A 56,457-nucleotide genomic window follows, 5' to 3' on the forward strand; every position below is an offset into this window, starting at 1 on the left:
CACCAAGAAACCGCAGGTCACACCCGGCCAGTGACGCAGGTGACGCAGTGACGCAGAAATCCCCGCCTCGGACACATCCGCCGCTAAGAAAGGAACACGGCATGGCCAAGGTCCAGCAGCTCACGCTCCGCGAAGTGCTCGCTGAGATCCGCATGAGCCGCGCGGCCTTCTACCGCATGCGCGCCCGCGGTCAAGCTCCGGAGATCTCCAAGCTGCCAAGCGGTGAGCTCCGCGTCACTCGCGAGGACTTGGACGCCTGGTGGGACCAGTGCAAGGGACGCGCCGCCGCCTGACCAGCAATCGAGCGCCCAACCTGGGGCCCGCCTTCTGGGCGGGCCCCTCTTCTTATGGAGAGGCATGCCACTCACCTACGACGTACGGATCTACGGCATCGAGGTTCGCCGCGACCGCCCCAAGCCGTACCGGCTGCGCTGGCTGGTGGGCCAGCGCAAGCACTCCAAGAGCTACAAGCTCAAGCCGCAGGCTGACGGGCGCCGTTCGGAGCTGATGTCGGCGCTCCGGAAGGGCGAGCAGTTCGACGAGGAGCTGGGCCTCCCCGTCTCGGAACTGCGCAGTCAGAAGAACTCTGTGACGTGGTACGAGCACACGCGCACGTTCATCGAGGCGAAGTGGGACCAGGCGCCGGCCAAGTCGCGCCGAAACTTCGCGGATGCCCTGGCCACCATCACGCCCGCTCTGGTGAAGACGAAGGCGGGAGCGCCGGAGCCCCGCGTGCTGCGACAGGCCTTGTACGGCTGGGCGTACAACAAGAACCGACGGGAGGAGGAGCCTCCCGAGGAGGTGGCGCGGGCCCTCCGCTGGATTGCGAAGAACTCCCTTCCGGTGTCGGCCCTGGAAGATCCGGAAGTGGTTCGCCTGGCTCTCAACGCTCTGAAGCTGAAGCTCGATGGCAAGCAGGCGGCGGCCAAGACCGCTCTGCGCAAGCGTGCTTGCCTCAGCGATGCTCTGGGCCTGGCGGTCGAGAAGAAGTACTTCACCATGCCGGTGAACCCGCTGACCACGGTGCAGTGGACCGCGCCGAAGTCGGCCGAGGAGGTGGCCCCGGAGAGCGTGGCGAACCCACGGCAGGTGCGGGCTCTCCTGCGCAAGGTGCGCGAGGAGGGAGCCCGCGGTAAGCGACTGGAGGCGTTCTTCGGGTGCCTCTACTACGCCGCCATGCGGCCGGCCGAGGCTGCCGGGCTGACGAAGGCGCAATGCCACCTGCCCGAGAAGGGATGGGGCACGCTCACGCTGCGGCAGGGTGTGGTCCGTGCCGGACGGAGCTGGACGACCGACGGCCAGGCGCATGAGCGCCGAGGGTTGAAGGCCCGGCCCGAGGACGATTCCCGGCTCGTGCCGATCCCGCCGAGTTTCGTCGCGATGCTGCGGCAGCATCTGGAGGCGTACGGCACAGCGCCGGACGGACGGCTGTTCCGTACCAGCCGTGGCGGGCTGCTTCAGGAGACCGGGTACGGGGAGGTGTGGGCGAAAGCGCGCAAGAACGCGCTGACTTCCGAGGAGAGGGCCACTCCACTTGCACGTCGCCCCTATGACCTCCGTCACGCCGGAGTCTCGTTCTGGCTCAGCTCCGGAGTGGACCCGATGGAGTGCGCGCGGCGGGCCGGCCACAGCGTCGCCGTACTCCTTCGGGTGTACGCGAAGGTGCTGGACCGGACACGCGAGCAGGCGAACGAGCGCATCGCCGATGCCATGCGGGAGTGGAACGAGCCCGAGGATTGAATCCCCCGGGGGACACCTGGGGGGACACGCACTGGTCAGCCCTGAGACATAGGTGAGACAGGGTGGGACACACCACACATTTCACCTTGTGGCCAGCAGCGGCCTCGAACACGAAAAACCCCTTCCCTGCCCTGCGTTTTAGCAGGTGGGGAAGGGGTTTCCCGACTGTGGCGGCGCTAGGATTCGAACCTAGGAAGGCTGAGCCGGCAGATTTACAGTCTGCTCCCTTTGGCCGCTCGGGCACACCGCCTGGGATTGCCGCCGTGGTGCCCCGCTTTTGCGGCGGTGCGCCTCGGCAACGGTGTAAACCATACCCGATACCCGGGGGTGCTTCGCCACCCGGCTGATCAGCGGTGGATCACCGGGGCGGTGGCTAGGCTTGCGGGGCGGGACGCGAGCGCGAACCGCTTTCCCCATCGATCTACACATGAGGAGCCAACTCACCATGGCCGACTCCAGTTTCGACATCGTCTCGAAGGTCGAGCGGCAGGAGGTCGACAACGCCCTCAACCAGGCCGCCAAGGAGATCTCGCAGCGCTACGACTTCAAGGGCGTCGGCGCCTCGATCGACTGGTCGGGCGAGAAGATCGAGATGCGCGCCAACGCCGAGGAGCGGGTGAAGGCGGTCCTCGACATCTTCCAGTCCAAGCTGGTCAAGCGCGGGATCTCGCTGAAGGCGCTGGACGCGGGCGAGCCGCAGGCCTCCGGCAAGGAGTACAAGATCTTCGCGGGTCTGAAGGAAGGTATCTCCCAGGACGACGCCAAGAAGGTCGCCAAGACCATCCGCGACGAGGGCCCCAAGGGCGTCAAGGCGCAGGTGCAGGGCGACGAGCTGCGCGTGACCTCCAAGAGCCGCGACGCGCTGCAGGACGTCATCTCGCTGCTGAAGGGGAAGGACTTCGACTTCCCGCTGCAGTTCATCAACTACCGCTGAGCGGTACGCCGTTCACCCGGCGCCGTCTCAGGTGCGAGGCCCGCGCCCCTCGGGGGCGCGGGCCCGGGTGTGTGCGGGGTCCTGCGTGCGGGGTCCTGCGTGCGGCGTCAGCCGTGCGCCGTCAGCCGCTCACCAGCGGTAGTGCGGGTACGCGGCGGCGGAGTCGGTGGGCACGATGTCGCGGCCCAGCGGCATCAGGGAGATCGGGATCATCTTGAAGTGGGCTATCCCGAACGGGATGCCGATGATGCTCAGGCAGAGCGCGACGCCCGCGGTGATGTGGCCGATGGTGAGCCACAGTCCGGCGAAGACGATCCAGATGACGTTGCCGACACCCGAGGCCAGGCCCGCTCCGCGGCGCTCCACCGTCGTACGCCCGAAGGGCCAGACCACGTAGCCCGCGATGCGGAACGACGCGATGCCGAACGGGATCGTGACGATGAGGATGCAGCAGATCAGGCCCGCGAGGACATAACCGATCGCCATCCAGAGGCCGGAGAGTACGAACCAGATCAGGTTCAGCAGCGTTCTCATGATCGATAGCCTGCCATCCGCTCGAGACGGGCCACCCGCTCGGGCATCGGGGGGTGGGTGGAGAAGAGCTTGCTCATGCTCTCGCCGCGGCGGAACGGGTTGGCGATCATCATGTGGCTGGCCGTCTCCAGCCGGGGCTCGGGCGGGAGCGGCGCCTGCTGGGTGCCGTGCTCCAGCTTGCGCAGCGCGGAGGCCAGGGCGAGCGGGTCGCCGGTGAGCTGGGCGCCGGACGCGTCGGCCTCGTACTCCCGGGAGCGGGAGACGGCGAGCTGGATCAGGGAGGCCGCCAGGGGCCCCAGGATCATGATCAGCAGCATCCCGAACAGTCCTGGGCCGTCATCGTCGTCGGACCTGCCGAACGGGATCAGCCAGGCGAAATTCACCAGGAACATCACCACGGACGCGAGCGCGCCGGCGACCGAGGAGATGAGGATGTCGCGGTTGTAGACATGGCTGAGCTCGTGGCCGATGACGCCGCGCAGCTCCCGCTCGTCGAGCAGGCGCATGATGCCCTCGGTGCAGCAGACCGCGGAGTTGCGCGGATTGCGTCCTGTGGCAAAGGCGTTGGGCGCCTGGGTGGGCGAGATGTACAGCCGCGGCATCGGCTGGCGCGCGGCGGTGGAGAGCTCGCGGACCATCCGGTACAGCTCCGGGGCCTCGAACTCGCTGACGGCGCGGGCCCGCATGGCGCGGAGCGCGATCTTGTCGCTGTTCCAGTACGCGTAGGCGTTGGTGCCGAGCGCGATGAGCAGGGCCACGATCAGGCCCATGCGCCCGAAGAAACTTCCGATGACGATGATGAGAGCGGACAGCCCCCCGAGGAGCAGGGCCGTCCTCAGCCCATTGTGCCGGTGCACGGTACGCCCTCCAGTGGTGCGGCAGGGGACCCCTGAGACAAGTGGTCGTTCCACCTCTTCAGTGGACCCTCACGTACTGGTCAACGCGAGGCGGCCTGCTCCAGTTCCCAGGTCATGGCCACCCGCACCGGTGGTCCGTACCTCGTACGCCGTCGGTCACGCCGCCGCGTACGCCGTCACTGCAGGCCCGTGCCCGCGTACGTGAGGACCAGCTCGGGCCACAGCGAGAGGGCGATCGCGGCGATCGCGGTCAGTGCGACGGCCGCGCTCAGCGGCGCGGGCAGGCGCATCCGCGCGGGGGCCGCGTCCGGGGCCGGGCGGAAGAGGAGGGCCGTCCAGCGGAGGTAGTAGTAGAGCGCGATGACCACGTTCACGGCCATCACCACGGCGAGCCAGCCGAGTCCGTTGCCGACCGCGGCGTGGAAGACGGCCACCTTCGCGAACAGGCCGACCAGGCCGGGCGGGAGGCCCGCGAGGCAGAGCAGGAAGAAGCCCAGCGCGAGGGCCGCCAGCGGGTGCGCCGCGTACAGGCCGCGGTAGTCGGAGAGCCGGTTGCTGCCGCCGCTCGTGCGCGCGACGTGGGCGACGACGGCGAAGGCGCCGAGGTTCACGGCGGCGTACATCAGCAGGTAGGCGACGGTCGCGCCGACCGCGGCGAGGGTCGCGCGGCGGTCGCCGCCCGCCTCGTGCGCGGCGGCGGCGAGCGGCACCAGCAGATAGCCCGCCTGGCCGACGGAGGACCAGGCCAGCAGGCGTACGCCGCCGCGCAACTGGTCGGCGCGCTGGCGCAGGGCGGCGGTGTTGCCGAGGGTCATGGTGAGCGCGGCGAGCACCGCGAGAGCCGGGCCCCACAGGTCGGAGCGTGAGGCGAAGCCGCGCACGGTGAGCAGGATCAGCCCGGAGAGGCCCGCGGTCTTGCCGACGACGGAGAGGAAGGCGGCGACCGGGACAGGGGCGCCGGTGTACGTCTCGGGCACCCAGAAGTGGAAGGGCACCACGGCCGCCTTGAAGGCGAAGCCGACGAGCGTCAGCACGACGCCGCCTGCCGCGAGGGTGGTCAGCCGCGGGTCGGTGTGGCGGAGGGCCTCGTCCATGCGGGAGAGGTGGAGGGTGCCGGTCGCCGCGTACACGAAGCTCGCGCCGAGCAGGGTGACGGCGGTCGCGGTGACGGAGGAGAGGAAGAACTTGAGCGCGGCCTCGGAGGAGCGCGCGTCGCCGCGGCGCAGGCCGACCAGCGCGAAGGCGGGCAGCGAGGCCACCTCCAGCGCGATCACCAGGGTCACCAGGTCGCGGGACGCGGGGATCAGCGCGGCGCCGGCGGTCGCGGACAGCAGCAGGAACCAGAACTCGCCCGCCGGCAGCCGCTGTTCGCGCACCGACGTCATCGACAGCAGTGCCGTGACGAACGCGGCGGCCAGCACCAGGAACTGGATGACCAGCGCGAACGTGTCCGCCTGATAGCTGCACGTCTCCGGCGACGCGGTCAGGCAGAAGGTCTTCGCCGACCGGGTGCGGAGCGCGAGCAGCGGCAGCGCGGCGATCACGAGGAACGCCGCGGCGGCCGGACCGAGCAGCCGCTTGCGCCGCCCGTCCAGGAACAGGTCGGCGACCAGGAGGACGAGGGCCGCCGCCGCGACGACGGTGGGCGGCGCGATGGCGAGCCAGTCGACGGACTGCACGGCGCTCGCGCTTTCCGCAGCGCTGACAGTGTGCGCGGCCTGCGCGGCGAGGTGGGCGGTCGTGGTGGCGGCGGTCATCGGGAGACTCCCGGCAGGAGGTTCTGCACGGCCGGGTCGGTGAGCCCGAGGAGGACCGCGGGCCACAGTCCGGCGAGGACGGTGAGGGCGACGAGCGGCGTCCAGGCGGCGAGTTCGTAGCCGCGGACGTCGGGGAGGGGCGCGGCGGTCGCGGCGGGAGCGCTCGTCGCGCTGGGGTCGCTCGTCGTGGTCGCGGGCGCCGATTCCTCCGCCGTTCCGGTCAGTTCGTCGCGTACGGGCTGGTCGGTGCCGCTCGCGGCGGGCGTGCGCGGGTCGCCCATGCAGACGCGGCGCACCACGATGAGCATGTACGCGGCCGTGAGCAGGGTGCCGACGGCGCCCAGCGCCATGAAGACGAGGAACGCGGGGCGGCTGAGGCCCGCGGCCGGGTGGTACGCGCCGAGCAGCGCCAGCATCTCGCCCCAGAACCCGGCGAGTCCTGGCAGTCCGAGCGAGGCGACGGCGGCGAACGCGATCAGCCCGCCGAAGCGCGGCGAGCGCCCGTAGAGCGCGCCGCCGGTGCCCGCCTCGCCGGCGAGGGCCGCGAGATCCGTGCTGCCCGTACGGTCCTTCAGGGCTCCGACCAGGAAGAACAGCAGGCCGGTGATGAGCCCGTGCGCGATGTTGGCGAACAGGGCGCCGTTCACGCCCGTACGGGTCATGGTCGCGATGCCGAGCAGCACGAAGCCCATGTGGCCGACGGAGGAGTACGCGATGAGCCGCTTGAGATCCCCCTTGCGGGTCAGCGCGAGGCAGGCCAGCGACCCGTAGATGATGCCGATGACGGCGAACGCGGCGAGGTACGGCGCGAACGTGTGCATCCCGTCCGGCGCGACCGGCAGCAGGATCCGTACGAAGCCGTACGTGCCCATCTTCAGCAGCACGCCCGCGAGGAGCACCGAGCCGACGGTCGGCGCGGCGGTGTGCGCGTCCGGGAGCCAGCTGTGCAGCGGCCACATCGGGGCCTTCACGGCGAGCCCGACGCCGATGGCCAGGACAGCCAGGAGCTGCGTGGTGTGCCCGAGCCCGGGGTGGCTGTCAGAGGCGAGTGCCACCATGTCGAAGGTGCCGCCCTTGAGCCCGATGAGGAGGAGGCCGAGCAGCATCACGACGGAGCCGAGCAGCGTGTAGAGGATGAACTTCCAGGCGGCGGCCTGCCTGTTGGAGTCGCCCTGCCCGTCGGCGTCGGGCTGGCCCCAGCGCGCGATGAGGAAGTACATCGGGATGAGCACCATCTCGAAGGCCAGGAAGAACAGCACCAGATCGAGGACGGCGAAGGTGGCGAGGGTGCCGGACTCCAGCACGAGGAGCAGCGCGACGAACGCCTTGGGGCTCGGGCCAGCGGGCATCCGGAAGTAGCCGTAGAGCGCGCAGAGGAAGGTCAGCAGCGCGGTCAGCACGAGGAGGGGGAGCGAGACGCCGTCGACGCCGAAGTGCAGCCGGATGTCGAGGGCCTTGATCCAGGTGACCTGCGATTCGGCCTGCATGGTGCCCGGGTGGCCGTGGTCGAAGCCGGCCGCCAGCACGGCGGCGGCGAGCAGCACGACGCCGGTGACGGTCACGCCGTGCCGCAGTACGGCCTGTTCGGGGCTGCTCCCGCGCAGCCCGGGGGGCGCGGGGAGCAGCGCGGCGAGCGCGCCGAGGAGGGGGAGCGCGACGACGGCGATGAGCAGGACCTGCATCGCTGTGGTGCTGAGGGTCACGGTCAGGCTCCTCCGCTTCCGGTGGCGAGGATGACGACGGCCACGGCGAGCACGAGGGAGCCGGCGACCAGGGCGCCGAGGTAGGTCTGCACATTGCCGGTCTGCGCGCGGCGGGTCAGCAGGCCCACCAGGCGTGCGCCGCCCCCGGCACCGCGCACATAGGTGTCCACGACCTCGCGGTCGAGGAAGCCGACGAGCCGGGCCGCGGCACGGGTGGGCCGGGTCACCAGCGCCGAGCAGGCCGCGTCCAGGTGGAAGCCGTGCGCCGCGTGCCGGTGCAGCGGGCCCAGCAGTACGCGGCTCGGGTCGGCCGGATCGGGCGCCGCCTCCTGGTCGCCGTACGCGGGTTCGTGGCTGGCGATGGCCTCGGCCTCGGACACCGCGGGGTCGGCCCCCGGATGCGCGGCGACGGCGCCCAGCGGGGTGCGGGCCGCGGCGCGCGCACCCGCGCTGTGCCAGGCCGCGTACATCGCGACGACACCCACCAGCGCGAGGCCGGTGGAGAGCACGGAGGCGGTGAGGGTCGGCGCGAGGGAGCGGCCGTCGAACCACTGCGGCAGCGCGCCGTAGAGGATGCCGAAGGCGAGGGAGGGCACGGCGAGGAGCCAGAGCACGATGTTCATCACGGCGGGCTGGCGGGCGTGTTCGTCGCGGGCGGGGGCCTGGGCGGTGGGGGCTTCCGCCGTGGAGGCTTCGGCTCCCTGTGCGCGGGCCGCGGCCTTGTCGGCCGCCGTGGTCCTCACCGGCGCGTGGCCGCGGAAGGCGAGGAGCCACAGGCGGGTCGCGTACGCGGCGGTGAGCAGCGCGGTGACGAGACCGGCGATCAGGACGGTCCAGCCGGCGGCCGCCGGGGCGCCGTGCGCTCCGCCCTGCGCGGCGTGTTCGGCGGCGCCCAGCACGGCCTCCTTGGAGAAGAAGCCGGAGAAGGGCGGCAGCGCGGCGAGCGCCAACAGGGCGACCGTCATGGTCCAGTACGCGTCGGGGGCCAGCCGCGCGATGCCGCCCATGCGGGACATGGCGGCGAGCGAGTTCGTACCGGCGGCGTGGATGACGACGCCGGCGGCGAGGAAGAGCAGCGCCTTGAACGCGCCGTGCGACAGCAGGTGGAAGACGGCCGCGCCGCGGTCCAGCACGGAGAGCGCGGCGGCCATGTAGGCGAGCTGTCCGATGGTGGACCAGGCGAGCACCCGCTTGATGTCGTCCTGCGCCAGGGCCGCGAGGGCCGAGCCGACCATGGTGATCGCGGCCATGGCGGCGAGCACGATCAGCGCCACGGTGGAGGCGGCGAAGACGGGGAGCAGACGGGCCACGAAGTAGATGCCGGCCGCCACCATGGTCGCGGCGTGGATCAGCGCGGAGACCGGTGTGGGGCCCGCCATGGCGTCCGGCAGCCAGATGTTGAGCGGGAACTGCGCGGACTTGCCCGCGACCCCGGCGAGCAGCAGCAGCGCGATGACGGTGGGATGCGCGAGCTCGAAGCCGGAGATGGAGGAGGTGAGCCGGGTCGTGATCTCGCTGATCCGGAAGCTGCCCGCCTCCGAGGCGAGCGCCAGGATGCCGATCAGGAAGGGCACGTCGCCGAGCTTGGTGACCAGGAACGCCTTGATCGAGGCGGCGCGCGCGGCCTCGGTCTCCCAGTAGTGGCCGACCAGGAAGTACGAGCAGATGCCCATGATCTCCCAGCCGACCAGCAGCACGATCAGGTCGTCGCTGTAGACCACGAGGAACATCGCCGCGGTGAAGAGCGAGACGAGCGCCGCGTACGAGGAGTAGCGCGGATCCTCGCGCAGATAGCCGGTCGAGTAGAGCTGCACGCAGGAGGCCACGACGCCGACCAGCACGGCGACGAGGACCGCGAACCCGTCCAGGTGGAGCGCGAGTTGGACGGGCATCCCGGCGTGCCCTGTGGGCGCCAGCTCGGTGGCGGCGCGCAAGGCTCCTCCCCCGCCCTGGCGTACCGCGACGACGATCGCGAGGACCGTCGAGACGAGCGTGGGCAGTACGGCGAGGGGCTGTATCAGTCCGGGTACGCGGCGCCCCAGGAGCAGTCCCGCGACGGCGGCGAGGAAGGGCAGCAGGGGGACGAGCGCTGCGAGGGTCGTGGTGGTCACGCGGTCTGCCTCCGGGTGCGGGTCACCGGGTCGGGGGCGGTGGCGGCCTGCTCCGGGTCGCCCTCGGCGACGGTTTCCGGGGCGTTGTCAGTGCCGGGTGCAAGACTCTTCTCATCGCGCGAACCGGCGCCGGATCCGGGCCACTTGGGCCCGTCGTCCTCGTCGCGGAGCGTGCGGAGGCCGTCGATGTCGGAGCGGCCGCGGTTGCGGTGGACGAGGAGGACGATGGCGAGGCCGATGCCGATCTCGGCGGCGGCCACGGCGATGGTGAAGAGGGTGAGCGCCTGGCCCGTGTGCAGGGTGTCGCGGAGCCAGACGTCGAAGGCGACGAGGTTCAGATTGACGGCGTTGAGCATCAGCTCGACCGACATGAGCACCAGGATGGCGTTCCGGCGCGCGAGGACGCCGTAGATCCCGGTGCAGAAGAGGAGGACCGAGAGGACGGCGGGATAGGCGAGGTGCATCAGCGCTCCCCCTCCCGGGAGTCGGCGGCCGCACGGGGGTCGGTCGTGGGCTCGGGGGTGGAGTCGGGAGCGGCTTCGGGAGCAGCGCCGGGAGCGGGCTCGGAGGCGCGGGTGGCGGAGCCGGACGCGGCGGAGTCCGGGGCGCCGGTGGCGGGACCGGTGGAGCCGGTGGCGGGCTCCGCTCCCGTCCCCTCGCCGGGGGCCTCCTCGTCCTCCTCGTCCGCGCCGCCCCTGCGGGAGAGCACGATCGCGCCGACCAGGGCGGCGAGGAGGAGGACGGACAGGGCCTCGAAGGGCAGCACCCAGTGCCGGAAGAGGGCCTCGCCGGTGACCCGGGTGGAGCCCAGTACGGCGGAGTCGAGATCGATCCAGGTGGCGCGGAACGCGTCCACGACCAGCGTGACCAGGGTGGCCGCCGAGGCCAGCGCGACGACCAGGGCGATGGGGCGGTTGCCCGAATCGGCGTCGGGCGAGCGGCCGATGGGCGCCCTGGTGAGCATCAGCCCGAAGAGCAGGAGGACGACGACGGACCCCACATAGATCAGCACCTGTACCCAGGCGATGAACTCCGCGGAGAGGAGGAGGTATTCGACGGCGATGCCGCCGAGCGCGGCCACCAGCCAGAGCGCTGCGTGCACCAGCTGCCTGGTGGTGACCGTGACCAGGGCGGCGCCGAGGGTGGCGATGCCCACGAGCACGAACAGGATCTCCACGCCGGTGGGCGACAGAAAGCCCTGCGGCTGGGAGGCGGCGAGGAGGTTCACGCTTCTCCGCCCTCCTCCGGCCGGGCTTCCCGCTCCTGCTGCCCCTGCTGAGTCTGTGTCTGCTGTTCCTGTGCCTGCTGTTCCCGTGCCTGGCGTTCCTGCTCCTGCTGGGCGAGGAGCTTGTCGGCGGCCTTGCGGGCTGCGCCGAGCTCCTTCGGCTCCTCGGCGCGGTGGTCGAGGGCCGGCGGCTCGGGCACGGTCCACATCCACTCGCGGAGCTTGTCGCGCTCATGGGTCAGATCGCGGATGTCGGTCTCCGCGTACTCGAATTCCGGCGACCAGAACAGCGCGTCGAAAGGACACACCTCGATGCAGATACCGCAGTACATGCAGAGCGAGAAGTCGATGGCGAAGCGGTCCAGCACGTTCTGGCTGCGCTCGCGGCCGCCGGGCGCGGCGGGCGGCACCGTCTCCTTGTGGGAGTCGATGTAGATGCACCAGTCGGGGCACTCGCGGGCGCACAGCATGCAGACCGTGCAGTTCTCCTCGAAGAGCGCGATCACTCCGCGGGTGCGCGGCGCCAGTTCGGGCTGCGCGTCCGGATAGTGGTCGGTGACGGTCCGCCTGGTCATGGTGCGCAGGGTGACGGCCAGGCCCTTGGCCAGTCCGGAGCCGGGGAAGGAGCGCTTGTCCTCGGTGCGCTGCCCGGTCTGCGGGCGGGTCATCACTGGATCACCACCTTGACGACGCCGGTGAGGGCGATCTGGAAGAGGGCGAGGGGCACCAGCGCGGTCCAGGCGATGCGCTGGATCTGGTCCTCGCGCAGCCGGGGGTAGCTGACCCGGAGCCAGATCACGCCGAAGGCCAGCACCGCGGTCTTGAGCAGGGTCCACGCCCAGCCCAGCCCGTCGGCGAACGGGCCGTGCCAGCCGCCGAGGAAGAGCACGGCGGTGAGCGCGGAGAGGATCACGATGCCCGCGTACTCGGCGAGCAGGAAGAGCGCGAAGCGGAGCCCGGTGTATTCGGTGTACGCGCCGAAGATGATCTCGGAGTCGGCGACCGGGGCGTCGAAGGGCGGGCGCTGGAGTTCGGCGAGGCCCGCCACGAAGAAGACCACGCCGCCGATGATCTGCCAGGGCAGCCACCACCACTGCCAGGCGTCGAGGATGCCCGGCAAGGAGAGGGTGCCGGCCGCCATGGCGACGGAGGCGGCGGCGAGCAGCATGGGCAGCTCGTAGGCCATGAGCTGGGCGGCGGTGCGGAGGCCGCCGAGGAGGGAGAACTTGTTCGCGGAGGCCCAGCCGCCCATCAGCGAACCGAGCACGCCGACGCCCATGACGGCGAGCACGAAGAAGATGCCCGCGTCGAGGTCCTGGATGACCCCGCCGCCCGGCGCGACCGGGATGGCCACGAGGACGAGGAGGTACGGGATGAGGGCGACGGCGGGCGCGAGCTGGAAGATGCGCCGGTCGGCGCCGTCCGGGACGATGTCCTCCTTCTGCGCGAACTTGACGCCGTCGGCGACCAGTTGGGCCCAGCCGTGGAAGCCGCCCGCGTGCATGGGGCCGACGCGGCCCTGCATATGGGCCATCACCTTGTGCTCGGACTGACCGACGAGCAGCGGCAGCACGAGGAAGGCGACCAGTACGACGAGCAGCCGGAGTACGACGTCGAGCACGTCCATCAGGCGTCGTCCCTTCTCTCGTCGGTTCTCTCCTCGGTGGAGGAGTCGGAGGTGTCAGAGGTGTCGGAGGAGTCGGAGGTGTTCTCGGTGCGTTCGCCGGTCTGCTCGGCCCCTTCGCCCTGTCCGGTCTGCTCGGCCTGCTCGCCCTGCTCGGCGTCGAAGGCCGGGCGGGCGTGGTGCCACGGCGCGTCGGTCGAACGGGGCGCGGGCGCGGCGCTCTCCTCGGGCTGGGGCTCCGCCTCCGGCTGCGGTTTCGCCTCCTGCGGTTTCTCCTCGGGTTGCTCCGGTGGGGCCTGCTGCTCGGCGCGTTGGCTGGCCGAGCCTGCCGAGACGCTGCGGTTGCGGCGGGCCGGGCGCTCCGTACGGCGGGGGCGCTCGGTGCCGGTGTCGGCGGCGCCCTCGGTCGTGGCCGGGGACTCGGTCGTCGCCGGAGCTTCCGCGTTCTGGCTGGCGGACCCTGCGCCGGCGGTGCGGGTGCGGCGGGCCGGGCGTTCGCCGGAGGCCGATTCGGCGCGGCCGCGGCCGCGTGCGGGGCGGGAGGGTACGGGCGGGAGCTGGCCCTTGAGCGGGCCCCACTCGTTCGGGTCGGGGACGCCGGGCGGGAGCATCTGGCGCCGCTTGGGGCCGCCGTGTCCTGATTCGCCCGGTTCCTTGGCGCCGGGCCACGCCTTGGCGACGCGCGCGGCGAGGACGAAGTCCTTGCGCAGCGGGTGTCCTTCGAATGCCTCGGGGAGCAGGAGCGGTACGAGGTTCGGGTGCTCGTCGAAGCCGATGCCGAACATCTCGTGGGTCTCGCGCTCGTGCCAGGAGGCGCCCGCGTACACGCCGGTGGCGGTGGGCAGCCGGGGGTCCTCGTGGGGCACGGTGGTGCGGAGTACGAGGCGGCGCACGGTGCCGCCCGGTGCGCCGGGGAGCGCGACGACGTGGGCGCACACGCGGAATCCCGTACCCGGTTCGTCGACGGCGCTCAGCCAGTCGAAGAAGGTGCAGCCGAGGTCGTCGCGTGCGGCGGTGAGCGCGTTCAGCCAGCCGTCGGCCGGTACGTCGGCGGTGAGCAGGCCATATGCCTCCTCGGCCGTGGCGCCCGCGCCGAAGATCTCCTCCGCGGGGCGCGGCAGCCAGCCGACCGGCGCGCTCGGAGCGGCCTCGGCGGCGGCGGTCTCCTCGGCCCCCGCGGCGGCAGCCGCTTCGGCCCCCGCACCGGCACCCTCAGGCGCCGCCCCGGCCCCGGTCTCGTTCGGCTCGTCGGTCCCGGTCACCGGCCGTTCCCCTCCGTACCGTCGCGGCCGTCGTGCGCGCCCTCGACGGCGCCGCCGCCGTTCGCGCCGTTCGCGCTGCTCGGCGGGCTCACCAGGCCGCTGGTCAGCGCGGCGTTGGAGGGGGTTCCCGCGGCGGCGCCCCCCGCACCCGCGTACCGGGCGGAGGTGGACTCGCGGGCGATCTTCTCCTGGAGCTTCAGCACGCCCTGGAGCAGCGCCTCGGGGCGCGGCGGGCAGCCCGGCACGTAGACGTCGACGGGGATGATCTGGTCGACGCCCTTGGTGACGGAGTAGGAGTCCCAGTACGGGCCGCCGCAGTTGGAGCAGGCGCCGAAGGAGATGACGTACTTGGGCTCCGGCATCTGCTCGTAGAGCCGCTTCACGGCGGGGGCCATCTTGTCCGTGACCGTGCCCGAGACCACCATCAGGTCGGCCTGGCGCGGTCCCGGCGCGAAGGGGATCACGCCCAGCCTGATGAAGTCGTGCCGCGCCATGGACGCGGCGATGAACTCGATGGCGCAGCAGGCCAGCCCGAAGTTGAAGACCCAGAGGCTGTAGCGGCGGCCCCAGTTGAGGACCACCTTCATCGGTTCGGGTGCCAGCCGCGCCAGCGGTCCCAGCTTGGAGCGGACCGTGGGCTCGGGCAGGTCGGCACTGGCGGACCGTGCCGTCGTGGTGTGCGCACCGGCGGCGCCGGTCTCCGTTACGTCCATTCCAGGACGCCCTTCTTCCATGCGTACAGCAGGCCGACGGCGAGGAAGCCGAGGAAGACGAACATCTCCACCAGCGTGACGCCGCCGAAGCCCGGCGCGGCAAAGACCGTCGCCCAGGGGAACAGGAACACCGAGTCGACGGCAAAGATCACGTACAGGAACGCGTAGACGTAATAGCGCACTTGGGTGTGCGCCCAGCCCTCTCCGACCGGGTCCACGCCGCACTCGTACGTGAGCATCTTCTCCCGCGTCGGCACCACGGGGCGCAGCAGCCGCCCGGAGCCGAAGGCCGCGGCGACGAAGAGCACCCCGACGACCGCGACCAGACCGACGACCGCATAGCCGTGGAAGTAGTCCGGCACGTCCTTGCCCGTCCTCACTCGCTCGCGCGCTCGCTGTGCCGGCCGCCCCTGCCGCGGCCGCCGCCGTCCTTGCCGTTCTCAGCCGGGCCGTCGTGCGGCCGGTGTTCCGTGTGCGGGCCGGTCGGTTCCCCTCTGGTTCACAGGGTTCCCACCGGCCGTGTTCGACGATCTGTACGCACCGGAGTCTAGGCCCTGCGCCTGGTGGGGCGGACCGGCGCGTTGCAGGGTGGCGCCGGTTGTCCCTGATTGTGTGCTCTCGTGAATCGGCGGCCGGGGCGACGGCGGCCGCGATCGCCGTGGCGGTGGCGTGGTGGGGCTGTCCCCACCTTCGGGCACCGCTCCGCCCCATGGCCTCCCGGGGGCGGGCCGGGCAGTCTTGGGCGCATGACCGCAGGTATGGCAGGCATGACGGACGTGGGGGGTGCGGGCGCCGTCGGCGCCGTGGGGGACGAGGCGGAGCGGCTGCCGCCTCCCCGGGGCGCGTTGGAGGCGCGCACCTGGCGCGAGATCGCGCATCTGCTGGCGAACATGCCGGTGGACATGGCCGGTTTCGTCCTCCTCTCGGTGTGTCTGTGGGTGAGCGTCGGCCTGTCGGTCACGGTGATCGGCCTGCCGCTGCTGGCGCTCACGCTGGCGGGCTGCCGCCAGGCAGGGCGGCTGGAACGGGCCAGGGCGCGGGCCCTGCTGGACGTGCGGGTCGAGGAGCCGAGCCCGCTGCGGGCCGAGGGCGCGGGGATGTTCGCGCGGCTGTGGCTCCAGTTGCGGGACCCGGTGGCGTGGCGGAGCGCGCTGTATCTGTTCATCCGGCTGCCCTGGGGCTGGTTCACCTTCGCCGTCACCCTGGTGTCGCTGGTGGTGGGATGGCCGCTGCTGCCCTGGATCGCGCGCGGCCTGACGAACGTGGACCGGGCCATGGTGCGGGTGCTCCTCGCGCCGTCCGACGAACTGGAGCGCCGGATCGCGGAGTTGGAGTCCGACCGGGGCGCGGTCGCCGACACGGCCGCCTCCGACCTGCGGCGCATCGAGCGCGACCTGCACGACGGCGCACAGGCACGCCTGGTCAACCTCGCCATGGAACTCGGCCTCGCCAAGGAGAAACTCCTCGAAGACCCCGAACAAGCCGCCCGCATGGTCGACGACGCACACGGCGAAGTGAAACTCGCCCTCGCCGAACTCCGCGACCTCGCCCGCGGCATCCACCCCGCCATCCTCACCGACCGCGGCCTCGGCCCCGCACTCTCCCACCTCGCCGCCCGCTGCACCGTCCCCGTCACCGTCACCGACGACCTCCAAGACCAGCGCCCCGCCCGCGCCATCGAAGGCATCGCCTACTTCACCGCCTCCGAACTCCTCCAGAACATCAGCAAACACGCGGGGCCCGGCGCGCGGCAGGCCACGGTCGACCTGTGGCGGCGCTCGGGGCACCTGCTGCTGAGGGTCGAGGACGACGGCAGGGGCGGCGCGACCGCAGCGGCCGGCAGCGGACTCGCGGGCCTCGGCGAACGGCTGCGCACCGTCGACGGCCTGCTCACCCTCCAGTCGCCCCGGGGCGGCCCCACGATCGTGACCGCCCAACTGCCGTGGCGGGAGCGCGACATGGACACCTGACCGGCTCGCGCCGACCCGTACGGGATCGAGCACGGAACCCCGTACGGGACCCGCGCTGGATCCGGTACGAGACCCCGTACGGGACCCCGTACCGCATCCCGCACGGAACCCCGTACGGGACCCGCGCCCACCCCCGTACGAGACCCCACCCCTGCCCGCGGGGTGGGGCCAGCCCCACCGCAAGACGGCGGCGCACGTCATGGGCGCGGGCGGGGGTCCGCGCGGATGCTGGCGTACGACGGCGGGGTGCGTGGTGCACGGCCCCGGGGAGGCGCGCGGTGACACGCGCAGGGATACGAGGAGTTGAGGGCGCCGTGAGCGGTTGGCCGGAGAGCGCGGGGCGGGACGCGGCGCGGGGCGCAGCGCTGCGGGAGCACAAGGAGCGCGGCAGGCTGCCGGCGGTGCTGCGGGCGCCCCTGTCGGGGGACACGTGGCGCGAGTATCTGTACGTGCTGACCAGCTTCCCGATAGCCGTCGCGGCGTTCTGCTTCAGCATCACCATGCTCTCCCTGGGCGCCGGGCTGCTGGTGACCTTCGTGGGCCTCCCCGTACTGGTGGCGACCCTGGAGGCGTGCCGCGGCTTCGGCTTCGCCGAGCGCTCCCGCGCCCGCGCGCTGCTCGACCTCGACGTGGCGACCCCGGAGCCGGTCCGCACGCTCCAGCGCTCCCCCGGCCTGCTGGCGCGCTGGGGCGCGGTGCTGCGCAGCGGGGTCTCGTGGCGGCACGTGCTGTTCACGCTGCTGCACTTCCCGTGGGCGACGCTGGTGTTCTCGGTGTGGATCGCGTTCCTCACGGCGGGCTGGGGCGCGTTCCTCTACCCCGCGTGGGGCTGGGTGCTGCCGACGTACGCGCACCAGCCGGGGGTCCAGGTCTTCGACAACGGGCACGGCGGCTGGTACGTGGACACCCCGCCGGAGATCGCGGCGCTCTCCGCGATCGGCCTCGTGCTGGTGCTGGCGACGCCGTGGCTGGTGCACGGGCTGACCCAGGTGGACAGGCTGCTGGTATGGGGGCTGCTGGGGCCCTCGCGCGCCGCCGAGCGGATCGCGGAGTTGGAGTCCGACCGCGGCGCGGTCGCCGACACGGCCGCCTCCGACCTGCGGCGCATCGAGCGCGACCTGCACGACGGCGCACAGGCACGCCTGGTCAACCTCGCCATGGAACTCGGCCTCGCCAAGGGGAAACTCCTCGAAGACCCCGAACAAGCCGCCCAAATGGTCGACGACGCACACGGCGAAGTGAAACTCGCCCTCGCCGAACTCCGCGACCTCGCCCGCGGCATCCACCCCGCCATCCTCACCGACCGCGGCCTCGGCCCCGCACTCTCCCACCTCGCCGCCCGCTGCACCGTCCCCGTCACCGTCACCGACGACCTCCAAGACCAGCGCCCCGCCCGCGCCATCGAAGGCATCGCCTACTTCACCGCCTCCGAACTCCTCCAGAACATCAGCAAACACGCGGTGGGGGCCACCCGCGCCGAGGCCGAACTGTGGCGCACCGACGCGTACCTGATGCTCCAGGTCACCGACGACGGTCGGGGCGGCGCCGGGCTGCGCGAGGACGGCGGGCTCACCGGCCTCGCCGAGCGGCTCCAGTCGGTGGACGGCCTGCTCACCCTCCAGTCGCCCCCGGGCGGACCCACGGTCGTGACGGCCCAGCTTCCCTGGCGCGAGGAAAGCTGAGGCGCTCGCGCTCCAGAAACCTGGCGGGCCGGGGACCACCCCCGGCCCGCCTCGCGCGCGTACACGGCGCAGGCGTACGGGCGCGTACGGCTGAACGCGTCTGCGTAGCGCGGCGTACGTCTCTGCGGAGGCAGCCGCCAACGCGCGCCCGTTCTGGGATGCTTGGGGCGTCCCGGACAGGGTGCAGGGGTGGAGAGGGTGGGAGCGTGCGCGTCGTCATCGCCGAGGATTCGGTGCTTTTGCGCGAGGGTCTGGACCGTTTGCTCACCGACCGCGGACACGAGGTCGTCGCGGGGGTCTCGGACGGGGAAGCGCTGGTCAAGACGGTGCGGGAGCTCGCATCCGGCGAGGGGCTGCCCGATGTGGTGGTCGTCGACGTACGGATGCCTCCGACGCACACCGACGAGGGAGTGCGCGCGGCGGTCGCGCTGCGTGCGGAGCATCCGGGGCTCGGTGTGCTGGTCCTGTCGCAGTACGTGGAGGAGCAGTACGCGACGGAGCTGCTGGCGGGTTCCAGCAAGGGGGTCGGCTATCTGCTGAAGGACCGGGTAGCCGAGGTGCGTGAGTTCGTGGACGCGGTGGTCCGGGTGGCCGAGGGCGGGACCGCGCTCGACCCCGAGGTGGTCGCGCAGCTCCTGGGCCGCAGCCGCAAACAGGATGTGCTGGCGGGGCTCACCCCGCGCGAGAGCGAGGTGCTGGGCCTGATGGCCGAGGGGCGCACGAACTCCGCGATCGCGCAGCAGCTCGTGGTCAGCCACGGGGCGGTCGAGAAGCACGTGAGCAACATCTTCCTGAAGCTCGGCCTGTCCCAGAGTGACGCGGATCACCGCAGGGTGCTGGCGGTGCTCACCTATCTTGATTCGTAGTCCGTTTCCGTGTGGAACGGCCGTGGACGGAACCGTTCCGGGCGGAATCGGCGACTGATATCCCGTCAGCACCGACGCCCGCGAGCGGGGAGGCGAGGACGGGCGGTGCGGGGCTCATGGAGCGCTCCGGGGGGGGTGTACGGGACGTGGTTTCGCGCGGTGTCGCACGGCGTCGCAACGGCCCCGGCGCTGGGTACACGCGTGCCCCCGGGTGTGGTCCGCGGCACGCCTGGCTCGTCTTGTCTTCCCGTCCACCATGTGGCCGCCTTCGGGAAGGCAACCCTTACCGACGTACGATGGCTGGCGAGCCGCCGCCTCTAGGGAGGTCCGATCAACCGTGACCAGCCAGGTCAGTAGCCCGAGCGGGCAGTCTGCCGCCGACAACTCCGGCAATTCCGACGCGTCGGCGGAGGCACCTGCGGCCGTCGTGTCCGAAAAGACCGACAAGGAGGTGCGGCGCCTCGACCGGGTCATCATCCGGTTCGCGGGGGACTCGGGTGACGGTATGCAGCTCACGGGCGACCGGTTCACCTCCGAGACCGCCTCGTTCGGCAACGACCTCTCGACGCTGCCGAACTTCCCCGCCGAGATCCGCGCCCCCGCGGGCACCCTGCCGGGCGTCTCCAGCTTCCAGCTCCACTTCGCGGACCACGACATCCTCACACCGGGCGACGCCCCCGACGTGCTGGTCGCGATGAACCCGGCCGCGCTCAAGGCCAACATCGCCGACGTGCCGCGCGGCGCCGAGGTCATCGTCAACACCGACGAGTTCACCAAGCGCGCGATGGCCAAGGTGGGGTACGAGGCCAGCCCGCTGGAGGACGGCTCCCTCGACGGGTACAGCGTGCACGAGGTGCCGCTGACCACGCTGACGGTGGAGGCGCTCAAGGAGTTCGACATCGGGCGGAAGGACGCCGGACGGTCGAAGAACATGTTCGCGCTGGGCCTGCTGTCGTGGATGTACCACCGGCCGACCGAGCAGACCGAGCACTTCCTGCGCACCAAGTTCGCCAAGAAGCCCGAGGTCGCCGAGGCGAACATCGCCGCGTACCGGGCCGGCTGGAACTTCGGCGAGACCACCGAGGACTTCGCCGTCTCGTACGAGGTGGCCCCGGCGGCCACGGCGTTCCCGCCCGGGACGTACCGGAACATCTCGGGCAACCTGGCCCTGGCGTACGGCCTGATCGCGGCGTCCCAGCAGGCGGACCTCCCGCTCTACCTGGGCTCGTATCCGATCACCCCGGCCTCCGACGTGCTGCACGAGCTGTCCAAGCACAAGAACTTCGGGGTGCGCACCTTCCAGGCCGAGGACGAGATCGCCGGGATCGGCGCCGCGCTCGGCGCGGCCTTCGGCGGTTCGCTCGCGGTGACCACCACCTCGGGCCCCGGCGTCGCGCTCAAGTCGGAGACCATCGGCCTCGCGGTCTCGCTGGAACTCCCGCTGCTGATCGTGGACATCCAGCGCGGCGGCCCCTCCACGGGCCTGCCCACCAAGACCGAGCAGGCCGACCTGCTGCAGGCGATGTACGGCCGCAACGGCGAGGCCCCGGTGCCGATCGTGGCGCCCTCCACGCCGGCCGACTGCTTCACCGCGGCGCTCGACGCGGCGCGGATCGCGCTGACGTACCGCACCCCGGTCTTCCTGCTCAGCGACGGCTACCTGGCCAACGGCTCCGAGCCCTGGCGCATCCCGGACACCGAGGAACTGCCGGACCTGCGCACCCAGTTCGCCTCCGGCGCCAACCACACGCTGGACGACGGCACCGAGGTCTTCTGGCCGTACAAGCGCGATCCGCAGACCCTCGCCCGCCCCTGGGCGGTGCCGGGCACGCCGGGCCTGGAGCACCGGATCGGCGGCATCGAGAAGCAGGACGGCACGGGCAACATCTCCTATGACCCGGCCAACCACGACTTCATGGTCCGCACCCGCCAGGCCAAGGTGGACGGCGTGGATGTCCCCGACATCGAGCCGGACGATCCCAGTGGCGAGGCCCGCACCCTGGTCCTGGGCTGGGGTTCCACCTACGGGCCGATCACCGCGGCTGTGCGCCGGGTGCGCCGCGAGGGCAAGGCGGTCGCGCAGGCCCATCTGCGCCACCTCAACCCGTTCCCGGGGAATCTCGGGGAGGTGCTGCGCCGTTACGACAAGGTGGTCGTCCCCGAGATGAACCTCGGTCAGCTCGCCACCCTGATCAGGGCCAGGTATCTCGTCGACGCCCAGTCGTACACGCAGGTCAACGGCATGCCCTTCAAGGCAGAGCAGCTCGCGACCGCTCTCAAGGAGGCCATCACCCATGGCTGAGACACTCACCGAGGGCACCTTCGCGGAGGGCGACGCGCTCTCCCTCGTGCCCAAGGCCGAGGGCAAGCAGTCCATGAAGGACTTCAAGTCCGACCAGGAGGTGCGCTGGTGCCCCGGCTGCGGCGACTACGCCGTGCTGGCCGCCGTGCAGGGCTTCATGCCGGAGCTGGGCCTGGCGAAGGAGAACATCGTCTTCGTCTCCGGCATCGGCTGCTCCTCGCGCTTCCCGTACTACATGAACACCTACGGGGTGCACTCGATCCACGGCCGCGCCCCGGCCATCGCCACCGGACTCGCCTCCGCGCGGCGCGACTTGAGCGTGTGGGTGGTCACCGGTGACGGCGACGCGCTGTCCATCGGCGGCAACCACCTGATCCACGCGCTGCGCCGCAATGTGAACCTCAAGATCCTGCTGTTCAACAACCGGATCTACGGGCTCACCAAGGGGCAGTACAGCCCGACCTCGGAGGCCGGGAAGATCACCAAGTCCACGCCGATGGGCTCACTCGACGCGCCCTTCAACCCGGTCTCGCTGGCGCTGGGCGCCGAGGCGAGCTTCGTGGCGCGGACGGTCGACTCGGACCGCAAGCACCTGACGAGCGTGCTGCGGGAGGCCGCCGACCACCCGGGCACGGCGCTGGTGGAGATCTACCAGAACTGCAACATCTTCAACGACGGCGCCTTCGAGGTCCTCAAGGACAAGGAGAAGGCGCAGGAGGCCGTGATCCGGCTGGAGCACGGGCAGCCGATCCGCTTCGGCACCCCGGGCGAGGACGGCCTCGGCTCCAAGGGCGTCGTGCGCGACCCGGCCAGCGGCGAGCTGCGGATCGTGGACGTCGCCGAGGAGGGCACCGACGGCGTGCTGGTGCACGACGCGCAGGCCGAGTCCCCCGGGACCGCCTTCGCGCTCTCCCGGCTCGCCGACGCGGACACCCTGCACCACACGCCGATCGGCGTGCTGCGCAGCGTCCGCCGCCCGGTGTACGAGACCGAGATGGCCGAGCAGCTCGAGCAGGCGGTGGAGCGCCAGGGCAAGGGCGACCTGGGCGCGCTGCTCGCGGGCAACGACACGTGGACGGTCGTCGGCTGAGGCTGAACGAGCCTGCGGCTTCGCGCCGCGATATGGGTCCCATCCCTTAGGGGTGGGGCCCTTTCGCGTTTCAGGGGTACGGAGTCCGAACCCGGGCCGAATGAGGGACTTTCGCCCCTGATGCCGGAGTTGGGGGCGCGCATACGGTGCGGCTCATGAGCCCTTTCGCAGACCACGAGGGTCCCGGACTGCTCGCCGTCGCGCCCGCGGCGAGCGCCGACGTCGACGCGCTGCTCGCCCGGGTGCGGGCGCTCCGCCCCCGACTGCGGGTGGAGCACGCGTACTTCGGGCGGCACGGCACGGGCACTCCCTCGCTGCGTACGGCGCTGGAGCGCGGTCGCGGGCCGCGCGTGGTGGTCCCGCTCTTCCTCGGCGAGGGGTACGACGTGGTGGCCGGGCTCTCCCACGCGCTGCGCCCCGCGCCCGGCCCCGTACGGGTCGCGCCCCCGCTCGCCCCCGATCCGCTGCTCGTGACGGCGCTGCGGAGGAGGCTGCGGGAGGCGGAGTCCGCTGCGGGCGGGGCGGCCGGTGCCGTGGTGCTGGCCGGCGCCGGTTCGCGCCGGCGCACGGGCGACGAGGGGTGCTGCACGAGCGCGCACATGCTCGCGGCGCGGCTGCGGCACGAGGGGCGGCCGGTGCCGGTGCGGCCCGCGTATCTCTCGGGGGCGCTGGGGGCTCCGGGCGTCGAGGGCGCGGTGCGGGAGCTGCGCGCTCAGGGGCGCCACCGGGTCGCGGTGCTGCCGTACCTGGTGACCGCCGGCCGCTTCGGCGCGCGGCTCACCGGGCTCGGCGGCGCGCTGACGGCGGGGGCGCTGGGCGGGCAGGAGGCGCTGGCCAGGCTGGTGCTGGCGCGGTACGACGCGGCGCTCGACGGGCCCCGGAGTCCGCGCGAGGGCGCCGCCTCCGTGCCCCCGCTGCCGCCGCACGCCCCGCGCCCTCTCCCCGTACGGGATCCCGTACGGGACCGGCACCAGGCGGCCTGACAGGACCGAAATGCGAAACGCGAATGACAGGCGCCGTGCCACGGGGCTACCTTCAAGGTGCTCGGACGACCGTCCCGGAGGGGTCCCGTGGGAACACACAGCGAACAGCGCACCGGCCTGCTGTACGGCTTCGCCGCCTACGGCCTGTGGGGGCTCCTCCCCCTGTACTGGCACGCCCTGGAGTCCACCGGCGCCAGCGAGGTGCTGGCCCACCGCATGGTCTGGTCGCTGCCCACGGCCGTGCTCATACTCCTGGCGCTGCGCCGCTGGTCCTGGATAGCCCCGCTGCTGCGGCAGCCGAAGAAGCTGGCCATGATCGTGCTCGCGGCGGCCGTGATCTCGGTGAACTGGGGGCTGTTCATCTGGGCGGTCTCCACCGGCAAGGTCCTGGAGTCCTCGCTCGGCTACTTCATCAACCCGCTCGTCTCGATCGCCTTCGGCGTGGTGCTGCTGCGCGAGCGGCTGCGCCCCGCCCAGTGGGTCGCCGTCGGCATCGGCGCGCTCTCGGTCGCGGTGCTGACCTTCGGTTACGGGCGGCTGCCCTGGCTCTCCCTCGCGCTGGCGCTGAGCTTCGCCACGTACGGGCTGATCAAGAAGCGCTGGGTGAAGCTGGACGGCGTGGAGGGGTTCAGCGCCGAGACGGCCGTGCAGTTCCTGCCCGCGCTGGGCTTCCTGATCTTCCTGACGGCGCGCGGCGATTCGAGCTTCACCACCGAGGGACTGGGGCACGCGCTGCTGCTCGCGCTGGCCGGCGCCGCCACGGCGCTCCCGCTGATCTTCTTCGGCGGCGCCGCCGTACGCCTGCCGCTCTCCACCATCGGGCTGCTGCAATACCTCGCGCCCGCCTCCATGTTCGTGCTGGGGCTCACGGTCTTCCACGAGGCGATGCCGCCCGAGCGCTGGGCGGGCTTCGTGCTGGTGTGGATCGCGCTGTGCATCCTCACCTGGGACGCGCTGCGCACCGCGCGCAAGGGGCGGGCTGCGCTGCGGGAGGCGGCCGCCGCAGCGGCGCAGGAGGACGGAACCGACGGCGGAGCCGACGCCCCGCCCGCCCCCTCGGCCTCTTCCGCTCCTTCCGCCTCTCCCACCGCCGGAGAAGGCCGGTAATCGACCGGCGGTGTCCGGATTCCGGCTGTTCGCGTACGGGCTCTGCCCCGAGCATCAGGCGTCACCGAAAGGCTCCACCTCCCCGCGGCCACCGCGGGGAGCGCTCGTTCCGTCCCATCCCACGCACGGAATCCGGAGCACGCCATGACGCGTACCGCTCGCACCACTCGGAGATCCCGCACCTCAGGCTTACCCAAGGCCGCACCCACGGCCTGGCTGCGCCGCACCGCCCTCGCCCTCGCGGGCGGCGGGCTCGCGCTCGCCCTGGCCGTGCCGGCCACGGCGGCGCCTCCCTCCCCCAGCACCGTCGCCGCGCCCGACATACCGCTGGCGAACGTGAAGGCGCATCTCGCCAAGTTCCAGTCCCTGGCCACCGCGAACGGGGGCAACAGGGCGCACGGCAGGGCCGGTTACCGGGCCTCCGTCGACTACATCAAGTCCACGCTCGACGCGGCCGGCTACACCACCAGGCTCCAGCAGTTCACCGCCGGCGGGGCCACCGGCTGGAACCTGATCGCCGACTGGCCCGGCGGCGACCCGGACAAGGTCCTGATGGCCGGGTCCCACCTGGACTCGGTCAGCGCGGGCCCCGGCATCAACGACAACGGCTCGGGCTCGGCCAGCGTGCTGGAGACCGCGCTCGCCGTCGCCCGGGAGGGCCTCAAACCCCAGCAGCACCTGCGTTTCGGCTGGTGGGGCGCTGAGGAGCTGGGCATGCTCGGCTCCCGCGCGTACGTCAACAGCCTCCCGTCCACCGAGCGTTCGAAGATCACCGGCTATCTGAACTTCGACATGACCGCCTCCCCCAACCCGGGCTACTTCGTCTACGACGACGACCCGCGCCTGGAGGGGGTCTTCAAGGACTGGTACGCGCAGCGCGGCATCCCCACCGAGATCGAGACCGAGGGCGACGGCCGCTCCGACCACGCCTACTTCAAGAACGCGGGCATCCCGGTCGGCGGCCTCTTCACCGGCGCCGAGACCCGCAAGTCGGCGGCCCAGGCCCAGAAGTGGGGCGGCACGGCGGGGCAGGCCTTCGACCGCTGCTACCACTCGTCCTGCGACACGACGGCGAACATCAACGACACCGCCCTCGACCGCAACGCCGACGCGATCGCGAACGCGATCTGGACCCTCGGCGGCGATGACGGCGGCACGCCGCCCGGAGGCACCTTCGAGAACACCGCGGACGTCGCCATCCCGGACCGGGGCGCGGCCGTCGAGTCGCCGGTCACCGTCTCCGGGCGTACGGGGAACGCGCCCTCGGCGCTGCGGGTCGGCGTGGACATCAAGCACACCTACCGCGGCGACCTGGTCCTCGACCTCGTCGCGCCGGACGGCAGCACGTACCGGCTCAAGAACTCGAGCGGCTCCGACTCGGCGCCCGACGTGCAGACCACGTACACGGTGAACGCCTCCAACGCGCCCGCGAACGGAACCTGGAAGCTGCGGGTGCAGGACGTGGCCGCCAACGACACGGGCTACATCGACAGTTGGCGCCTGACGTTCTGAGCCGGCTTCTCCGTTCGGCCCGTGGGCCCCTCTGACCTTCTGGCCTTCTGACCTGCGGGAGTCCGCTCGCGCCCCCTCGTTGTCAGTGCCGTGGGCTAGCTTTCATGGCACGGACTACGAGGGGGTTTTCCGATGGCACTCGGCTGGAAGCTCGTGATCGACGCGGCGGACCCGCACAGGCTGGCCGCCTTCTGGGCCACGGCATTGGAGTACGAGGTCGAGGACCACAGCGCGCTCATCGAGCAGCTCCTCGGCGCCGGGGTCGTGGACGAGTCGCTGTGCGCGCGGCGCGGGGACCGCCAGGTCTGGCGGGACTACGCGGGAGTGCGCCACCCCGACGACCCGTATGACGCCCGCAGCGGCGCCGGGCTCGGCAGACGGCTGCTCTTCCAGCGGGTCCCGGAGGCCGCGGGCTGGACCGCCGAGGGCCGCGAGCGCCCCAAGACCCCGCTGCACCTGGACGTCCACGCGGGCCCCGGGCGCCGCGCCGAGATGGTCACCCTGCTGCTGGAGCGCGGCGCCTCCTTCATACGCGAGGTCAAGGAGCCGCAGGGAGAGTGGAGCGTCCTCAAGGACCCGGAGGGGAATGTGTTCTGCGTGGCGTAGCCCGTGCGGCGCGCGGTGGTCCGCGCCGGTCCTGCGCACCGCACCGTCTCCCGCGCAGTGGCCGGCACCCTCACGCCGTGATGTCCCGCGTCGTGAAGCGCGCCCATGCCGCCGAGCCGAACACCGCGGCGTAGAGGGCCTGGAGGCCGAGGTTGCGGAGGATCTGGTCCCAGTAGACCGGGTCCCTCAGCAGGTCGCCGAAGCTCAGCCAGTATTCGGGAAAGAGATAGGGGTGGATCGCGGAGAGCTGCGGAATGGTGTTGAGGATCTGCACCGTGATCAGCAGTCCGACCGTCGTGGCCATGGCCGCGATGCCGCTGTCGGTGAGCGTCGACACGAAGAGCCCGAGCGCGGCGAGCCCCAGCAGCGAGACCGCCACCAGCACGGCGATGGCCAGCGCGCGCAGCAGCCCCTCCGAGAAGGGCACGGCGGTCCCGGAGAGCAGCGTGACCTTGCCGACGGGGAAGAGCACCATCCCCGTGAGCAGCGCGGAGACGGCCACCGTGAGCGTCCCGGCGAGGCAGAAGACCAGCGTGGTCGCGAATTTGGCGAGCAGCAGCCTGGTGCGTCCCGCGGGGGCGACCAGCAGATAGCGCAGGGTGCCGGAGCTGGCCTCCCCGGCGACCGCGTCCCCGGCGACGACGCCGACGGCCATCGGCAGGAAGAAGGGAAGTGTCGCGGCGAGCGAAGTGAACACCAGGAAAAGGCCGTTGTTGGTCACCTGCGAGATGAAGGCGGGCCCGCCGCCCGAGCCGCCCTCGTCCCCGGTCTCGACCTTGATGGCGATGCCCACCAGCACCGGGATCGCCGCGAGCACGCCGAGCAGGATGAGGGTGCGCCAGCGGCGGAAGGTCACGCCGAGTTCGCTGCGGTAGAGCCCGAGCGTCCACAGCGGGCCGGCCGGCCGGGCGCCGTTCTCCGCCCCGGCCCCGGCCCCGGTCCCGGTCCCGGGCGGTGATGGGGTCGGTGATGCGGCCTCAGCCCGCGACATTGAAGCCCTCCCCGGTGAGCGAGACGAACACGTCCTCCAGCGAGGCGCGGTGGAGCCCGAAGCCCCGTACCCGCACCTCGGCGTGGACCAGCGCGGCGTTCAGCGCGGCGAGGTCGGGCGGGTCCGTCGCGGGCAGTTCGCCGGTCACCTCGTCGCCGTCCACGGCGATGCCGGTGAGGCCGCGCTCCTTGAGCACCCTGGCGGCCTCGGAGGTGTCGGGGGTGGTGACCGCGAGCCGCCCTCCGGCGCCGGCCGACATCTCGGCGACGGTGCCCTGGGTGACCAGCCGCCCCCGGTTCATGACGGCCGTGTGCGTACAGACCTGCTCGATCTCGTCCAGTAGGTGGGAGGAGAGGAAGACGGTGCTGCCGTCCTCGGCCAACGCCCTGATCAGGGTGCGGATTTCGCGCATGCCCTGGGGGTCGAGGCCGTTGGTGGGCTCGTCCAGCACGAGCAGTTCGCGGGGCTGGAGCAGCGCTGCGGCCAGGCCGAGGCGCTGTTTCATGCCCAGCGAGTAGGCGCGGGCCTTCTTGCCGGCGGCCGGGGCGAGGCCCACGCGTTCCAGCGCCTGCCCGACCCGTTCGCGGCGGGTGCGCGGGTCGGCGGTGGGATCGGCGGAGTCGTAGCGCAGGAGGTTCTCGCGCCCGGAGAGGAAGCCGTAGAGCGCCGGCCCCTCGATCAGGGCGCCCACGCGCGGCAGCACGCGCTTGGCGGCGCGCGGCATGGGCTCGCCGAGCAGCGTGGTGCTGCCGCCCGTGGCGTCGATGAGGCCGAGCAGCATGCGGATGGTGGTGGTCTTGCCTGAGCCGTTCGGGCCGAGGAAGCCGAAGACGCTGCCGCGCGGGACGGTCAGGTCGAGACCGTCAACGGCCTGCTGTCCACCGCGGTAGCGCTTGCTGAGCCCGCGCGTCGCGATGACGGCCTCCGCCGTTGCGCCCTGCTCAGTGGCGGGAGTGGCGCCCTTCTCCACGGCGGGAGTTCCGTACTGCGGAGGCGGTTCTGGCATGCGAACTCTCCGATGCTCGAACGGTGCGGACCTGCTCGAACGGTGCGGCGCCCCGTGCCCGGGGCAGGGCAGGACCCTGGCGGCCCCGCCCTGCCCCGTACCGCGTCCGCGGTGCGCGCGGCCCTACTTCGCCGCGCTGTCGGCGGCCTTGACCAGGGCGTCCTTGGTGACGGCGCCCACGTAGACCTTGCCGTCGTCGGTGATCAGGGCGTTCACCAGGCGGGTGCTGAAGACCCTGCCGGTGCCGAACTCGCCCTTGACCTCCTTGGTCATGCTGTCCAGCATCCGCTGGCCCTGGGCGTCGCCGCCCGAGCCGCCGCTGCCGGGCGCGGGCTTCGGTGCGGCGCCGCCCGCGCCCCCGAGTCCGCCCTTCGGGCCCTGGATCTGGGCGACCGTGCCCCAGCCCTCACCGAAGGTCTTCACCCCGTTCTTCGCGCCGTTCTTCATGCCGTGCCGCATGCCGTTCTTGCCGTCCGCGCGGGCGTCCGGCTTGCCCGGAGCGGCCTCGGGGCCCGCGCCCGGCAGCCCGAACTCGGCCCCGCCGCCCGGGCGTTGCTGCCCCGGCTTCGCCTCGGTGACCTTGGTGCCCTTCGGCGGGGTGAAGTCGAAGGTCTTCGCCGCGGGCTTGCCGAAGTCCACCGAGGTGAAGGCGGTGTCGATGACCGGCTTCCCGCCGCCCTTCGGGTTCAGCGTGAACTTCAGCGGCACGCCGGTCTTGCCGTCCACGGCGATGCGTATGGACTGCACCGTGGAGTCGGCCGCGCCCTTGCCCTTCGGGGTGATCACGAGCTGGTACGCGTCGCGGCCCGCGACCGTCTGGGTGCCGTCGACCGAGACGGACGTGGTGTCCTGGACCGCCTTGAGCGCCTGCTGGGCTGCCTGCTGCGGGGTGGCGTTCTCCAGGCCCTTGCCGGAGCCGAGCCCCTTGCCCGTGCCGAGGCCCTCGCCGTCCGAGCCGCGGATCGTGCCGTGCCGGTCCTTCGGGGAGTCCTCGCCCTTGCCCTGGGCCCCGCCCTTCTGCTGCGCTTCGCCCTTCGCGTGGTACGCGGAGTCGGACCCGCTGTCGTAGGCCCACACGTCCTTGCCGTTGTGGATGAAGCTGTACTCCGCTGCCTCTTCCACGAGCGAGACGCGCTGCCTGTCCGGTCCGTCGGCGGCGACGCGCAGGGTGTGCGTGCCGGAGGCCAGCTCCATGAGCTTCTGCTGCGGGTCGGCGCTGCCGCCCTTCCCGCCGCCCTCGCCGTGCGGTCCGCCCGCGAACGGGCCGCCGCCCTGCTGGCCGGCGCCGCCGGCCGAGCCACCGCCGGGCAGCCCGGGAAGTCCCAGGTCGGTCGTGGTCTTCACGGTCCCGGAGAGGTGCTGCACATGCGACTTGGCCATCTTGGCGACCAGTTGCTCGGCCGTGATGTGCGGCAGGTCGGGGCTGCCCGCGCTGGCGATCGCCGGAACGATGCCGATCGTCGCCGCGGCGATCCCCGCGACCGCCACCGGTACGCCGTACCGGGCCGCCTTGCTCCGGTGCGTGTCATGGGAGTCCTCAGGACCGCCCGGCTGCTTCGGTTGGATCTGTGCCATCTGTGTGCCCTACCTCCGTGTCGGTGGCGGTTCGGTACGCACGCCCGTACGTCGCACTCGTCCATCCCTCATCGCCATTCTCACTCCGGAGAAGACGGATGGGGGCGGGCCGATGGTTTCCATGGCACCAGACAGGCCACCGCGACGGCATCAGCCCCGAGGTTCGACTCCCCTACTCCCAGGGGATGACGGGAGCCGCCCGCATCCCCCGCAACCCGTAAGGGACAACGCCACCGCCAACGCCCGCCATCCGCACGGCCGATGGCACGCAGAACGGCAGGCGCGCGCAGGGCGCGGGCACGCTCAGTGCGCGGGCGCGCGGGCTCAACCGGCCCGGTGCACCACCGCGTCGCACAGCCCCGCCAGCGCGCGCTTGGCCGCGCAGTCGGGCAGCGGCGCCAGGGTCTCCCTGGCCTCGTCCGCGTAGTGCACGGTGTCCCGGCGCGCGCGCTCCAGCGCGGGGTGCGCACGCAGCCCGGCCAGCGCCTCCGCATGCCGTACGTCGTCGCTCAGGTCGCCGTCGAGGAGCGCGCACAGCTCCCGGTCCTCGGCGGTTGCCCCGGGCGAGGCCGCCATCTCGCGCAGCCGCAGCACGGGCAGGGTCGCGATGCCCTCGCGCAGGTCGGTGCCCGGCGTCTTGCCCGACTCGTGGGAGTCGCTGGCGATGTCCAGCACGTCGTCGGCGAGCTGGAAGGCGGTGCCGATCCGCTCGCCGTACTGCGTGAGGATCGAGACCGTGCTCTCGTCGGCGCCGGACATCATCGCGCCGAAGCGCCCCGCGACGGCGATCAGCGAGCCGGTCTTGCCGGCGATCACGTCCAGGTAGTGGTTGACCGGGTCGCCGTTCTCGCCGGGGCCCGCGGTCTCCAGGATCTGCCCTGTGACCAGCCGCTCGAACGCCTCGGCCTGTACGCGTACCGCCTCGGGCCCCAGGTCGGCCAGGGTGTGCGAGGCGCGCGCGAAGAGGAAGTCGCCGGTCAGGACGGCCACGGAGTTGTCCCAGTTGGCGTTGGCGCTCGGGACACCGCGGCGCACGTCGGCCTCGTCCATCACATCGTCGTGGTACAGCGTGGCGAGGTGGGTCAGCTCCACGACGACGGCCGAGGGCACGACGCCCGGCGCGTACGGGTCGCCGAACTGCGCGCCCAGCAGGACCAGCAGGGGCCGGAAGCGCTTGCCCCCGGCGTGCACCAAGTGCTGTGCCGCTCGCGTGATGAACGGCACCTCGCTCTTGGTGGTCTCGATCAGGCCCTCCTCGACAGCCGCCAACCCGGCCTGGACATCTGCTTCGAGAGCCTGGTCCCGCACGGTCAGTCCAAAGGGCCCGACGACGGTCACGAGGGGTTCTCCTGTCTGCGTACGATGAATTAACGATCAACAGCGATCGTGCGGTGTCTCAAATTCTCTTCGGCACCATCTTCCGGCAGCGTATCCGGTCACCCGACGATCACAGCGAGCGCCCGTGCGCAGACCGGCCCTGAGCGGCCTCCGCAACCTCGTGAAAGCAGTGGCGTACGAGGCGTACGGGGCTGCCGCGGCGGGCCCTCCCGCCGTCGGCCGGACCCTCACCGCCGCCTCCTGCACACCTCCACCCCACACCATGGGCGCGCGCCCGGCGCACTGTTGGCCTGAATGACTCGGTTGGTGCACTAGGCGCGGTATATGGCGCTCGTCACTTTCTTTACCCGTTTCGGGGTGTGAGAACGGGAGAGCAGAGCATCCGTACCACCTGCGTCCCGGGAGCCACTCGTGTCACCACCGCCCAGAACAAGCCAAGCCAGCGGGCCGCGGGTGCGGGGTTTCCTCGGGCATCCGCGCGGGCTGCTGCCGCTGTCGGGCCTCGAGGTCTGGGAGCGGTTCTCGTTCCTGGGGATGCAGGCGATCCTCGTCCTCTACTTCGCCGACTCGGTGGCCGGCGGCGGCATGGGCATGGCCTCCGGCACGGCGGCCTCGGTGGTCGCCGCGTACGGGACCCTCGTCTACCTGGTCTCCGTCGCGGGCGGCTGGCTCGCCGACCGCATCCTCGGCTCGTACCGCGCGGTGCTCCTCGGCGGCGTGCTGATCGCCTGCGGCCACTACACGATGGCGGTCCCGTATCCGGCCGCGACCTGGGCGGGGCTCGGGTTGATCATCGTGGGCACCGGGCTGCTCAAGCCCAATGTGTCCTCGATGGTGGGCAAGCTGTACGCCACCGAGGACAAGCGCAGGGACGCGGGGTTCGCGCTCTACTACATGGGCATCAACGTGGGCGCCTTCCTCGGCCCGCTGATCGCCGGGTGGCTGGGCCAGAAGCAGGGCTGGCACTGGGGCTTCTCGGCGGCGGCCGTGGGCATGACGCTCGGGGTGGTCCAGTACGTGCTGGGGCGGCGCGATCTGGTGGGCGGCAAGCAGGCCGAGTTCGCGCTGCCGCCCGCGGCGATGCGCCGGGCACTGTGGCTGATCGGCGGCGGGCTCGTGGCGGTCGCGGCGCTCGCGTGGGCGCTGGCCGCTGCCGGGTGGCTGACCATGTCGCGGGTCGTGGACGTCTGCTCTGTGGTGTCAGTGGCGGCGCCTATCGTCTATTTCGGGGTGATGTTCCGCAGCCCGAGGGTCTCGCGGGAGGAGCGCGGGAGGCTGCGGCCGTACATCGTGCTGTTCGCCTCGTCCGTGGTCTTCAACCTCGTCCTCTTCCAGTCCTATTCGACGGTGACGCTGCTGGCCGCCGATCACGCGGACACCGAGATCTTCGGCTGGGAGTTCCCCTCGACCTGGTACAACTCCGCGCTCGGGCTGATCGAGGTGCTGGTCGCCCCGGTGATCGCCGGGATCTGGCTGCGGATGGGCCGCCGCCAGCCGCACGCCTCCAACAAGATCGCGATCGGCGTGGTGCTGGGCGGTCTCGCCTTCCTGGTCATGGCCTGGGCCACGGCCGGGCGCACCGGCGACCACTGGCTGATGGCCGCGTGGTGGATCCTCGCCGCGTACGTCCTGCTGGGCAGCGGCGACGTGGTGCTGCAGTCCACCGGCATGTCCGCGACGACCAAGCTGGCGCCCGCCGCGTACGCGAACCAGACGATGGCGCTGTGGATGCTGTCCATCGCGCTCGCGAACGGAATCCAGGCACAGACGGTGAAGCTGTACGACGTGCTCTCCAATGCGGCGTACTTCGGTCTGAACGGTGCCGTTACGGTCGTTCTGGGCATCGCCGTCATGGCCGCGGCGCCGTGGCTGCGCCGCACCATGCACCCCGTGCACTGAGCGGCACGGTGCTGCCCCACAACCCCCACACCCCGTACCACCAGCGAGATTGACGACTCCCCCATGCGCATCAGACCGGCAGACCAGTTCCCGTACGAAGTCCAGCGCGAGGACGTGTGGATCCCGATGCCGGACGGCACCCGGCTCTACGCGCGGATCTGGCGCCCGCGCACCGAGGAGCCCGTGCCGGTCCTGCTGGAGTACCTGCCGTACCGGCTGAGCGACTGGACCGCGCCGCGCGACGCGCAGCGCCACCCCTGGTACGCGGGCCACGGCTACGCCTCGGTGCGGGTGGACGTGCGCGGCCAGGGCAACTCCGAGGGCCGCACCGGCGACGAGTACGACGAGCAGGAGCTGTCCGACGGCGAGGCGGTCATCGACTGGCTGGCCGCGCAGCCCTGGTCCACGGGGCGGCTCGGGATGTTCGGGATCAGCTGGGGCGGCTTCAACAGCCTCCAGCTCGCCGCCCGCCGCCCCGAGGCGCTCAAGGCGATCGTCACGGTGTGCTCGGCCGACGACAGGTACGACAACGACGTGCACTACAACGGTGGTTCGGTGCTCGCCGTGGACATGCACGCCTGGGCGTCCACGATGCTGGCCTTCTTCTGCCGCCCGCCGGACCCGGCGCAGGTCGGCCCCGCCTGGCGGGACATGTGGCTGAACCGCCTGGACGGCGTCGAGCCGCTGATCCACACCTGGCTCGACCATCAGACCAGGGACGACTACTGGAAGCACGGCAGCGTCTGCGAGGACTACTCCGCCGTGCAGGCCGCGGTGCTCGCGGTCGGAGGCTGGCACGATCCGTACCGGGACACCGTGCTGCGCCTGGTGGAGCACCTGGACGCGCCCGTACGCGGGCTGATCGGACCCTGGTCGCACCAGTACCCGGACCGCGGGCTGCCGCCCGGCCCCGCGATCGGCTTCCTCCAGGAGACCCTGCGCTGGTGGGACCACTGGCTCAAGGACGAGGACACGGGGGTCATGCGGGAACCCCTCCTGCGCTCCTGGATCAGCGACTCGCATCCGCCGGCCACGGTCTACCCGGAGCTGCCGGGCCGCTGGGTCGGCGACGACGCGTGGCCCTCGCCGGCCGTCACGATGACCTCGTACGCGCTGCCCGGCATGGGCGCGATGGAGGTCCGCTCGCCGCAGCACACCGGCGTCGACGCGGGCCGCTACTTCCCGTTCGGCAACGACTCGGACCTGCCGCCCGACCAGCGCGAGGAGGACGGCCGCTCGGTCGCCTTCGACTCGGCGCCGCTGGAGGAGCCGGTGGAGATCCTCGGCCGGCCGCGGGTACGCCTGCGGATCACCTGCCCCGTGCGGCGAGGGCAGGTGATCGCACGGGTCTGCGATGTGGCGCCCGACGGCGCGTCGACGCTGGTCACGCGCGGTGTGCTGAATCTGTCCTCGCGGTACGGGCGCGACCGGGTCGCCGAGTGGGAGCCGGGCACCACGGAGGACGTGGAGCTGGACCTGAACGGCATCGGCCACGCCTTCCCGCCCGGGCACCGCATCCGGCTCTCGCTCTCCTCCGCGTACTGGCCGTGGATCTGGCCGCAGGAGGGCAGCGACGCGGGCTGGTTCGTGGAGCCCGCCGCCTCGGCCCTGGACCTCCCCGTACGGGATCCGGCGGGGGACGCGGAGCGGGCGCCGATCACCTTCGAGGAGCCGGAGCAGGCGGAGCCGCTGGGCGTGCGCTACCCGGACAACCCCGACGCGCGCCCCGAGCGCCGGGTGATCCGCGACGTCGCCGAGGGCACCTGGCGCCTGGAGGTGGACCCCCAGTACGGGGGAACCCGGATCTACCCCGACGGGCTGGAGTTCACCGAGGACGCGGTCGAGACGTACACGATCCGCGAGCGCGAGGCGGGCAGCGCGCGCACCCGCTCGGACTGGACGATCGGCCTCCGCCGCCCCGACCTGGGCTGGGACGTGGGCATCCGGGTCAGCTCCGAGATCGCCACGGAGAACGGCGAGTTCGTGACCCGCAACGAGGCGGTGTGCAGCGAGGGCGGCACGGAGGTGTTCCGGCGCGCGTGGGAGCGGCGGATTCCGCGTACGGCGGGCTGATGCGTACGGAGAGCTGAACGGCCGCGTGTCTCCTGACTGATGTGTTGGCGGGGCCTCCCCTCCTGTGGCCCCGCCAACTCCCCCGTTTCCCCGGGCGGTTACGCGCGCTCGACCCTGATGGGGTCGCCGGTGCGCACGGTGCCCAGGGTGCGGGGGTCGCCCTCGATGTGGCCGAGGACGTTGCAGGGGCCGGCGAGGCGGCACTCGTCGCCGCGGGATATCGGGGTCGGCCCGTAGGGGAGGGCGAGCGCGTCGCCGTCGGTCCAGAAGGCGACCGTCCCGGCCTCCACCACCTGCTGCGCGTCGGACTCCAGGGCCGGCTTGAGCCCGGTGTCGAAGTACACCTCCTCGCCCCAGGTCCGCGCCGAACTCTCCAGCGGCAGCACCTCGTTGAGCGCTGCCGTCGTCGGTGTGTCGTCGAGCGTGGCGGTCAGTCGGCCCGCGGGCCACACGATGGAGATCCTCATGCGAGGGATTCAACATTCTGTTGAAGCTCCTTGTGAACCCCTACCGGTGGGTACCCGCGGGTTTCCGCACGGAGGGCGCCCGCGCCTCACACGCTCACAGGTTGCCGCCGAAGAAGTCGGCGAGCTTGGCGACCGCCGGGTTCACGGCCTGGTCCCTGTCGTAGAGGTCCACGTGCGTCGCGCCCTCGACCAGGAAGAGTTCGGCGTTCTCGCCGGCCTCCGCCACCGCGTCGCGGCTGTAGTGCAGGGTGAACGCCTCGGTGCCCGCGATCATCAGCAGCGGCCGCGGCGCGATCTTGCGGATCCCGCCGAACGCGTCGAACTGGTCGAGCTGGTCCACGCTGCGCATCACCCACTCGTTGGTCGAGCGCGGGTGCTGCGCGCGCGGCGTCCTGTAGTAGTCGTAGAACTCCCGCACCGGAGCGGGCGTGTTCTCGTCCACCGCGTCCGGCACCGCGCTGACCAGCGTCGCGGGCTTCCCCGCCGCCTCCTCGGATCGCAGCCGTCCGGCCTGCTCGACCATCTGCGCGAACCCCTCGGGGTCGGCATCGCGGAAGAAGCCCGGCACGTCGGCGGCGCTGACCGTGGCCACCGCCTTCATGCGGTGGTCGGTCTGCGCGGCGAAGGGTACGTAGCCGCCCGAGCCGCAGATCCCGAGCACCCCGATGCGCTCGGGGTCCACGTCCTCGCGGACCGAGAGGCAGGAGACTGCGGCCCGTACGTCCTCGGCGCGCTGGAACGGGTCCTCCAGGCCGCGCGGTTCGCCCTCGCTCTCGCCCTGGTAGGCGGCGTCGAAGGCCAGCGCGACGAAGCCGCGCTCCGCGAGACGGCGCGCGTAGAGCCCCGCGGTCTGCTCCTTCACGCCGGTGGTGGGGTGGGCGACGACGAGGGCGGGGAACCGTTCCGCCGAGGCGCCCGCAGGGAGGTAGAGCTCGCCGGCCAGCTTCAGTGAACTGCTGACGAAGGTGACCTTCTTTTCTTGAACTGTTTCCCGAACCGTTTCCTGCGCCATTTCCTCAGCCTTTCCTCTGACGGGCCGTACGCATTCGACCGTCGCAGTCGCTCCGTACCCCGACAATGGGACGCTCGCAGCCCCGGACAGCGCTGTCCCTGGGACAGGATTGGCCCCCGCACGAACGGGCCTCCCCTGCGAGAATCGCCGCATGAGTCCCACGAGCGGCAGCGCGCGCCCCAACGAGCTGGGGGAATTCCTCAAGGCCCGCCGCGCCGAGCTGAACCCGCAGGCCGCGGGCCTGCCCGACACCGGCTCCCGGCGCCGCGTGAAGGGGCTGCGCCGGGAGGAGGTCGCCCTGCTCGCCTCGATCAGCACCGACTATTACACCCGCCTCGAACAGGGCCGCAGGCAGGCGTCGGCGCCAGTGCTGAACTCGCTGTCCAAGGTTTTGCGGCTGAGCGAGGAGGAGCGGGCCTACCTGTTCGAGCTGGCGGGCAAGGAGGCGGCCAGGCCGCGCCGTCAGGCGGCGCAGAAAGTGCAGCCGCAACTGCGGCGGCTGCTCGGCGAACTCACCACCACACCGGCCTTCGTCCTGGGCCGGCGCATGGACATTCTCGCCTGGAATCCGATGGCCACCGCGCTCTTCACCGACTTCTCGCAGCTCCCGGAAAACCACCGAAATCACGTGTGGCTGCTTTTCTGCGATCCGGCGGTCAGGGAACTGCACGCGGACTGGGAAAGCACCGCGCGTTCGAGCGTGGCCATGCTGCGCATGGAGGCCGGGCACAATCCGGAGGACCGGCGCATGGCCCATCTGGTCGGCGAACTCTCCATGAAGGACGAGGACTTCCGCCGCTGGTGGAACGACCACCGCGTCGCCGTACGCAGCAAGGGGACGAAGGTGCTGCGCCATCCCGTCGCGGGCGAGCTCACCCTCGACTGGGACGCGCTCTCCTGCGTGAGCGACCCCGACCAGCAGCTCGTCGTCTGGTCCGCCGAGCCCGGCACCCCCTCCCACGACGGCCTCCGCATCCTGGCCTCCTGGACGGCGGAGGCGCCGGACCACCCCGACCGACACCCCTAGCCAGGGCGCGCAGGGGACTCCCACTCGGCGGAGCGCGGCACGTACACCTCCGCTGGGCGCGGTACGTACACCTCCGCTGGGCGGACGGCTCAGGGCTTCACCCGTACCGGATGCTCGAGCACCTGGGTGTTGAGGTAGCCGAGTTCGTTCCACTCCACATGGTCGGGCTGCGTGCGGCCCTCGGTGTCGGTGGCGCGTACGGCGATCGTGTGCTCGCCGCTTTCCGGGGTCCAGGCGAACTCCCAGCGTGTCCAGCAGCCCGGCTCCCGTGGGCCGTTGAGGCGGGCCGGGTGCCAGGGGCCGCCGTCCACGCGGTATTCGACCTTCGCGACCGCGTGCTCCCCCGCGAAGGCCCGTCCCCGGACGACCTGGGGCTCGGGCTTGAGCCGCGCGGGCCAGTCCAGTTCCACGAGGCTGCTCACCGGCAGGGCGTCGATGGGTGTGCCCAGGGCCGCGCCGTCGGCCGGGTGGCCGGGGCCGATCAGGACGTAGTCCTCGGTGTTCCAGGGGACTTGGAGCGGACTGCTGGACACCTCGATCCTGCCGACCCATTTGATGCTCGCCGCGCCCAGCCAGCCGGGGACCACGAGCCGGGCCGGGAAGCCGTGGTCGGGCGGCAGGGTCTCCCCGTTCATGGCCAGGGCGAGCACCGTGTCCTCGGCCTGTGCCTTGGCCAGCGGCAGGGGGCGGCGCGCGCGGGACGCGTCCAGCGCCACCGGCATCACGTCGTGCGCGTCCGGGCCGATGTCCGCCGCTTCGAGCAGGTCGCGCAGCCGTACGCCCGTCCACTCGGCCGTGCCGACGGCGCCCCGGCCCCAGGGGGTGCCGTGGATCTCCCGTCCGTGCTGTTGGCCGAAGAGCACCCGGCGGTTGCCCGCGCACTCGATGGTGCGGGTGTAGGAGACCAGCGGGAACCCCCGCCACAGGTCCTCATAGGTGAGGGTGACGGGCGATCTCGCGGCGTCGCCCTCGATCCGCAGCGACCACTGCGCGGCGTCGATCCGTGGAGTGGGCGCGTGACTGCGGATGAAGAACCGGTCGTTCGGCACGATGTGCCCCGGCATGCTGTCGGCCCTGGTCCCGAAGTCGAGGCCGGTCCCCGTGTCCTCCATGACGCTCGCCGGGACCGCCTTGACGACCCCGGGTTCCGTGACGCCTGTCCTGCACTCGTCCGTCATGAGCCCACCATGGCCCGGCGGGGCTCCGACCAGTAGGTTTTGTCTCCCTATGGGGGCATAACCATGGCCTATGTGTAAACGCCTGCAGCACAAGTACGTCCGGCGTGCGCCACTTTGGACGGCCGGTTCCGTGGCTTCTGCAACTGCTCGGCCCCCGCTGGCCGTCATAGCCCCCCCGGGACTGCCACAGTGCCGTGGGGGGAGCAGGGGGGAGAAACACCGTACGTGTAAGGAGCAGAAAGTCATGGCAAGACCAGAGTCCGGCAAGAGGATCATGGGCTGGGCCGCGGCGGCCACGCTGCTGGCGACCGCCCCGCTCATGGCGGCCTGCTCGGGCGGCTCGGACGATTCCGGCGGCTCGGGCTCCTCTTCCGCCTCGGACAGCAAGAGCCCCTCCGCCTCGGACGGTTCGGGCGGCTCCGGCGGCTCGTCGGGCGACGGCGGCGGCTCCGGCTCGCAGGCCGGTGACCAGTCCACCGTGTCGTCGACGGTCGGCTCCTGGGTCAGCGCGGTCATCGAGAAGGACGCGAAGCGGGCGTGCCTGCTCTCCAAGGTGCCGGACAGCTCGCCCCCGAAGGCCCCCTCGCCCAAGACGTGCGACGCGGCGACGACGAAGAAGATGGCCGTCGGCCTGAAGCACATGAGCGGGATGTTCCGGCCGGCGAGCGCCTCCGGCAAGCCGGACGTGAAGGTCGACGCGCCGACCCCCAAGGGCGACAAGGCGGTTGTCCCGACGGCCGATATCAAGGTCGACGGCAAGCAGCTCCGGGAGAGCATCCTGTCCCGTTCGAAGGGTGTGGACCCGAAGTCCTTCACGGCCAAGGTGAAGACCGTGAAGATCGACGACAAGTGGTACGTCGACAACTTCGACATGAACATGTAAGTAGGCGCCTCAGCCTCAGGGGCGGTAGCCGGGGAACGGTTCTTCTCCGTCCCCGGAACGGCGGGAGCGGCCATGCACCATCCGGCATGGCCGCTCCCGCTTCCGTTACGGAGCCTCGACGCTCCTTGAAAAGGGACGCACACCGTGGATGACGGTGGGACCGATGTCGACGCCGTCGAGGGCGAGTTCGAGGGCGAGACGGCGGATGGCCTGGCGATTGTCGCGTTCGTACGCGAGGAGGTACGGGCGCGCGAGGGGGCCGTCCAGGGTGGTGCGGGCGTGTTCGGCGGCGTACGGGCTGCGGTGTACGGGGAGGGGGTGGCGGCGTGGGGGCTGCTCCGGCACCTCGGCCGGCGCCGCGTCGTGGTGTCGGTGTCGCCGTTTCCTTCGCCGGCCCGTCGGCGGTAATACGCGCGCGAGGAATCTCGCGAGCGGGCCGCGCTTTCCTGAGCGGTCGCCGCTGGAATCCCGGTTCGTGCGGCGGATTCTCGCGCGGAGGGCTTCGCGTTCGTCGTCGGTCACTGTGCGGGAGCCGTCACCGCGTCGGGCGTGGTGACCCATTCCCGGCCGCCGCCGAGCGGGCGCACGAAGGCGACCCACTCGGTGCGGCCCAGGTGGTTCAGCCCGCCGATGTGGCAGATGTCGGAGTAGGCCACGACGGCCATGAGCGTGCCGGCCGCGCCGGTCCGCCCGTCGGTGACGGTCCGGCCCAACTGCGCCTTGAGTGGGGGTGCTTGCTTCATTTTTGCGCCTTCAACGGTGGGTTGGTGCGTTCCACCGAGAATGCTTGCTGCGTATCGGTACGCTCACTAGGGGTGAGATCTTCAGGAACCGCGAATTAAAGATCGGAAAGCCATGGGCCGCTCCAAGTCGCTGGACCCACGCTCGTCCCTCGCCGCCGCACTCGGCTCCAAGGTGAGACGGCTGCGCGAGCAACACCGCTGGTCACAGCGAGATTTGGCGGGCCGCGTGTACGTGTCCGCCGCACGCATCGCCCAGATCGAACTGGCCACGGAGCCCCCGAGCGAGGCCCTGGCAGCAGACCTGGACCACGCACTTAAGGCCGGGGATGAGATCAACGTAGCGTGGTGGCACATGAACCGGGAACGGCATCCGGGGTGGGCTCGCCCGTACATTGACCTGGAGAAACGCGCGAGCCGGATGCGCAAGTACGCTCCACAGCTCGTGCCGGGGATTCTCCAGACCCCCGCCTACGCGGAGTGCCTCTTTAAGATCAGCCAGCCGGGGATCTCGGCGAGGAGCGTGAAGCAGCTCGTCGAAGCACGAGTGGCACGCCAGAGTTTGCTGAGCGGCTCGGACCCGCTGTACCTGTGGGCCATCCTCGACGAGTCCATCTTCATGCGCCCCTTTGGCAGTGACCCGTCCGTCATGCAGGGGCAGTTGAGCCATTTGCTCGCGGCCACGGAAGCGCCGAACGTCGTACTTCAGGTGCTGCCGTTGGAGGCCGGAGCACATGGGTTGATGGACGGCCAGTTCTCGTTCATGGACTTTCCCGACGGCCCCAGCTGCGCCTACACGGAAGGGAGCGCCCCTGGCGGCGAAGTTGTAGAGTCGCAACAGGCTGTGACGCAGTACGCGATGGTCTACGACCAGCTTGTCGTCAAGTCCCTCACCCCCGAGGCCAGTCGGGATCGCCTCAGAGCGACGTTGGAGGAACGGTACTGATGCCCACCCCCCTCGAACGAGACCTGAACGGCGCCAGGTGGCGGAAGTCCAGCCACAGCAATGGGCTGGGCGGCGACTGCCTCGAAGTCGCCGACGGACACGGCGACCTCGTCCCCGTACGGGACAGCAAAGACACACACCGCGGGACCCTCACCTTCAGCGCACCCTCCTGGCGGGCGTTCATCGACTCGTTGCGCGGCTGACCAGCAACGCTGCGGAGGTCCGAGTGGCAACACGCGAAGCCGGCAACACCACTTGGCACAAGTCCAGCTACAGCGACAGCCAAGGTGGCAACTGCCTCGAAGTCGCCGACGGACACGGCGACCTCGTCCCCGTACGGGACAGCAAGGACACACACCGCGGGACCCTCACCTTCGGCGCACCCGCCTGGCGGGCGTTCATCGGCTCGCTGCGCGGCTGACCGGCGCGCGTTCAGCGGGTCGTCGCGCGGAGCGGGACCACGTTCCACCAGGTCACGCAGCGCCATGCCCATTCCGCCGGGCCGTAGCGGAAGCGGCCCAGCCACCAGCGGGACCACAGGGCTTGGACCACCAGGATGCCTACCGCCAGGAGTACCGCCGTGCCCCAGCGGCCCGAATTCGGCAGGTGCAGGAGGGGCGCCAGGGCCACCACCGCGAGCGTGGCGGTGAGGTAGTTGGTCAGCGCCATGCGGCCCAGCGGGGCGAAGAACGCCGCGAGCGCGCCCCGCAACGGCGTACGCATCAGCAGCAGGAAGCCCGTCGTGTACGCCACCGCCATCAGCAGACCCGCGATCGCCTGGGTGCGGGTCGCCAGGGGCGAGAGCGGGCTGATGGTCGCCTGCCAGACGAGAGCGGGGACCGAGGCCACGGCGGACACCGCGAACAGCACGCCGAGCTGCCGGCCGCGCTCCTCCAACGTGTCCATCACCCCGTACCGCGCGACGCCCATGCCGAGCAGGAACAGGCCCGGGATCAGCAGGATCCCGCCGCTGACCACCGTCACTCCGGCGATGGAGCCCAACACCCCCGCCGCCAGAGCCAGTTGGCGCGGCAGCCATGTCGCCGGCAACAGGATGAGCAGCCCCACGATCGCGTAAGGCAGCAGCGCCTCCCCGGGCTGGAGGAACTGGTGCCCCGCCCCCAGCACCCCGAGCGCGACCAGCCGGCGCAGCAGCAGAACGCGCGGGCGCTCCGCACGGGACGCCGAACCGTCGAGGAACAGGACGAAGCTGATGCCGAAGAGGAACGAGAAGACCGGGAAGAAGCGGTTCTGAACAGCGAGGTCCAGGAACTCGCGTATCGGATACATGTGGCCGGGCGACTCGGCCCCGTGCATGGGCACGATCTGCGGAACGTTCACGAAGAGGATCCCGCAGAGCGCGAAGCCGCGCAGCGCGTCGAGCGCGCCGATCCGCGAGCGGGCGGAGGAACGGGCGGACCCCTTCGCGGGTGCGACGGGCGCGGGCATGGGTCCGGTCGCCGGGGCGGCCGATGCCGGTGCGGTGGGAATCGGGTGGTGGCTGTCCATGGAGCCACCGTGCCGCCCGCCGCACATCCGCGGCATCGGCACTCCGGTCGGTAGCCGGGCCCGCGCACCGGCCGAAAGGACGAGGGGCCGGCCGACCACTCTCTTACTCCTCCATGGGCTCCTCCTCGGGGCCGGCCGCGGGCCCGCCCTCTGCCTCGTCCGCCGCGCTGTCCGCCGCGCCGTCCGCCTCGGCCACCACGGCGAGCACGCCCTCTCCGTACGTCGCGAGCTTCTTCTCGCCCACTCCGCTGATCCCGCCCATGTCCCCTATCGAACGGGGGCGGCGCATCGCGAACTCCCTGAGCGTGGCGTCGTGGAAGATCACATACGCGGGAACGCCCTGCTCGCGGGCCTGCTCCGCGCGCCAGGCGCGCAGTGCCTCGAAGAGCGGCAGCGCCTCCTCGGGGAGGTCGGCCGCGACCGGCGGCGCCTTCTTCTTCTCGCGGGGCGAGCCCGCGCCCGCGCGGCCGGCCGCCGGGTCGCGCCGCAGCCGCACCTCGCGGCCGCCGCCGAGGACCTCGCCGCTGCTCTCGGAGAGGACGAGCGTGCCGTACTCACCCTCCACGCGCAGCAGGTCCTGGGCGAGCAACTGCCGTGTCACCGTGCGCCATTCGGACTCCGAGAGGTCGGCGCCGACGCCGAAGACGGAGAGCTGGTCGTGCCGGAACTGGTCGATCTTGGGGGTGCGCCGGCCGCGCAGGATGTCCACGATCTGGCCGGTGCCGAACTTCTGGCCGCGCTCGCGCTGGAGCCGGACGACGGTGGAGAGGAGCTTCTGCGCGGAGACCGTGCCGTCCCAGGTGTCGGGCGGGGTGATGCAGGTGTCGCAGTTTCCGCAGTTGGCCGTCTCCGGCTTCTGGCCGAAGTAGGTCAGCAGGCGGGCGCGGCGGCAGTCGACCGTCTCGCACAGGGCGAGCATCGCGTCCAGGTGGGAGGCGGCGCGGCGCTGGAACGCCTCGTCGCCCTCGCCGCTCTGGATGAGCTTGCGCTGCTGGACGACGTCCTGCAGTCCGTACGCCATCCAGGCCGTGGACGGGAGGCCGTCGCGGCCGGCGCGGCCGGTCTCCTGGTAATACCCCTCGACCGACTTGGGCAGGTCGAGGTGGGCGACGAAGCGGACGTCCGGCTTGTCGATGCCCATGCCGAAGGCGATCGTCGCCACCACCACGAGGCCGTCCTCGCGCAGGAAGCGGGACTGGTGCGCGGCGCGTATGTCCGCGTCGAGGCCGGCGTGATACGGCACCGCGTCGATGCCCTGGGCGCTCAGGAACTCGGCGGTCTTCTCGACGGAATTGCGGGAGAGGCAGTAGACGATGCCGGAGTCGCCGGGGTGCTCCTCGCGCAGCAGCTTGAGGAGCTGCTTCTTGGGGTCGGTCTTGGGAACGATCCGATACTGGATGTTGGGCCGGTCGAAGCTGGCGACGAAGTGCCGGGCGCCGCCCATGCCGAGCCGCTCGGTGATCTCCTGGTGGGTGGCCTCGGTGGCGGTGGCGGTGAGGGCCATGCGCGGCACGTCGGGCCAGCGCTCGCCGAGCAGCGAGAGCGCGAGATAGTCCGGGCGGAAGTCGTGGCCCCACTGCGCGACGCAGTGCGCCTCGTCGATCGCGAAGAGGGAGATCTGTCCCTGCGCGAGCAGGTCGAGGGTCTGCTCGGTGCGGAGGCGCTCCGGGGCGAGATAGAGGAGGTCGAGCTCGCCCGCGCGGAAGGCGTGCTCGGTGGCTCTGCGCTCGTCGAAGTCCTGCGTGGAGTTGATGAAGCCAGCGCGGACGCCGAGGGCGCGGAGGGCATCCACCTGGTCCTGCATCAGCGCGATCAGGGGGGAGATCACGATGCCGGTGCCGGGGCGTGCGAGGGCCGGGATCTGATAGCAGAGGGACTTGCCGCCGCCGGTGGGCATGAGGACGACGGCGTCGCCGCCTGCGACCACGTGCTCGACGATGTCCTTCTGGTCGCCGCGGAATTCCTCGTAGCCGAATACGCGGTTCAGGAGCGCTTGGGGGGCTGAGCCGGGGGGCGCGGTGGGGTGCATGTCCGCCACGATATGTGGGGTGCGGGGCGGCTGGGGCGTCCCCCTGCGAAGCCCGCACCCCACGAGTGAGCAACTTATCCACAGGCAGCGCGTACGCCGCGTGTGCCCTGCGCCCCTACGGGGTTGTGGTGGACACCACCGACCCCGCCACCCGCGCCGAGGCGAATTCCGTGCCCACCACGAAACGCATGATCGGGCCGAATGTCGCCGCCGCCGGGAGGCCGGTGAAATAGAGGCCGGTCACCGAGGACTGGAAGCCCGCGTCGAGCAGGGGGGCCGCGGTGCGGCCGCTGCGGGCGAGGTCGGCGCGGAGGCCGTGGCCGAGGAAGTCCAGGGCGGCGAGGTCCACCCGGTACCCCGTACCCGCCATGACGTGGTCGGCCTCCAGCCGCTGCCCGCCCGAGAGCGCCAGCTCCACGCGGCGGGACTCGGCGTCGTACCGCGTACGCAGCAGCGCGTGCCCCTGCGTGACGCGCACGCCCGCCGCGACGAAGCGGTCCCGCAGCCACCACGCGCCCAGCGGTCCCAGCACCCGCCGCACCAGATACTCGCGGCCGGGCGCGGGGAGGTGGCGGAAGAGATAGGCGTGGTACGAGAGCGCATACAGCGACCACGCGCGCCCGAACGGCGTCTCCGGGCGCAGCTTCGGCTGCTGGTCGGGCGCCGCGCCGAACCGGACCGCGCCCGCCGAACGGGCCACCACCCGCACCGACTTGGCGCCCGCCTCCGCCGCGATCACCGCGTTCTCCAGGGCCGACTGGCCTGCCCCCACGACGATCAGGTCCTTGCCGGCGAAGCCGGACAGGTCGGCGTGCTGCGACACGTGCGAGACGGGCCCCGTGGGGGATGGTCCGTCCTCCGCTGCCGCCGCCAGCTCCGGCGGGGTGTGGGCGCAGCCGCCCAGCCCCGTCGCCACGACCACGGCGCGCGCCTCGCACACCTCGCCCGAGTCGAGCTTGACCTCGAAGCCCGCGCCCCGGTCGCGCCGGTCGACGGACACGACCCGCACCTGCTCCAGCTCGGGCACGAACTTCTCCTGGAACCACTGCCCGTACCGCACGAAGGTCTCCACCGGGATGATGTCCCAGTCCGACTCGTACCGCGCACCGCCCGTGGCGGCGCAGAAGTCCAGCAGCCTGCTGCCGCGCTGCGGCGCGTCGATGCTGGAGGCCACCGGGGTGGACTTCAGCAGCATTCCGGCGGGCATGTGCCGCCGCCAGCTCACCATCGGCTCGCCGAAGACGCGCACGGGTATGCCGCGCGCCTGCAGATGGGCGGCCGTGGACAGCCCGTACGGGCCCGCCCCGATCACCACGACAGGTCGGTTGTCACTCACTGCGAAGTCCCTCCCCTGATTGCCCTGATCCCCGTGCTGCCCTGATCCCTGAGGGCGTGCCGACGCGACGACGCACGGTGCGCGTCGCGCGAGCACGCCGGATCCGACTCCCCGCCGGACAACGGCCGGCCGGCCGCCGCCGACTCCCCGTCAGCGCCGCGCGCCCCCTCGCGCGCCGCGCCTCGCGCTCACGCTCCCCCGCCATAGCTGCCACAGGTGCTTGCTGCCGGGGCCCACCAACCGCGCCGCCATCAGCACCGACGGCGCGAGGTCGTCCGCCGCCAGCCACGCCAGCTCGGTGCCCCGCGGGCGCGCGGGAGCGTGCGGCGCGCTGTAGGAGACGCCGCGGCGGTACGCCAGCCGGGCCGCCGGGTCGATGTTCTCCACCACATAGCGGTGCCCGTCGCGCTGTTCCCCTTCGGGAACGGCCCTGCCGGTGAGGTCGAGGTGCTGCGCCCGTACGACGTCCACGCCCGCGTCGTTCTCGAACATGCGGAACTGGGCGCCCATGCGCGGGTTGAAGTCCAGCAGCTTGTACCGGCCGTCCCTGCGGTCGAAGCGCCAGTCCAGGTCGATGATGCCGGTGAAGCCGATGTGCTTGATGAACTGCGCGGACAGCGCCGCCAGTTCGGGGTTGTCGACCACGTACGCCGCCGCCGTCATGCCCGCGTGCGGGGGCCAGGAGCGCACCTTCACGCCCGTGAACGCGGCGCGTGCCTGGCTGTCCTCGCCGAAGTAGGCGTGCACGATCCAGTCCTCCGCGTGCTCGCGGGGCAGGTACTCCTGGATGATCACGCCGGGGCGCTCGCCCCAGCCGCGCGCCATGGCCAGCAGCTCGCGCGCGCTGTCGATGCGCGTGGTGCCCGGCACGGCGGGGCGCTCGCGGCGTACGAAGGCCTCACGGTTCTTGGCGACGACCGGGTAGACGGCCTCGGCGGCGAACCGTTCCAGCTCCTCCCCCGTCTGCGGCGAGGCGGACAGCGGCGTGGGCACGCCGTGCTCCACGCACAGCTCGTACAGGCCCTGCTTGCTGGCCAGCCGCCGCGGCAGCTCCGCCTCCACCTCCGGGAAGAGGAACCATTCGCGCAGCTCGCGCCTGTGCTCGCCGATCAGCACGGCGGCCTCTTCGTCGGTGGGGATCAGCACCGTGGGTCTGCCGATGCGGCGGCCGGCCCGGCACAGCCCCTCCACCAGGCGCTCGGCGGGCTCCCTGCCGGTGGTCGGCCAGACCAGGGCTTCGCGTAAGTAACGCGAACGCGCCGCGGGCGTCCAGTGGTCTTCGGTGATCGCATACATGGGCACGCCGAGACGGCCCAGGCTGCGGATGGCCCCCACCCCACCGTGGTGCAGCGGATAGTTCCCGATTTTGACGATCAGTCCGGGGACCGACCGGTCGATGTCCAAGCGCGCACCCATGCTCGCCAACCATCCCCCTCGCTCGGGCCGCGGCCCGGCCCGAGCGGCGAATCGCCCGAGCGCCCTCCCCACCGCACCCCAAGGCAAGCTAAGTCAGAATTTCCCATTCCGCTAAGAAGTTTCCGGACATTACACTCTCTTTGCCCTCAGGTCCCGAATCCCATTCCGCTTCCCGCGAGTTCTTGCCGCTCTTCTGCCGCGGCACACCTCCGCCGTACGCTGAGGCGGCCCCTGACCGGGGACGCACACGCACGCAGTCGTACCGACGTACTCGAATCGGCGTACTCGAAGGCGAGGCAGCAGCGCAATGACGGCCGTGAACCCGCTGGAACTCCCCGAAGGCGACCCCTTCGGCCCGGACAACCTTCCCTATGGCCTGTTTACGACATCCGAAGACCCCGGCCGTCCGCGCATCGGCGTCCGGTACGGAGACCACGTGCTGGACGCGGGCGCCGCGGCCGAGGCGTTCGGTTCGCCGCACGCCGGGGTGCTGCGGCAGCCCTTGCTCAACCCGCTCATGGAGGCGGGCCGTTCGGTGTGGCGGGCGGTGCGCACGGAACTGCGCGAATGGCTGACGTCGCCGGAGCGCGCTGGGGAGGTCGCGCAGTTCCTGCGCCCGCTGCATGAGGTGACGTTGCACCTTCCGTTCGCGGTTGCGGACTACGTCGATTTCTACGCCAGCGAGCACCACGCCACCAACGTCGGACGTATCTTCCGCCCCGACTCCGAGGCGCTCACGCCCAACTGGAAGCACCTGCCCATCGGTTACCACGGGCGCTCCGGCACGGTCGTGGCCTCCGGCACGCCGGTGGTCCGCCCCAGCGGGCAGCGCAGGCCGCGCGGCGCCGAGCGCCCGGAGTTCGGCCCCTCGCAGCGCCTGGACATCGAGGCCGAGGTCGGCTTCGTCGTCGGTACGGGGTCCGAGCTGGGCTCCCCCGTGTCCCTCGGCGACTTCCCCGAGCACGTCTTCGGCGTGACCCTGGTGAACGACTGGTCGGCGCGCGACATCCAGGCCTGGGAGTACGTGCCGCTCGGCCCCTTCCTCGGCAAGTCCTTCGCCACGTCGGTCTCCCCCTGGATCACGCCGCTGGACGCCCTGGAGGGCGCGTGGACGGCGCCGCCCGAGCGCACCGAGCCCCTGCTGCCCTACCTGGACGACTCTGCCGAACCCCGGCCCGGCGGGCTGGACTTGAGGCTCAGCGTCGCGCTGAACGGCGAAGTGATCGCCGAGCCCCCGTTCTCCGCCATGTACTGGACGGCCGCGCAGCAGCTCGCGCACATGACGGTCAACGGCGCCTCGCTGCGCACCGGGGACCTCTACGCCTCGGGCACGGTGAGCGGCCCCGAAGCGGGACAGCGCGGCTGCCTGCTGGAGCTGACCTGGGGCGGCACCGAGCCCCTGAAGCTGCCCGGCGGCGGGGAGCGCGCCTTCCTGGAGGACGGCGACGAGGTGGTCATCTCGGCCTGGGCGCCGGGGAGTTCGGGCTCGGCGCGGATCGGCCTGGGAGAGGTACGGGGTACGGTCCGGCCCGCGCGGTGAGGCTGCTGTAACTTGACGTGCGCCTGTAAAACAACGGAGGGAAACGGAACGTGCGCACCTCAGGGCGTATCGCCGCGGCAGCGGTGGCGGTTGCTTCGGCCGGGATCGTGCTGACCGGCTGCGGAGGCGGCAGCGAAGGCGGCGGGGACAAGGCCGAACCGAAGCCGGGCCAGGAGTCGCCCGGCGGCAAGCCCGGCGAGCTGGACGGCATCTGGGCCACCGACGTGAAGGCCGCGGTCAAGGGCGGCAAGGGTCTGGTGATGACCCTGTCCAAGGGCAAGGCCGTGCTGAGCGAGAAGACGCTGTGCACGGGCGCCCTCAGCGAGGGCGGCACCGAGGCGACCGTCTCCTTCAAGTGCCCCGACGGGAACACCGACTTCGCCAAGGGCACGCTGAAGCCGGGCGCCGCCAAGCAGATGACCGTGACCTGGGCGAACGGCAAGAGCGCCAAGCTTCAGCAGGTAGCCGACGCCGAGAAGGCGGGCAAGCAGCTGCCGAAGCTGGAGAAGATCAAGCCGGGCGAGAAGCAGGCTTCGCAGTGATGCGCCGGTGAAGTGAAGCGCTCACACATCGGCGGTCCCCACGCGTTTCGCGTGGGGACCGCCGGCCTGTTCCGCTGGGCTGCTTTCCGCTGCGGCGGAGAAGCTTTTCCGTGCTACCGCACGAACACCCCCGCGTGGCCCGCCAGATCCAGGAAATACTGCGGCGCCAGCCCCAGCACCAGCGTGACGATCACGCCCGCCGCGATGGCGGTCGTGGTCAGGGCGCTGGGTACGGCCACCGAGGGGCCGTCCTCGCGGGGTTCGCTGAAGAACATCAGCACGATCACCCTGATGTAGAAGAACGCCGCGATGGCGGAGGCGATCACACCGACCACCACCAGCGCGCCGGCCCCGCCCTCGGCAGCCGCCTTGAACACCGCGAACTTCCCCGCGAAACCCGAGGTCAGCGGGATGCCGGCGAAGGCCAGCAGGAAGACGGCGAACACGGCAGCCAGCAGCGGCGAACGGCGTCCGAGCCCCGCCCACTTGGACAGGTGCGTGGCCTCGCCGCCCGCGTCCCGTACGAGGGTCACGACGGCGAAGGCGCCGAGCGTCACGAAGGAGTAGGCGCCCAGGTAGAAGAGGACCGAGGAGACGCCGTCCCGCGAGGTGGCGATGACGCCGGCGAGCAGGAAGCCCGCGTGCGCGATCGAGGAGTAGGCCAGCAGCCGCTTGATGTCGGTCTGCGTGATGGCCACGATCGCGCCCGCCACCATGGTGAGGATCGCGACGCCCCACATCACCGGGCGCCAGTCCCACCGGAGCCCGGGGAGCACCACGTACAGCAGCCGCAGCAGCGCGCCGAAGGCCGCGACCTTGGTGGCCGCCGCCATGAAGCCGGTGACCGGCGTCGGAGCGCCCTGGTAGACGTCCGGGGTCCACATGTGGAACGGCACGGCGCCGACCTTGAACAGCAGGCCCATCAGCACCATCGCACCGCCGATGAGCAGCAGCGCGTCGTTGCCGGTGGTCTGGGCGAGCGCCGCGTTGGTGCTCGCGTCGGCGCCGGAGACGACGCGGGCGATGCCCGAGTAGTTGACCGTGCCCGCGTACCCGTACAGCAGGGCGACGCCGAAGAGGAGGAAGGCGGAGGAGAAGGCTCCCAGGAGGAAGTACTTGACCGCGGCCTCCTGCGACAGCAGCCGCCTGCGGCGGGCCAGCGCGCAGAGCAGGTACAGCGGGAGGGAGAAGACCTCCAGCGCGATGAACAGCGTCAGCAGGTCGTTCGCCGCGGGGAAGATCAGCATGCCGCCGGTGGCGAACATCAGCAGCGGGAAGACCTCGGTGGTGGTCCAGCCCGCCTTCACCGCCTGCCGCTCGCCCTCGCCGCCGGGTACGGAGGCCGGCTGCGCGGCGAAGGAGTCGACGTGCGAGCCATGGGACTTGGGCTCAAGACGGCGCTCCGCGAACACGAACACCGAGACGAGACCGACCAGGCACAGCGTGCCCTGGAGGAACAGCGAGGGCCCGTCGACGGCGATCGCGCCCATGCCCGCGACGGCCGCCTTGCTGTTGGCGTTGCCCGACAGCGCGAGGCCGACCACAGCGGCGAACGCGCCCACCAGGCCGAGCACCGCGAGGGCCAACTGCGACCAGTAGCGCACCTTCCGCGGCGCGAACGCCTCGATCACGATGCCCAGCACCGCGGCGCCGAGCACGATGATCGTCGGCGAGAGCTGCACGTACTCGATCTTGGGCGCCTGCAGTTCACCGGGTGCCGCCGTCATCCACAGACTGTGGACGGAGGCGGCCGATTCCAGCGCGCTCACTTGCCTTCACCTCCGGCGTGGGCGCCCCCGTGGGGCTTGTACGAGAACCAGCCGCGCTCGGCGACCGGGTGCTGCGGCTTCGGGTCCTTCTTGTGCACGTCGGACAGGGTGTGCTCGACCGCCGGGTTCACGATCTCGGTGAGCGGCTTCGGGAAGACGCCCAGGAAGATCAGCAGCGCGATCAGCGGCGCGACCACGGCGAGTTCGCGCACCTTCAGGTCCGGCATCGTCTTGAGCTCCGCCTTCTCCAGCGGGCCCGTCATGGTGCGCTGGTAGAGCAGCAGCACGTAGAGCGCGGCGAGGATGATGCCGGCGGTCGCCACGATGCCCGCGACCGGATAGCGGCTGAACGTGCCGACCAGCACCAGGAATTCGCTGATGAACGGGGCGAGCCCGGGCAGCGACAGGGTGGCCAGGCCGCCCACCAGGAAGGTGCCCGCGAGCACGGGTGCCACCTTCTGCACACCGCCGTAGTCCGCGATGAGCCGCGAGCCGCGCCGGGAGATGAGGAACCCGGCGACCAGCATCAGCGCCGCGGTCGAGATCCCGTGGAACACCATGTAGAGCGTCGCGCCGCCCTGGCCCTGCGAGGTCATCGCGAAGACGCCCAGGATGATGAAGCCGAAGTGGGAGATCGACGCGAACGCCACCAGGCGCTTGATGTCCCGCTGGCCGACCGCGAGCAGCGCCCCGTACAGGATGCTGACCAGCGCGAGGCCGATCACGACCGGTGTGGCCCACGCGCTCGCCTCGGGGAAGAGGCCCAGGCAGAAGCGGAGCATCGCGAAGGTGCCGACCTTGTCGACCACCGCCGTGATCAGCACCGCGACCGGGGCCGTGGCCTCGCCCATCGCGTTCGGCAGCCAGGTGTGCAGCGGCCACAGCGGGGCCTTGACCGCGAAGGCGATGAAGAAACCCAGGAACAGCAGCTTCTCGGTGCCCGAGCCCATCGTGAGGTCGCCGTGCGCGCGGGCCTCGGTGATCTGCTGGAGCGAGAAGGTGCCCTGGCCGAGCTGGTCGGCGGTGACCGCGAAGAGGCCGACCACGGCGGCCAGCATGATCAGCCCGCCCGCGAGGTTGTAGAGCAGGAACTTCACCGCGGCGTAGGAGCGCTGCTTGGCGCCCTCCTCCTCGCCTGCCGCGTGCGCCCTGTCCCCGAAGCCGCCGATGAGGAAGTACATCGGGATGAGCATGGCCTCGAAGAAGATGTAGAAGAGGAAGACGTCGGTGGCCTCGAAGGAGATGACCACCATCGCCTCGACCGCGAGGATCAGCGCGAAGAAGCCCTGGGTCGGGCGCCAGCGCTTCTTGTCCTGGTTCGCCTCCTCCAGGGGATCGGCGTCGTGCCAGCCCGCGGCGATGATGAACGGGATCAGCAGCGCGGTGAGGCCCACCATGGCCACGCCGATGCCGTCGATCCCCAGCTCGTATCTGACCCCGAAGTCCGCGATCCACGGGTGGGATTCGGTCAGTTGATAGCGCGCGCCGCCCGGGTCGAAGCGGGCCAGCACCACGCCGGCCAGCACCAGGGTGCCGAGCGAGAAGAGCAGCGCGAGCCATTTGGCCGCGGTGCGCTTGGCGGCGGGAACGGCCGCCGTGAGGACCGCGCCCACAGCGGGCAGCGCGGCCGTCGCCGTCAGAAGTGGAAATGACATCGAATCAGACCGCCCTCATCAGCAGGGTCGCGGCGACCAGGACCGCCACGCCGCCGAACATCGAGACCGCGTACGAGCGGACGAAGCCGTTCTGGAGCAGCCGCAGCCGCCCGGAGAGCCCGCCGAAGCCCGCCGCGGTGCCGTTGACCGCGCCGTCCACCAGCGAGTGGTCGAGGTAGACCAGGCTGCGGGTGAGGTGCTCGCCGCCGCGCACCAGGACCACGTGGTTGAAGTCGTCCTGGCCCAGGTCGCGGCGCGCGAAGCGGGTGAGCACGCTGCCGCGCGGGGCGACGACGGGCACCTCCCTGCGCCCGTACTGCAGCCAGGCCGCGCCCACGCCGATGAGCAGCGCGACGATCGTGGCGGCCGTGACGACGGGAGCGGACACCGGTGAATGGCCGTGCTCGAACTGGGTGACCGGCTCCAGCCAGTGCACGAAGCCCTCGTTCAGCTTGAACAGACCGCCCGCGAAGACCGACCCGAAGGCCAGGACCACCATGGGGATGGTCATGGACTTGGGGGACTCGTGCGGGTGCGGCTCGTTGCCTTCGCCCGCGGCGGAGCCGCTATCAGACGCTGTGGGCTGCCAGCGCTTCTCGCCGAAGAAGGTCATCACCATCACGCGGGTCATGTAGTACGCGGTGATGGCCGCGCCGATCAGGGTGACCGCGCCGAGGATCCAGCCCTGGGTGCCGCCCTTGGCGAAGGCGGCCTCGATGATCTGGTCCTTGGAGAAGAACCCGGACAGGCCCGGGAATCCGATGATGGCGAGGTAGCCGAGGCCGAAGGTGACGAAGGTGACCGGCATGTACTTGCGCAGGCCCCCGTACTTCCGCATGTCCACCTCGTCGTTCATGCCGTGCATGACCGAGCCGGCGCCGAGGAACAGCCCGGCCTTGAAGAAGCCGTGCGTGACCAGGTGCATGATGGCGAACGCGTAGCCGATCGGGCCCAGTCCCGCGGCCAGCACCATGTAGCCGATCTGCGACATGGTCGAGCCCGCGAGGGCCTTCTTGATGTCGTCCTTGGCGCAACCGACGAGCGCACCGAAGAGCAGCGTGACCGCGCCGACCACGACCACCACGGTCTGCGCGTCGGGCGCCGCGTTGAAGATCGCGCCGGAGCGGGTGATCAGGTAGACCCCCGCGGTCACCATCGTCGCCGCGTGGATGAGCGCCGACACCGGGGTCGGGCCCTCCATCGCGTCCCCCAGCCAGGACTGGAGCGGCACCTGCGCCGACTTGCCGCACGCGGCGAGCAGCAGCATCAGGCCGATGGCGGTCAGCTTGCCCTCGCTCGCGTCCGTCGCGTTGGAGAGGACGGGCGCGAAGGCGAACGAGCCGAAGGTGGTGAACATCAGGAAGATGGCGATGGCGAGCCCCGCGTCGCCGACGCGGTTCACGATGAACGCCTTCTTCGCCGCGGTCGCCGCGCTCGGCTTGTGCTGCCAGAACCCGATGAGCAGGTACGAGGCGAGGCCCACGCCCTCCCAGCCGACGTACAGCAGCAGGAAGTTGTCCGCGAGGACGAGCAGCAGCATCGACGCGAGGAACAGGTTCAGATAGCCGAAGAAGCGGCGGCGCCGCGGGTCGTGCTCCATATAGCCGACCGAGTAGAGGTGGATGAGTGTGCCCACCCCGGTGATCAGCAGAACGAAGGTCATGGAGAGCTGGTCGAGCTGGAAGGCGGCGTCGGCCCGGAAGCTCTCCACCGGGACCCAGGTGAACAGGTGCTGGTGCAGCGCGCGTTGGTCCGGGTCCTTGCCGAGCATGTCCGCGAAGAGCGCGGCGCCGACGGCGAAGGACGCGGCGGACAGCAGCACGCCCAGCCAGTGCCCGAAGCGGTCCAGCCTTCTTCCGCCGCACAGCAGGACGGCGGCGCCGAGCAGCGGGGCGCCGACGAGCAGAGCGATCAGTGAGTGCACTGGTGGGTACCCCTTACAGCTTCATCAGGCTGGCGTCGTCGACCGAGGCCGAGTGACGGGAGCGGTAGAGCATCACGATGATCGCCAGCCCGACGACGACCTCGGCGGCGGCGACGACCATGACGAAGAACGCCATGATCTGCCCGTCGAGGTTGCCGTGGATGCGGGAGAACGCGACCAGCGTGAGGTTCGCGGCGTTCAGCATCAGCTCGATGCACATGAACACGACGATGGCGTTCCGGCGGATGAGGACACCGGCGGCGCCGATCGTGAACAACAGGGCCGCGAGATAGACGTAGTTGACCGGGCTCACGAGCGGGCCCCCTCCTCTTCCCTGTCGCCGTCACCGGCGTCCGCGCCGCCGCCGACCTCCTCGGGAGGACCGGGCGGCGCCTGCCCGAACCGTTCGGCCGTGCGCTGCTCCAGCGCCGCGACGCCCGCCATCTGGCCCGGGTCGACCTCGCGCACCTGGCCGCGGCTGCGCAGCGTGCTGCTGACCGTGAGGTCGGAGGGCGTGCCGTCGGGCAGCAGACCGGGGCGGTCCACCGCGTTGTGCCGCGCGTACACGCCCGGCGCCGGGAGCGGCGGGAGCTGCTTGCCGCCGCGCACCCGCTCCTCGGCCTGCTCGCGCTGGGACTTGGTCTTCTCGACCTTCTCCCGGTGGGTGAGCAGGGTGGCGCCGACGGCCGCGACCGTGAGCAGCGCGCCGACGACCTCGAAGGCCACCACGTACTTGGTGAAGAGCTGCGAGGCCAGCGCCGGGACGTTGCCCTGCGCGTTGGCGGCGCCGAGCCCGATGAAGGACTTCACCGGGGTCTGCGCGAGGCCGCTGATCAGCAGGATGCCCAGGCCCAGGCCGCAGCCGGCGGCCAGCCAGCGCTGCCCCTTCAAGGTCTCCTTGAGGGAGTCGGCCGTGCTGACGCCGACCAGCATCAGCACGAAGAGGAAGAGCATCATGACCGCGCCCGTGTAGACGACGATCTGCACGATGCCCAGGAAGTACGCGCCGTTCGCGAGGTAGAAC

General features: G+C 71.4%; 51 protein-coding genes and 1 tRNA gene (1 of these 52 running past the window's edge). 22 read left to right on the top strand and 30 right to left on the bottom strand.

Features of this window, described 5'->3' with window-relative positions:
• Positions 1-101: 101 nt before the first annotated feature.
• On the top strand, positions 102-293 hold the full coding sequence (locus tag ABEE00_RS25890) for a helix-turn-helix transcriptional regulator (protein ID WP_345748068.1): 192 nt from the start codon (positions 102-104) through the stop codon (positions 291-293).
• A 64-nt stretch (positions 294-357) separates the two neighbouring features.
• The gene (locus ABEE00_RS25895; protein ID WP_345748069.1) at positions 358-1,740 is read left to right on the top strand and encodes a tyrosine-type recombinase/integrase; all 1,383 of its coding nucleotides are present in this window, start codon (positions 358-360) and stop codon (positions 1,738-1,740) included.
• Positions 1,741-1,908: 168 nt separating this feature from the next.
• Here the strand turns inward: ABEE00_RS25895 and ABEE00_RS25900 are convergent.
• Positions 1,909-1,990, bottom strand: a tRNA-Tyr gene (locus ABEE00_RS25900).
• Positions 1,991-2,185: 195 nt separating this feature from the next.
• On the opposite strand from ABEE00_RS25900, the gene ABEE00_RS25905 reads away from it, so the two are divergent.
• A complete protein-coding gene (locus ABEE00_RS25905; RefSeq protein WP_345748070.1) occupies positions 2,186-2,674 on the top strand; it encodes a YajQ family cyclic di-GMP-binding protein in 489 nt (162 codons plus the stop codon).
• A gap of 129 nt (positions 2,675-2,803) precedes the next feature.
• On the opposite strand, the gene ABEE00_RS25910 is transcribed toward ABEE00_RS25905, so the two are convergent.
• From ABEE00_RS25910 to ABEE00_RS25965, 12 genes are all read right to left on the bottom strand, one after another.
• Positions 2,804-3,208: a YccF domain-containing protein gene (locus ABEE00_RS25910; RefSeq protein WP_345748071.1), complete on the bottom strand. Its 405-nt coding sequence runs from the start codon at positions 3,206-3,208 to the stop codon at positions 2,804-2,806.
• Positions 3,205-4,065 (bottom strand): zinc metalloprotease HtpX, encoded by an 861-nt coding sequence (htpX, locus tag ABEE00_RS25915; protein ID WP_345748072.1) that lies wholly within the window; start codon positions 4,063-4,065, stop codon positions 3,205-3,207. The genes ABEE00_RS25910 and htpX overlap by 4 nt, the downstream gene beginning before the upstream one ends.
• Before the next feature lie 176 nt (positions 4,066-4,241).
• Positions 4,242-5,822, bottom strand: coding sequence for an NADH-quinone oxidoreductase subunit N (locus ABEE00_RS25920; protein WP_345748073.1), 1,581 nt, complete (start codon positions 5,820-5,822; stop codon positions 4,242-4,244).
• A complete protein-coding gene (locus ABEE00_RS25925) occupies positions 5,819-7,504 on the bottom strand; it encodes a complex I subunit 4 family protein (protein ID WP_345748178.1) in 1,686 nt (561 codons plus the stop codon). Before ABEE00_RS25925 ends, ABEE00_RS25920 begins: the two co-directional genes overlap by 4 nt.
• A gap of 23 nt (positions 7,505-7,527) precedes the next feature.
• Positions 7,528-9,636, bottom strand: a complete 2,109-nt coding sequence (locus ABEE00_RS25930) for an NADH-quinone oxidoreductase subunit 5 family protein (protein ID WP_345748074.1) — start codon at positions 9,634-9,636, stop codon at positions 7,528-7,530.
• Entirely contained in the window at positions 9,633-10,100 is a 468-nt protein-coding gene (nuoK, locus tag ABEE00_RS25935) for an NADH-quinone oxidoreductase subunit NuoK (protein WP_345748075.1), read from the bottom strand. Before nuoK (ABEE00_RS25935) ends, ABEE00_RS25930 begins: the two co-directional genes overlap by 4 nt.
• Positions 10,100-10,864, bottom strand: a complete 765-nt coding sequence (locus ABEE00_RS25940; RefSeq protein WP_345748076.1) for an NADH-quinone oxidoreductase subunit J family protein — start codon at positions 10,862-10,864, stop codon at positions 10,100-10,102. Before ABEE00_RS25940 ends, nuoK (ABEE00_RS25935) begins: the two co-directional genes overlap by 1 nt.
• Complete coding sequence (locus ABEE00_RS25945; RefSeq protein WP_345748077.1) at positions 10,861-11,529, bottom strand: NuoI/complex I 23 kDa subunit family protein; 669 nt, start codon at positions 11,527-11,529, stop codon at positions 10,861-10,863. The genes ABEE00_RS25940 and ABEE00_RS25945 overlap by 4 nt, the downstream gene beginning before the upstream one ends.
• Complete coding sequence (locus ABEE00_RS25950; protein ID WP_345748179.1) at positions 11,529-12,491, bottom strand: complex I subunit 1/NuoH family protein; 963 nt, start codon at positions 12,489-12,491, stop codon at positions 11,529-11,531. Before ABEE00_RS25950 ends, ABEE00_RS25945 begins: the two co-directional genes overlap by 1 nt.
• The gene (locus tag ABEE00_RS25955) at positions 12,488-13,747 is read right to left on the bottom strand and encodes an NADH-quinone oxidoreductase subunit C (protein ID WP_345748078.1); all 1,260 of its coding nucleotides are present in this window, start codon (positions 13,745-13,747) and stop codon (positions 12,488-12,490) included. Before ABEE00_RS25955 ends, ABEE00_RS25950 begins: the two co-directional genes overlap by 4 nt.
• On the bottom strand, positions 13,744-14,460 hold the full coding sequence (locus ABEE00_RS25960) for an NADH-quinone oxidoreductase subunit B (RefSeq protein WP_345748079.1): 717 nt from the start codon (positions 14,458-14,460) through the stop codon (positions 13,744-13,746). Before ABEE00_RS25960 ends, ABEE00_RS25955 begins: the two co-directional genes overlap by 4 nt.
• A complete protein-coding gene (locus ABEE00_RS25965; protein ID WP_345748180.1) occupies positions 14,451-14,822 on the bottom strand; it encodes an NADH-quinone oxidoreductase subunit A in 372 nt (123 codons plus the stop codon). The genes ABEE00_RS25960 and ABEE00_RS25965 overlap by 10 nt, the downstream gene beginning before the upstream one ends.
• Before the next feature lie 384 nt (positions 14,823-15,206).
• Between ABEE00_RS25965 and ABEE00_RS25970 the strand changes: the two genes are divergently transcribed.
• From ABEE00_RS25970 to ABEE00_RS26010, 9 genes are all read left to right on the top strand, one after another.
• The gene (locus ABEE00_RS25970) at positions 15,207-16,430 is read left to right on the top strand and encodes a sensor histidine kinase (protein ID WP_451918665.1); all 1,224 of its coding nucleotides are present in this window, start codon (positions 15,207-15,209) and stop codon (positions 16,428-16,430) included.
• Positions 16,431-16,795: 365 nt separating this feature from the next.
• Positions 16,796-18,112 (top strand): sensor histidine kinase, encoded by a 1,317-nt coding sequence (locus ABEE00_RS25975; protein ID WP_345748182.1) that lies wholly within the window; start codon positions 16,796-16,798, stop codon positions 18,110-18,112.
• Between the two features lie 206 nt (positions 18,113-18,318).
• Positions 18,319-18,978 carry a response regulator transcription factor gene (locus ABEE00_RS25980; RefSeq protein WP_345748080.1) on the top strand — a complete coding sequence of 220 codons (660 nt, stop codon included), beginning with the start codon at positions 18,319-18,321 and terminating at the stop codon, positions 18,976-18,978.
• A gap of 427 nt (positions 18,979-19,405) precedes the next feature.
• A complete protein-coding gene (locus ABEE00_RS25985) occupies positions 19,406-21,280 on the top strand; it encodes a 2-oxoacid:acceptor oxidoreductase subunit alpha (RefSeq protein WP_345748183.1) in 1,875 nt (624 codons plus the stop codon).
• Positions 21,273-22,370 (top strand): 2-oxoacid:ferredoxin oxidoreductase subunit beta, encoded by a 1,098-nt coding sequence (locus ABEE00_RS25990; protein WP_345748081.1) that lies wholly within the window; start codon positions 21,273-21,275, stop codon positions 22,368-22,370. Before ABEE00_RS25985 ends, ABEE00_RS25990 begins: the two co-directional genes overlap by 8 nt.
• Before the next feature lie 155 nt (positions 22,371-22,525).
• Positions 22,526-23,353, top strand: coding sequence for a sirohydrochlorin chelatase (locus ABEE00_RS25995; protein WP_345748082.1), 828 nt, complete (start codon positions 22,526-22,528; stop codon positions 23,351-23,353).
• An 87-nt stretch (positions 23,354-23,440) separates the two neighbouring features.
• Positions 23,441-24,460, top strand: a complete 1,020-nt coding sequence (gene rarD, locus ABEE00_RS26000) for an EamA family transporter RarD (protein WP_345748083.1) — start codon at positions 23,441-23,443, stop codon at positions 24,458-24,460.
• A 144-nt stretch (positions 24,461-24,604) separates the two neighbouring features.
• Entirely contained in the window at positions 24,605-25,972 is a 1,368-nt protein-coding gene (locus ABEE00_RS26005) for a M28 family metallopeptidase (RefSeq protein ID WP_345748084.1), read from the top strand.
• 132 nt (positions 25,973-26,104) lie between these two features.
• Positions 26,105-26,578, top strand: coding sequence for a VOC family protein (locus ABEE00_RS26010; RefSeq protein WP_345748085.1), 474 nt, complete (start codon positions 26,105-26,107; stop codon positions 26,576-26,578).
• A 70-nt stretch (positions 26,579-26,648) separates the two neighbouring features.
• Here the strand turns inward: ABEE00_RS26010 and ABEE00_RS26015 are convergent, their stop codons facing one another.
• The 4 genes from ABEE00_RS26015 to ABEE00_RS26030 form a co-directional block, all read right to left on the bottom strand.
• The gene (locus ABEE00_RS26015) at positions 26,649-27,569 is read right to left on the bottom strand and encodes an ABC transporter permease (protein WP_345748086.1); all 921 of its coding nucleotides are present in this window, start codon (positions 27,567-27,569) and stop codon (positions 26,649-26,651) included.
• On the bottom strand, positions 27,556-28,575 hold the full coding sequence (locus ABEE00_RS26020; protein ID WP_345748087.1) for an ABC transporter ATP-binding protein: 1,020 nt from the start codon (positions 28,573-28,575) through the stop codon (positions 27,556-27,558). Before ABEE00_RS26020 ends, ABEE00_RS26015 begins: the two co-directional genes overlap by 14 nt.
• Before the next feature lie 123 nt (positions 28,576-28,698).
• Complete coding sequence (locus ABEE00_RS26025; RefSeq protein WP_345748088.1) at positions 28,699-30,150, bottom strand: LolA family protein; 1,452 nt, start codon at positions 30,148-30,150, stop codon at positions 28,699-28,701.
• 324 nt (positions 30,151-30,474) lie between these two features.
• Complete coding sequence (locus tag ABEE00_RS26030; RefSeq protein ID WP_345748089.1) at positions 30,475-31,488, bottom strand: polyprenyl synthetase family protein; 1,014 nt, start codon at positions 31,486-31,488, stop codon at positions 30,475-30,477.
• Positions 31,489-31,899: 411 nt separating this feature from the next.
• Here ABEE00_RS26030 and ABEE00_RS26035 point away from each other — a divergent pair, with 411 nt between their 5' ends.
• Together ABEE00_RS26035 and ABEE00_RS26040 are read left to right on the top strand one after the other, a co-directional pair.
• Positions 31,900-33,387 carry a peptide MFS transporter gene (locus tag ABEE00_RS26035; RefSeq protein ID WP_451918666.1) on the top strand — a complete coding sequence of 496 codons (1,488 nt, stop codon included), beginning with the start codon at positions 31,900-31,902 and terminating at the stop codon, positions 33,385-33,387.
• Positions 33,388-33,450: 63 nt separating this feature from the next.
• Positions 33,451-35,460, top strand: coding sequence for a CocE/NonD family hydrolase (locus ABEE00_RS26040; RefSeq protein WP_345748091.1), 2,010 nt, complete (start codon positions 33,451-33,453; stop codon positions 35,458-35,460).
• 98 nt (positions 35,461-35,558) lie between these two features.
• Here ABEE00_RS26040 and ABEE00_RS26045 read toward each other — a convergent pair whose 3' ends face one another.
• The gene (locus ABEE00_RS26045; RefSeq protein WP_345748092.1) at positions 35,559-35,927 is read right to left on the bottom strand and encodes a cyclophilin-like fold protein; all 369 of its coding nucleotides are present in this window, start codon (positions 35,925-35,927) and stop codon (positions 35,559-35,561) included.
• A 94-nt stretch (positions 35,928-36,021) separates the two neighbouring features.
• A complete protein-coding gene (locus ABEE00_RS26050) occupies positions 36,022-36,939 on the bottom strand; it encodes an alpha/beta hydrolase (protein WP_345748093.1) in 918 nt (305 codons plus the stop codon).
• A 151-nt stretch (positions 36,940-37,090) separates the two neighbouring features.
• On the opposite strand from ABEE00_RS26050, the gene ABEE00_RS26055 reads away from it, so the two are divergent.
• Positions 37,091-37,966, top strand: a complete 876-nt coding sequence (locus tag ABEE00_RS26055; protein WP_345748094.1) for a helix-turn-helix domain-containing protein — start codon at positions 37,091-37,093, stop codon at positions 37,964-37,966.
• 89 nt (positions 37,967-38,055) lie between these two features.
• On the opposite strand, the gene ABEE00_RS26060 is transcribed toward ABEE00_RS26055, so the two are convergent.
• On the bottom strand, positions 38,056-39,144 hold the full coding sequence (locus ABEE00_RS26060; RefSeq protein WP_345748095.1) for a sulfite oxidase: 1,089 nt from the start codon (positions 39,142-39,144) through the stop codon (positions 38,056-38,058).
• 244 nt (positions 39,145-39,388) lie between these two features.
• Here ABEE00_RS26060 and ABEE00_RS26065 point away from each other — a divergent pair, with 244 nt between their 5' ends.
• Both ABEE00_RS26065 and ABEE00_RS26070 read left to right on the top strand, forming a co-directional pair.
• Positions 39,389-40,027 (top strand): hypothetical protein, encoded by a 639-nt coding sequence (locus ABEE00_RS26065; RefSeq protein WP_345748096.1) that lies wholly within the window; start codon positions 39,389-39,391, stop codon positions 40,025-40,027.
• A 144-nt stretch (positions 40,028-40,171) separates the two neighbouring features.
• Positions 40,172-40,435 (top strand): hypothetical protein, encoded by a 264-nt coding sequence (locus ABEE00_RS26070; RefSeq protein ID WP_345748097.1) that lies wholly within the window; start codon positions 40,172-40,174, stop codon positions 40,433-40,435.
• A 110-nt stretch (positions 40,436-40,545) separates the two neighbouring features.
• Here ABEE00_RS26070 and ABEE00_RS26075 read toward each other — a convergent pair whose 3' ends face one another.
• On the bottom strand, positions 40,546-40,770 hold the full coding sequence (locus ABEE00_RS26075) for a hypothetical protein (RefSeq protein WP_345748098.1): 225 nt from the start codon (positions 40,768-40,770) through the stop codon (positions 40,546-40,548).
• A gap of 112 nt (positions 40,771-40,882) precedes the next feature.
• Between ABEE00_RS26075 and ABEE00_RS26080 the strand changes: the two genes are divergently transcribed.
• Genes ABEE00_RS26080 through ABEE00_RS26090 form a run of 3 tightly spaced genes read left to right on the top strand, consistent with a single transcriptional unit; the run spans position 40,883 to position 42,134 of the window.
• Positions 40,883-41,713, top strand: coding sequence for a helix-turn-helix domain-containing protein (locus tag ABEE00_RS26080; protein ID WP_345748099.1), 831 nt, complete (start codon positions 40,883-40,885; stop codon positions 41,711-41,713).
• On the top strand, positions 41,713-41,916 hold the full coding sequence (locus ABEE00_RS26085; protein WP_345748100.1) for a DUF397 domain-containing protein: 204 nt from the start codon (positions 41,713-41,715) through the stop codon (positions 41,914-41,916). Before ABEE00_RS26080 ends, ABEE00_RS26085 begins: the two co-directional genes overlap by 1 nt.
• Positions 41,917-41,939: 23 nt before the next feature.
• Positions 41,940-42,134 (top strand): DUF397 domain-containing protein, encoded by a 195-nt coding sequence (locus ABEE00_RS26090; protein WP_345748101.1) that lies wholly within the window; start codon positions 41,940-41,942, stop codon positions 42,132-42,134.
• 11 nt (positions 42,135-42,145) lie between these two features.
• On the opposite strand, the gene ABEE00_RS26095 is transcribed toward ABEE00_RS26090, so the two are convergent.
• From ABEE00_RS26095 to ABEE00_RS26110, 4 genes are all read right to left on the bottom strand, one after another.
• Entirely contained in the window at positions 42,146-43,222 is a 1,077-nt protein-coding gene (locus ABEE00_RS26095) for a DUF418 domain-containing protein (RefSeq protein ID WP_345748102.1), read from the bottom strand.
• A gap of 103 nt (positions 43,223-43,325) precedes the next feature.
• Positions 43,326-45,251, bottom strand: coding sequence for a DNA helicase RecQ (gene recQ / locus ABEE00_RS26100; RefSeq protein WP_345748103.1), 1,926 nt, complete (start codon positions 45,249-45,251; stop codon positions 43,326-43,328).
• A 115-nt stretch (positions 45,252-45,366) separates the two neighbouring features.
• Complete coding sequence (locus ABEE00_RS26105; protein ID WP_345748104.1) at positions 45,367-46,587, bottom strand: FAD-dependent oxidoreductase; 1,221 nt, start codon at positions 46,585-46,587, stop codon at positions 45,367-45,369.
• A 150-nt stretch (positions 46,588-46,737) separates the two neighbouring features.
• Positions 46,738-48,003, bottom strand: a complete 1,266-nt coding sequence (locus tag ABEE00_RS26110) for a carboxylate--amine ligase (protein WP_345748105.1) — start codon at positions 48,001-48,003, stop codon at positions 46,738-46,740.
• Between the two features lie 307 nt (positions 48,004-48,310).
• Between ABEE00_RS26110 and fahA the strand changes: the two genes are divergently transcribed.
• Together fahA and ABEE00_RS26120 are read left to right on the top strand one after the other, a co-directional pair.
• Positions 48,311-49,543 carry a fumarylacetoacetase gene (fahA, locus tag ABEE00_RS26115; protein WP_345748106.1) on the top strand — a complete coding sequence of 411 codons (1,233 nt, stop codon included), beginning with the start codon at positions 48,311-48,313 and terminating at the stop codon, positions 49,541-49,543.
• A 50-nt stretch (positions 49,544-49,593) separates the two neighbouring features.
• Positions 49,594-50,085: a hypothetical protein gene (locus ABEE00_RS26120; protein WP_345748107.1), complete on the top strand. Its 492-nt coding sequence runs from the start codon at positions 49,594-49,596 to the stop codon at positions 50,083-50,085.
• 113 nt (positions 50,086-50,198) lie between these two features.
• On the opposite strand, the gene nuoN is transcribed toward ABEE00_RS26120, so the two are convergent.
• The 5 genes in view from nuoN to ABEE00_RS26145 are tightly spaced (at most 38 nt apart) and all read right to left on the bottom strand, a layout consistent with a single transcriptional unit that may run on beyond the window.
• Positions 50,199-51,812: an NADH-quinone oxidoreductase subunit NuoN gene (nuoN, locus tag ABEE00_RS26125; protein WP_345748184.1), complete on the bottom strand. Its 1,614-nt coding sequence runs from the start codon at positions 51,810-51,812 to the stop codon at positions 50,199-50,201.
• 38 nt (positions 51,813-51,850) lie between these two features.
• Positions 51,851-53,509, bottom strand: coding sequence for an NADH-quinone oxidoreductase subunit M (locus tag ABEE00_RS26130; protein WP_345748108.1), 1,659 nt, complete (start codon positions 53,507-53,509; stop codon positions 51,851-51,853).
• Positions 53,510-53,513: 4 nt separating this feature from the next.
• Positions 53,514-55,433, bottom strand: coding sequence for an NADH-quinone oxidoreductase subunit L (gene nuoL / locus ABEE00_RS26135; RefSeq protein ID WP_345748109.1), 1,920 nt, complete (start codon positions 55,431-55,433; stop codon positions 53,514-53,516).
• Positions 55,434-55,446: 13 nt separating this feature from the next.
• Positions 55,447-55,746: an NADH-quinone oxidoreductase subunit NuoK gene (gene nuoK, locus ABEE00_RS26140; protein ID WP_345748110.1), complete on the bottom strand. Its 300-nt coding sequence runs from the start codon at positions 55,744-55,746 to the stop codon at positions 55,447-55,449.
• Positions 55,743-56,457: the 3' portion of an NADH-quinone oxidoreductase subunit J gene (locus ABEE00_RS26145; protein WP_345748111.1), read on the bottom strand. The gene runs 164 nt beyond the window's last position; 715 of the gene's 879 nt are visible here — the last part of the coding sequence; its start codon lies off the right edge, out of view; its stop codon occupies positions 55,743-55,745. The genes nuoK (ABEE00_RS26140) and ABEE00_RS26145 overlap by 4 nt, the downstream gene beginning before the upstream one ends.

Source organism: Streptomyces odontomachicola, from assembly GCF_039605595.1.
Lineage (GTDB): Bacteria > Actinomycetota > Actinomycetes > Streptomycetales > Streptomycetaceae > Streptomyces.

Excerpts from the sequence above, each read along its gene's own strand:
- ABEE00_RS25890 (WP_345748068.1), top strand. The coding sequence starts at position 102 with ATGGCCAAGGTCCAGCAGCTCACGCTCCGCGAAGTGCTCGCTGAGATC.
- ABEE00_RS25895 (WP_345748069.1), top strand. The coding sequence starts at position 358 with ATGCCACTCACCTACGACGTACGGATCTACGGCATCGAGGTTCGCCGC.
- ABEE00_RS25905 (WP_345748070.1), top strand. The coding sequence starts at position 2,186 with ATGGCCGACTCCAGTTTCGACATCGTCTCGAAGGTCGAGCGGCAGGAG.
- ABEE00_RS25910 (WP_345748071.1), bottom strand. The coding sequence starts at position 3,208 with ATGAGAACGCTGCTGAACCTGATCTGGTTCGTACTCTCCGGCCTCTGG.
- ABEE00_RS25920 (WP_345748073.1), bottom strand. The coding sequence starts at position 5,822 with ATGACCGCCGCCACCACGACCGCCCACCTCGCCGCGCAGGCCGCGCAC.
- ABEE00_RS25925 (WP_345748178.1), bottom strand. The coding sequence starts at position 7,504 with ATGCAGGTCCTGCTCATCGCCGTCGTCGCGCTCCCCCTCCTCGGCGCG.
- nuoK (WP_345748075.1), bottom strand. The coding sequence starts at position 10,100 with ATGCACCTCGCCTATCCCGCCGTCCTCTCGGTCCTCCTCTTCTGCACC.
- ABEE00_RS25945 (WP_345748077.1), bottom strand. The coding sequence starts at position 11,529 with ATGACCCGCCCGCAGACCGGGCAGCGCACCGAGGACAAGCGCTCCTTC.
- ABEE00_RS25960 (WP_345748079.1), bottom strand. The coding sequence starts at position 14,460 with ATGGACGTAACGGAGACCGGCGCCGCCGGTGCGCACACCACGACGGCA.
- ABEE00_RS25970 (WP_451918665.1), top strand. The coding sequence starts at position 15,207 with ATGACCGCAGGTATGGCAGGCATGACGGACGTGGGGGGTGCGGGCGCC.
- ABEE00_RS25990 (WP_345748081.1), top strand. The coding sequence starts at position 21,273 with ATGGCTGAGACACTCACCGAGGGCACCTTCGCGGAGGGCGACGCGCTC.
- ABEE00_RS25995 (WP_345748082.1), top strand. The coding sequence starts at position 22,526 with ATGAGCCCTTTCGCAGACCACGAGGGTCCCGGACTGCTCGCCGTCGCG.
- ABEE00_RS26005 (WP_345748084.1), top strand. The coding sequence starts at position 24,605 with ATGACGCGTACCGCTCGCACCACTCGGAGATCCCGCACCTCAGGCTTA.
- ABEE00_RS26010 (WP_345748085.1), top strand. The coding sequence starts at position 26,105 with ATGGCACTCGGCTGGAAGCTCGTGATCGACGCGGCGGACCCGCACAGG.
- ABEE00_RS26015 (WP_345748086.1), bottom strand. The coding sequence starts at position 27,569 with ATGTCGCGGGCTGAGGCCGCATCACCGACCCCATCACCGCCCGGGACC.
- ABEE00_RS26020 (WP_345748087.1), bottom strand. The coding sequence starts at position 28,575 with ATGCCAGAACCGCCTCCGCAGTACGGAACTCCCGCCGTGGAGAAGGGC.
- ABEE00_RS26025 (WP_345748088.1), bottom strand. The coding sequence starts at position 30,150 with ATGGCACAGATCCAACCGAAGCAGCCGGGCGGTCCTGAGGACTCCCAT.
- ABEE00_RS26040 (WP_345748091.1), top strand. The coding sequence starts at position 33,451 with ATGCGCATCAGACCGGCAGACCAGTTCCCGTACGAAGTCCAGCGCGAG.
- ABEE00_RS26045 (WP_345748092.1), bottom strand. The coding sequence starts at position 35,927 with ATGAGGATCTCCATCGTGTGGCCCGCGGGCCGACTGACCGCCACGCTC.
- ABEE00_RS26050 (WP_345748093.1), bottom strand. The coding sequence starts at position 36,939 with ATGGCGCAGGAAACGGTTCGGGAAACAGTTCAAGAAAAGAAGGTCACC.
- ABEE00_RS26055 (WP_345748094.1), top strand. The coding sequence starts at position 37,091 with ATGAGTCCCACGAGCGGCAGCGCGCGCCCCAACGAGCTGGGGGAATTC.
- ABEE00_RS26060 (WP_345748095.1), bottom strand. The coding sequence starts at position 39,144 with ATGACGGACGAGTGCAGGACAGGCGTCACGGAACCCGGGGTCGTCAAG.
- ABEE00_RS26065 (WP_345748096.1), top strand. The coding sequence starts at position 39,389 with ATGGCAAGACCAGAGTCCGGCAAGAGGATCATGGGCTGGGCCGCGGCG.
- ABEE00_RS26075 (WP_345748098.1), bottom strand. The coding sequence starts at position 40,770 with ATGAAGCAAGCACCCCCACTCAAGGCGCAGTTGGGCCGGACCGTCACC.
- ABEE00_RS26080 (WP_345748099.1), top strand. The coding sequence starts at position 40,883 with ATGGGCCGCTCCAAGTCGCTGGACCCACGCTCGTCCCTCGCCGCCGCA.
- ABEE00_RS26085 (WP_345748100.1), top strand. The coding sequence starts at position 41,713 with ATGCCCACCCCCCTCGAACGAGACCTGAACGGCGCCAGGTGGCGGAAG.
- ABEE00_RS26095 (WP_345748102.1), bottom strand. The coding sequence starts at position 43,222 with ATGGACAGCCACCACCCGATTCCCACCGCACCGGCATCGGCCGCCCCG.
- recQ (WP_345748103.1), bottom strand. The coding sequence starts at position 45,251 with ATGCACCCCACCGCGCCCCCCGGCTCAGCCCCCCAAGCGCTCCTGAAC.
- ABEE00_RS26110 (WP_345748105.1), bottom strand. The coding sequence starts at position 48,003 with ATGGGTGCGCGCTTGGACATCGACCGGTCGGTCCCCGGACTGATCGTC.
- fahA (WP_345748106.1), top strand. The coding sequence starts at position 48,311 with ATGACGGCCGTGAACCCGCTGGAACTCCCCGAAGGCGACCCCTTCGGC.
- nuoN (WP_345748184.1), bottom strand. The coding sequence starts at position 51,812 with ATGACGGCGGCACCCGGTGAACTGCAGGCGCCCAAGATCGAGTACGTG.
- ABEE00_RS26130 (WP_345748108.1), bottom strand. The coding sequence starts at position 53,509 with ATGTCATTTCCACTTCTGACGGCGACGGCCGCGCTGCCCGCTGTGGGC.